This window comes from Marseilla massiliensis, from assembly GCF_016899855.1.
Classification (GTDB): Bacteria; Bacteroidota; Bacteroidia; order Bacteroidales; family Bacteroidaceae; genus Prevotella.
Window position 1 is genome coordinate 1 of sequence record NZ_JACJJG010000008.1, and the last position, 57,671, is coordinate 57,671.

General features: G+C 44.1%; 49 protein-coding genes, 2 tRNA genes and 2 pseudogenes. 32 read left to right on the top strand and 21 right to left on the bottom strand.

The window, feature by feature from the left end; genetic code table 11:
- The 13 genes and pseudogenes from H6A34_RS03185 to H6A34_RS03250 form a co-directional block, all read left to right on the top strand.
- A partial coding sequence (locus tag H6A34_RS03185) for a transposase (protein ID WP_205103410.1) occupies positions 1-225 on the top strand: 225 nt, incomplete at its 5' end.
- A gap of 80 nt (positions 226-305) precedes the next feature.
- Positions 306-587, top strand: a complete 282-nt coding sequence (locus H6A34_RS03190; RefSeq protein ID WP_205103411.1) for a site-specific integrase — start codon at positions 306-308, stop codon at positions 585-587.
- A 172-nt stretch (positions 588-759) separates the two neighbouring features.
- Positions 760-1,572 (top strand): DUF6043 family protein, encoded by an 813-nt coding sequence (locus tag H6A34_RS03195; RefSeq protein ID WP_205103412.1) that lies wholly within the window; start codon positions 760-762, stop codon positions 1,570-1,572.
- A 182-nt stretch (positions 1,573-1,754) separates the two neighbouring features.
- Complete coding sequence (locus H6A34_RS03200) at positions 1,755-2,069, top strand: MerR family transcriptional regulator (protein WP_021963327.1); 315 nt, start codon at positions 1,755-1,757, stop codon at positions 2,067-2,069.
- A gap of 139 nt (positions 2,070-2,208) precedes the next feature.
- A pseudogene (locus H6A34_RS03210) lies at positions 2,209-3,383 on the top strand (DUF3987 domain-containing protein).
- Between the two features lie 547 nt (positions 3,384-3,930).
- On the top strand, positions 3,931-4,830 hold the full coding sequence (locus H6A34_RS03215; RefSeq protein WP_205103415.1) for an Abi family protein: 900 nt from the start codon (positions 3,931-3,933) through the stop codon (positions 4,828-4,830).
- Between the two features lie 199 nt (positions 4,831-5,029).
- Positions 5,030-6,661 carry a 3'-5' exonuclease gene (locus H6A34_RS03220; protein WP_205103417.1) on the top strand — a complete coding sequence of 544 codons (1,632 nt, stop codon included), beginning with the start codon at positions 5,030-5,032 and terminating at the stop codon, positions 6,659-6,661.
- A 2-nt stretch (positions 6,662-6,663) separates the two neighbouring features.
- Entirely contained in the window at positions 6,664-8,418 is a 1,755-nt protein-coding gene (locus H6A34_RS03225; protein WP_205103419.1) for a hypothetical protein, read from the top strand.
- A 25-nt stretch (positions 8,419-8,443) separates the two neighbouring features.
- Entirely contained in the window at positions 8,444-9,490 is a 1,047-nt protein-coding gene (locus H6A34_RS03230) for a helix-turn-helix transcriptional regulator (protein WP_239480737.1), read from the top strand.
- A gap of 53 nt (positions 9,491-9,543) precedes the next feature.
- Positions 9,544-10,059, top strand: coding sequence for a WG repeat-containing protein (locus tag H6A34_RS03235; RefSeq protein ID WP_205103425.1), 516 nt, complete (start codon positions 9,544-9,546; stop codon positions 10,057-10,059).
- 369 nt (positions 10,060-10,428) lie between these two features.
- Positions 10,429-11,919, top strand: a complete 1,491-nt coding sequence (locus H6A34_RS03240) for a reverse transcriptase domain-containing protein (RefSeq protein WP_205103427.1) — start codon at positions 10,429-10,431, stop codon at positions 11,917-11,919.
- Positions 11,912-12,805: a hypothetical protein gene (locus H6A34_RS03245; RefSeq protein ID WP_205103429.1), complete on the top strand. Its 894-nt coding sequence runs from the start codon at positions 11,912-11,914 to the stop codon at positions 12,803-12,805. Before H6A34_RS03240 ends, H6A34_RS03245 begins: the two co-directional genes overlap by 8 nt.
- 5 nt (positions 12,806-12,810) lie before the next feature.
- A complete protein-coding gene (locus tag H6A34_RS03250; RefSeq protein WP_205103430.1) occupies positions 12,811-13,680 on the top strand; it encodes a DnaB-like helicase C-terminal domain-containing protein in 870 nt (289 codons plus the stop codon).
- Between the two features lie 61 nt (positions 13,681-13,741).
- Here the strand turns inward: H6A34_RS03250 and H6A34_RS14900 are convergent, their stop codons facing one another.
- The 4 genes and pseudogenes from H6A34_RS14900 to H6A34_RS03265 all read right to left on the bottom strand — a co-directional run bounded on the left by H6A34_RS14900 (position 13,742) and on the right by H6A34_RS03265 (position 15,916).
- Positions 13,742-13,888: a hypothetical protein gene (locus H6A34_RS14900; protein ID WP_239480738.1), complete on the bottom strand. Its 147-nt coding sequence runs from the start codon at positions 13,886-13,888 to the stop codon at positions 13,742-13,744.
- Positions 13,889-14,195: 307 nt separating this feature from the next.
- Positions 14,196-14,522, bottom strand: coding sequence for a hypothetical protein (locus H6A34_RS14905; protein WP_239480739.1), 327 nt, complete (start codon positions 14,520-14,522; stop codon positions 14,196-14,198).
- Positions 14,519-15,569, bottom strand: a pseudogene (locus H6A34_RS03260) (relaxase/mobilization nuclease domain-containing protein). The gene H6A34_RS14905 and the pseudogene H6A34_RS03260 overlap by 4 nt, the downstream one beginning before the upstream one ends.
- Entirely contained in the window at positions 15,566-15,916 is a 351-nt protein-coding gene (locus H6A34_RS03265; RefSeq protein ID WP_205103432.1) for a plasmid mobilization protein, read from the bottom strand. Before H6A34_RS03265 ends, H6A34_RS03260 begins: the two are co-directional and overlap by 4 nt.
- A gap of 484 nt (positions 15,917-16,400) precedes the next feature.
- Between H6A34_RS03265 and H6A34_RS03270 the strand changes: the two genes are divergently transcribed.
- From H6A34_RS03270 to H6A34_RS03280, 3 genes are all read left to right on the top strand, one after another.
- Entirely contained in the window at positions 16,401-16,712 is a 312-nt protein-coding gene (locus tag H6A34_RS03270; RefSeq protein ID WP_205103434.1) for a hypothetical protein, read from the top strand.
- A 307-nt stretch (positions 16,713-17,019) separates the two neighbouring features.
- Positions 17,020-18,261 carry a site-specific integrase gene (locus H6A34_RS03275; RefSeq protein WP_205103436.1) on the top strand — a complete coding sequence of 414 codons (1,242 nt, stop codon included), beginning with the start codon at positions 17,020-17,022 and terminating at the stop codon, positions 18,259-18,261.
- Positions 18,254-18,490 carry a helix-turn-helix domain-containing protein gene (locus H6A34_RS03280; protein WP_205103439.1) on the top strand — a complete coding sequence of 79 codons (237 nt, stop codon included), beginning with the start codon at positions 18,254-18,256 and terminating at the stop codon, positions 18,488-18,490. Before H6A34_RS03275 ends, H6A34_RS03280 begins: the two co-directional genes overlap by 8 nt.
- A gap of 518 nt (positions 18,491-19,008) precedes the next feature.
- On the opposite strand, the gene H6A34_RS03285 is transcribed toward H6A34_RS03280, so the two are convergent.
- Together H6A34_RS03285 and H6A34_RS03290 are read right to left on the bottom strand one after the other, a co-directional pair.
- Positions 19,009-19,539: a hypothetical protein gene (locus H6A34_RS03285; RefSeq protein WP_205103441.1), complete on the bottom strand. Its 531-nt coding sequence runs from the start codon at positions 19,537-19,539 to the stop codon at positions 19,009-19,011.
- 61 nt (positions 19,540-19,600) lie between these two features.
- A complete protein-coding gene (locus H6A34_RS03290) occupies positions 19,601-20,140 on the bottom strand; it encodes a hypothetical protein (RefSeq protein ID WP_205103443.1) in 540 nt (179 codons plus the stop codon).
- A gap of 475 nt (positions 20,141-20,615) precedes the next feature.
- On the opposite strand from H6A34_RS03290, the gene H6A34_RS03295 reads away from it, so the two are divergent.
- A complete protein-coding gene (locus H6A34_RS03295; RefSeq protein ID WP_205103445.1) occupies positions 20,616-21,518 on the top strand; it encodes a phage/plasmid replication domain-containing protein in 903 nt (300 codons plus the stop codon).
- A gap of 56 nt (positions 21,519-21,574) precedes the next feature.
- Here the strand turns inward: H6A34_RS03295 and H6A34_RS03300 are convergent, their stop codons facing one another.
- The 6 genes from H6A34_RS03300 to sppA all read right to left on the bottom strand — a co-directional run bounded on the left by H6A34_RS03300 (position 21,575) and on the right by sppA (position 27,667).
- On the bottom strand, positions 21,575-22,159 hold the full coding sequence (locus tag H6A34_RS03300; protein ID WP_239480740.1) for a DUF6642 family protein: 585 nt from the start codon (positions 22,157-22,159) through the stop codon (positions 21,575-21,577).
- Between the two features lie 247 nt (positions 22,160-22,406).
- Positions 22,407-22,479: transfer RNA gene (locus tag H6A34_RS03305), tRNA-Phe, on the bottom strand.
- 224 nt (positions 22,480-22,703) lie between these two features.
- Positions 22,704-23,774 carry a thiamine-phosphate kinase gene (gene thiL, locus H6A34_RS03310; RefSeq protein WP_021947151.1) on the bottom strand — a complete coding sequence of 357 codons (1,071 nt, stop codon included), beginning with the start codon at positions 23,772-23,774 and terminating at the stop codon, positions 22,704-22,706.
- A 165-nt stretch (positions 23,775-23,939) separates the two neighbouring features.
- A complete protein-coding gene (locus tag H6A34_RS03315; RefSeq protein WP_205103446.1) occupies positions 23,940-24,752 on the bottom strand; it encodes a purine-nucleoside phosphorylase in 813 nt (270 codons plus the stop codon).
- A complete protein-coding gene (gene lpxK / locus H6A34_RS03320; protein WP_205103447.1) occupies positions 24,637-25,809 on the bottom strand; it encodes a tetraacyldisaccharide 4'-kinase in 1,173 nt (390 codons plus the stop codon). Before lpxK ends, H6A34_RS03315 begins: the two co-directional genes overlap by 116 nt.
- 85 nt (positions 25,810-25,894) lie before the next feature.
- Positions 25,895-27,667, bottom strand: coding sequence for a signal peptide peptidase SppA (gene sppA, locus H6A34_RS03325; RefSeq protein WP_205103448.1), 1,773 nt, complete (start codon positions 27,665-27,667; stop codon positions 25,895-25,897).
- Positions 27,668-27,779: 112 nt separating this feature from the next.
- Between sppA and H6A34_RS03330 the strand changes: the two genes are divergently transcribed.
- Together H6A34_RS03330 and H6A34_RS03335 are read left to right on the top strand one after the other, a co-directional pair.
- Positions 27,780-28,523 carry an SDR family NAD(P)-dependent oxidoreductase gene (locus H6A34_RS03330; RefSeq protein WP_205103449.1) on the top strand — a complete coding sequence of 248 codons (744 nt, stop codon included), beginning with the start codon at positions 27,780-27,782 and terminating at the stop codon, positions 28,521-28,523.
- A 16-nt stretch (positions 28,524-28,539) separates the two neighbouring features.
- The gene (locus tag H6A34_RS03335; RefSeq protein WP_205103450.1) at positions 28,540-29,220 is read left to right on the top strand and encodes a lipocalin-like domain-containing protein; all 681 of its coding nucleotides are present in this window, start codon (positions 28,540-28,542) and stop codon (positions 29,218-29,220) included.
- 117 nt (positions 29,221-29,337) lie between these two features.
- On the opposite strand, the gene H6A34_RS03340 is transcribed toward H6A34_RS03335, so the two are convergent.
- Positions 29,338-30,636 (bottom strand): threonine/serine exporter family protein, encoded by a 1,299-nt coding sequence (locus tag H6A34_RS03340; RefSeq protein WP_205103452.1) that lies wholly within the window; start codon positions 30,634-30,636, stop codon positions 29,338-29,340.
- Positions 30,637-31,397: 761 nt separating this feature from the next.
- Here H6A34_RS03340 and H6A34_RS03345 point away from each other — a divergent pair.
- The 7 genes from H6A34_RS03345 to H6A34_RS03375 all read left to right on the top strand — a co-directional run bounded on the left by H6A34_RS03345 (position 31,398) and on the right by H6A34_RS03375 (position 44,343).
- Positions 31,398-32,591, top strand: a complete 1,194-nt coding sequence (locus H6A34_RS03345; RefSeq protein ID WP_021947158.1) for a glycosyl hydrolase — start codon at positions 31,398-31,400, stop codon at positions 32,589-32,591.
- Complete coding sequence (locus H6A34_RS03350) at positions 32,588-33,733, top strand: hypothetical protein (protein ID WP_021947159.1); 1,146 nt, start codon at positions 32,588-32,590, stop codon at positions 33,731-33,733. Before H6A34_RS03345 ends, H6A34_RS03350 begins: the two co-directional genes overlap by 4 nt.
- An 18-nt stretch (positions 33,734-33,751) precedes the next feature.
- Entirely contained in the window at positions 33,752-36,958 is a 3,207-nt protein-coding gene (locus tag H6A34_RS03355; protein WP_205103454.1) for a SusC/RagA family TonB-linked outer membrane protein, read from the top strand.
- A 14-nt stretch (positions 36,959-36,972) separates the two neighbouring features.
- Complete coding sequence (locus H6A34_RS03360) at positions 36,973-38,730, top strand: RagB/SusD family nutrient uptake outer membrane protein (RefSeq protein ID WP_239480741.1); 1,758 nt, start codon at positions 36,973-36,975, stop codon at positions 38,728-38,730.
- A gap of 42 nt (positions 38,731-38,772) precedes the next feature.
- Positions 38,773-39,960: a glycan-binding surface protein gene (locus H6A34_RS03365; RefSeq protein ID WP_205103456.1), complete on the top strand. Its 1,188-nt coding sequence runs from the start codon at positions 38,773-38,775 to the stop codon at positions 39,958-39,960.
- A 98-nt stretch (positions 39,961-40,058) separates the two neighbouring features.
- Positions 40,059-41,438, top strand: a complete 1,380-nt coding sequence (locus H6A34_RS03370; protein ID WP_205103457.1) for a hypothetical protein — start codon at positions 40,059-40,061, stop codon at positions 41,436-41,438.
- A gap of 364 nt (positions 41,439-41,802) precedes the next feature.
- Positions 41,803-44,343, top strand: coding sequence for an endonuclease MutS2 (locus tag H6A34_RS03375; protein ID WP_205103459.1), 2,541 nt, complete (start codon positions 41,803-41,805; stop codon positions 44,341-44,343).
- A 72-nt stretch (positions 44,344-44,415) separates the two neighbouring features.
- Here the strand turns inward: H6A34_RS03375 and H6A34_RS03380 are convergent, their stop codons facing one another.
- The 8 genes from H6A34_RS03380 to H6A34_RS03415 form a co-directional block, all read right to left on the bottom strand.
- Complete coding sequence (locus H6A34_RS03380) at positions 44,416-45,174, bottom strand: YaaA family protein (RefSeq protein WP_205103461.1); 759 nt, start codon at positions 45,172-45,174, stop codon at positions 44,416-44,418.
- 168 nt (positions 45,175-45,342) lie between these two features.
- Positions 45,343-47,043 carry an ATP-binding protein gene (locus H6A34_RS03385; RefSeq protein WP_205103463.1) on the bottom strand — a complete coding sequence of 567 codons (1,701 nt, stop codon included), beginning with the start codon at positions 47,041-47,043 and terminating at the stop codon, positions 45,343-45,345.
- Positions 47,044-47,534: 491 nt separating this feature from the next.
- Complete coding sequence (locus tag H6A34_RS03390; RefSeq protein WP_205103465.1) at positions 47,535-48,014, bottom strand: DUF4112 domain-containing protein; 480 nt, start codon at positions 48,012-48,014, stop codon at positions 47,535-47,537.
- Between the two features lie 26 nt (positions 48,015-48,040).
- The gene (locus H6A34_RS03395; RefSeq protein ID WP_205103467.1) at positions 48,041-49,279 is read right to left on the bottom strand and encodes a DNA/RNA non-specific endonuclease; all 1,239 of its coding nucleotides are present in this window, start codon (positions 49,277-49,279) and stop codon (positions 48,041-48,043) included.
- Positions 49,276-50,352 (bottom strand): hypothetical protein, encoded by a 1,077-nt coding sequence (locus H6A34_RS03400; RefSeq protein ID WP_205103469.1) that lies wholly within the window; start codon positions 50,350-50,352, stop codon positions 49,276-49,278. The genes H6A34_RS03395 and H6A34_RS03400 overlap by 4 nt, the downstream gene beginning before the upstream one ends.
- A gap of 142 nt (positions 50,353-50,494) precedes the next feature.
- Entirely contained in the window at positions 50,495-50,779 is a 285-nt protein-coding gene (locus H6A34_RS03405; protein ID WP_205103471.1) for a hypothetical protein, read from the bottom strand.
- A gap of 111 nt (positions 50,780-50,890) precedes the next feature.
- Entirely contained in the window at positions 50,891-51,148 is a 258-nt protein-coding gene (locus tag H6A34_RS03410; protein WP_205103473.1) for a hypothetical protein, read from the bottom strand.
- A 656-nt stretch (positions 51,149-51,804) separates the two neighbouring features.
- A tRNA-Thr gene (locus H6A34_RS03415) sits at positions 51,805-51,878 on the bottom strand.
- A gap of 810 nt (positions 51,879-52,688) precedes the next feature.
- On the opposite strand from H6A34_RS03415, the gene H6A34_RS03425 reads away from it, so the two are divergent.
- From H6A34_RS03425 to H6A34_RS03450, 6 genes are all read left to right on the top strand, one after another.
- On the top strand, positions 52,689-53,234 hold the full coding sequence (locus H6A34_RS03425) for a DUF4199 domain-containing protein (protein WP_205103475.1): 546 nt from the start codon (positions 52,689-52,691) through the stop codon (positions 53,232-53,234).
- A 59-nt stretch (positions 53,235-53,293) separates the two neighbouring features.
- Positions 53,294-54,250 carry a glycosyltransferase family 2 protein gene (locus H6A34_RS03430; RefSeq protein WP_021948693.1) on the top strand — a complete coding sequence of 319 codons (957 nt, stop codon included), beginning with the start codon at positions 53,294-53,296 and terminating at the stop codon, positions 54,248-54,250.
- 242 nt (positions 54,251-54,492) lie between these two features.
- Positions 54,493-54,957 carry a DUF6452 family protein gene (locus H6A34_RS03435; RefSeq protein WP_205103477.1) on the top strand — a complete coding sequence of 155 codons (465 nt, stop codon included), beginning with the start codon at positions 54,493-54,495 and terminating at the stop codon, positions 54,955-54,957.
- The gene (locus H6A34_RS03440) at positions 54,908-55,597 is read left to right on the top strand and encodes a DUF6048 family protein (RefSeq protein ID WP_021948695.1); all 690 of its coding nucleotides are present in this window, start codon (positions 54,908-54,910) and stop codon (positions 55,595-55,597) included. Before H6A34_RS03435 ends, H6A34_RS03440 begins: the two co-directional genes overlap by 50 nt.
- Before the next feature lie 89 nt (positions 55,598-55,686).
- Complete coding sequence (locus H6A34_RS03445; RefSeq protein WP_205103479.1) at positions 55,687-56,733, top strand: FAD:protein FMN transferase; 1,047 nt, start codon at positions 55,687-55,689, stop codon at positions 56,731-56,733.
- A gap of 22 nt (positions 56,734-56,755) precedes the next feature.
- Positions 56,756-57,427 (top strand): Crp/Fnr family transcriptional regulator, encoded by a 672-nt coding sequence (locus H6A34_RS03450; protein WP_021948697.1) that lies wholly within the window; start codon positions 56,756-56,758, stop codon positions 57,425-57,427.
- Positions 57,428-57,671 lie beyond the last annotated feature (244 nt).

The window sequence follows — 57,671 nt, forward strand, 5'->3', positions numbered from 1 at the left end:
AACTCGCTCATGGACCTGCACGACAAAATCCTGCTGCGGAAAAGGGCGCTCATTGAAACCGTCAACGACGAACTCAAGAATGTATGCTACATTGAACATACCAGGCACCGCAGCATTGACGGTTTTGTTTCCGACCTGATTGCAGGGCTTATCGCATACAACCTGCTTCCTAAGAAACCGTCACTCAATATTGACATCATTGATAAAAGCAGGCTTATTGCATAAGATTATTATACCGAACTCACGTTAAAGAGTTATCCCAAACCGTGCCATCATTGGCTGTGAAGGTTCGGACCAAGTTGACCATGAAGCAAAAGAAGCAGGTAGATGATGGGAAAATCACAGTGGAACGTAACAGCAAGGGAGAGGTGATGATGCCTCGCTACAATTGTGTCACCACACATACGGCACGCCGCAGCGGTATAACCAATATGTATCTTACACACAAATACACCATTTTACAGATGATGCACGTGAGTGGACATAAGACACAAAAGACATTCATGGACTACATCAAGCTCTCATCAGACGAAATCGCAGACGAAATTGATGCCATAACCAACCAAACAAGAGTGGACGTGTTTTGAAAAATATGCTTCAAATATAATAGCAGATGTGCAAATTTTGCACATACTAATGTTTCGGATTGAGGTTGTTTTGTAAAATAGTGTTGCGCATTTCTTTTGCGCATCAAAATGCCTTTATTTTTGTCCTTTTCAAACATTCAATATAATAGTGAGTAAAAACGATAAAGTGTCTATGAAGGATAAAGATGAAGTGCAGGTATGGCTTGAAGCTCATCCGCAAGAATATGCCCAATTTGCAGCCAGGATGAACGAGCAAGGTATTTGTGGCATATTAAAATTGGGTGAGGAAGCCTTTTTGTCATCGCCTGTCTTTAGGGAAGAAATAGAAAAGATGGTTGCCGCTGGACATCTTGAGGCATCTGCCCTATTGGAAATTCTCTCTATGTCCGATTTCGCAGCCAACTACTTCAAGGGAAAAGAAAATGACAGGATGGCTATGGCTGCATGGATTAAGTATGGAGAATCGCCTGAACTGATAGTCAATGAATTGAGAAAGGCTATGGTGGAGCAAAATAAGCGCAAGTACAGAAATCTGATATCCTCTTTGCTCAAATTGTTCTGGAATAAGTTCTTCCAAAGACGTTGTCTACAATATCGTGAGCGCGGCAAATCCAATAACCAAATTGCAACAGGCAATACATTCCTGACTTTGCTTTCCTCTCAAGATGAGAGCATGGTGAAAAGAATTGGGGAATGGACAAGCCGCCAATGCACAGGCATGAGCACAGCCCACTTGTATATAGCCCTTATTGAAACCGGGGAGATTAGCCCTAAGATGCCATTGACCCGATTCGTGGATGCGATGCGTGCATCGTTCCCCAATCATACCATAGTTGGTGTACGGCAATTGCAGAAAAGCGTAAGCTACTTGCAAAACCTTTCGCCTAACCGGAAACAGTACGGCAAAGATGAACCCGAACATCGCTTTGCCATTGATGCTATAAAGGCAAAAGTTCTGCTCATAAATACACAATCGAATGCTTGAATTCGATTCGCTTAAATTCGTTCAGTTCGTTTTCAGATTCGCGAACTGAACGAACCCTTATACCTTTTTAATTCAGCTGATTGCCATATACCTTTGCACCATCACTCCATGTTGGAGCGGTGGCGTTTCTGTCTTCAATCCGTCGGCAGGACCGGCCTTAACCAAGACGGTAAACAGATATTATGGACGATTTATTCAATATCCTCAACGATGGTAAAGCCCACGTGAAAGTGGAAATGAATGCCGCAGACTTGAAGGCATTCTCGGATGAACTTATCCGCCGTGCCAAGGATGAACTTGGCTCCATGGTGGAAGCGGCCCGTAAGGAGCGGATGCTTTCCAAGGCGGAGGTAAAAGAGTTGTTCGGTGTATGCGATGCAACTTTGTGGCACTGGGACAAGAAAGGCATTCTTAAACCCGTCAAGACAGGCAACAAGGTACTTTATCCCGAATATGAGGTGCGCAAGGCGCTCGGTAAACGTAACCAAATTATCTAAATGTATGGACAACTCTGTTACTTTCCCTGTCGGTATATTCCCTGCCTCAATCCGAGACATTGTGGAATCGCTGCAAAGGTACGAAAATTACCAAATTGATTTCACTTCCGCTGCTTTCTTGACTGTATTTGCCGCAGCTATGGGTAATACGTGGTCGGCACGTTTTATGACCGGGTGGGTAAGCCATCCTATCATCTACATGGTGCTGATAGGCCCACCCAGTTGCGGCAAGACACCGCCATTGCGCCAGGCAGTTACTCCTCTGCTGAAGTTGGATGAAGCCTATGATCGTGTATATTTAAAAGAAATCAGCCTGTATCGCAAATGGGAACGGCTTACTGCCAAACAGCGCAAGCAGCAATCCATGCCGGAAGAGATGGAGATGCCGCAGCGCAAGTGTCATGTGGTGGTCAACTCTACCATAGAAGCCCTTATTTCAGCCATGCGTGACAATCCCCGTGGAGTGCTCATCTACAATGATGAGATGACAGCCTGCTTTCCAACTTCAACCGTTACAACGGTTCGGATGAAAGCTATTTTCTGAGCCTGTTCAGCGGCACGCCATTCAAATATACCCGGAAGTCGAACAATGAGTACATCTTCCTGTCACAGCCTTATTGTTCCATTATCGGCTCGACGCAACCCGGTATGCTTTCCGCGTTATTTGGTGGTAAACGCTCCCTGAATGGATTTTCTTCACGTTTCTTGAAGGTCTATCCCCATATCTCAACAATGCCTTCCTGGAACGAAACTTCCATGCCGGGAGAGGTATTGGAGGAATGGGAGCATATCATCCGAAAGGTAGATGGCATAAAGCCGCCTACTGCACAAGAGGGGAAAATAAACTCCATTGAACTTTCCTTTTCATTGTCAGCGAAACATCGGTTGATAAGCTGGAAAAACGAGGTGAACAGCCGTATCTATTCAGACTCGGAAAACGAAACGGAGAAAGCCTTGTGTGGCAAACTGGAGACTTACATAATCCGCTTTTGTCTTGTCATACAAGTTATGCGTGGTATATGTGGAGAAGCTGAAATAAAAGAGATTGACGAAGAGAGTGCCATGCGTGCCATCATGTTGATTGAATATTTCCGCGCGATGGAAAGCCGCATAACTCCTGAAATAGAAGTAGGAGTATTGGACTTACGCCACACCGAATTGCTTGTCCTCTTGCCTCAATCTTTCACCACATCCGAAGCTGTTGCCACCGGTAGGAAAATAGGCTTGTCAGAATCCACCGTCAAAAGGTTCTTGCGAGAAGGCGCACGTGATTTCATCCGCAAAGAGGCGCATGGACATTACAGCAAATTCTGAAATATCAATGACACTTTGACATTTTGACACGATGACACTTTCCTCCAAACAAGAAACAGATGGCTGTTCTTTTACGGAAACAAACTATCTGTTTTTAGATCGCTTTATTGCTAAATAATCCTCTATAACATGCTCAAACTTTGGCTTTTTGTCGCAAATAATTTATATTTTTTGCAACAAAATATAGTATAATGACAGTTATTGTATCTATTATTCGTTAATTATCAATATCTTTCTGTTAAAAAGATAGAAAAGTGGATTTATAGGTTCTGCCTACATTCTGAAATGGAGAGATTTAACGTATTTAATTTTTGTGTGTATGAAAATCATGTTTATATGCTCTCAAATCCGTTTGTCTTGATTTCCTGTTTTAATGCTGTGGTGTAAGAAAAGATAGTGCTTAGAAAAGGTATTTTGAAAAAGGGTGCGGAGAATTTTGACGAAACATTTTGTGCTTTGAAGAGAAAACTGTATCTTTGCACCATTAGAACCTGCCAAGCCTCTTAACAATGCTCAAATCGGCGGGTCGTTTTTTTATTATAGGTACATGAAAACAGGTTTCCCCAAGCCATACTCAACACCAAAAGAGATTGTCCAGCTACTCAAAAGCCGCGGAATGCACTTCTGCGATGAGGGCAAAGCGGAAAGCTATATGATGAATATCGGCTATCACAGGTTGTCTGCTTATATCTTTCCGTTCTACAAAAGTCCAAAAAGCGACTTGGCCTTGAAGGGCGGTACGACCTTTGAGCAGGTGATGACGCTTTACCGTTTTGACAAGAAGTTGCGTATCGTGCTTTTCAATGAAATAGAAAAGATAGAAGTGGCAATCCGCAGTGTGTTGGCAAATATGGGATGCCAAGAACTTAACGACAAGTATTGGATAACAAAGGCTGAATACTTTGCCAACGGTGAGAAATTCAACCAAACGCTGGCAGTCATAGAAAAGGAATTGGCATCAAGTAAGGAAGAATACATTGAAAATTTCAGGCACAATTACATTGAGGACTATCCTCCGGCATGGATGATAACCGAGGTCTTGTCTTTCGGAAACTTGAACTACATCTATTCCAATATTGCAAGCAACCGGCTGAGGAAACTTATTGCCGACTATTTCGGACTAAAACCGCAAGTATTCACTTCTTGGCTTACTGTGCTTGCCAATTTGCGCAATATGTGCTGCCACCATGCGAGAGTATGGAACAGGGATTTTATGCTCAACCCAGCAGAGCCACGTAAGGCTTCTAAAGTCTGGATTGATACGTCCAAGCTGGATAAGAAAAAGGTGTTTTATCGCTTGTGCATTATCAGGTATTTCCTTTCCGCTGTTTCTCCAAGTAACAACTTTAATGCAAAAATAGCAGACTTATTATCCAAGTTCCCGCCAATAGACATCGTGGCTATGGGCTTTTGTAAGGATTGGCAGAATGAATCCCTGTGGCAGTAAGGTAATCATTCGCTAATCAACGTATAATAAAATGGCACTAACAGTTTTGACTGAAAGTGCCCTAATTATAACGCAATTTGCGAGATTTAGTTTTATTACGAATATAGAGTTCGTATTTATTTTGTAACTTTGCACCATAAATGTTATTGAATAACAATAAGGATATTAAATTCCTAAATAAGAACAAATATCGTAATTTATGAGGCTAGAGAAATGGTTTATATCAAATTTGGACGATTCTCAACGACAAATTATAGTCAGAGACCCCAATGAAAATTTGATTGTACAAGGAGCTGCAGGTAGTGGAAAAACTAACCTTGCAATACATAGAGCAGTACAAGCAAGTGCTTATAGTGCCTCTTATGCCTTAGTTGTATACACTCGTGCCTTAAAACGAATGGTAGCTTATGGATTAGACGAACTCGACTTGGATAAAGAACGTATCGCCTATGACTGGGCTTGGAACCATCGTGGATTTGATTTAATAGGCGATGTATATTGCCAATGTAAAATTACTACTGATGTTAATGGTTATCCTAAAATATTCATAGTTAATGGGATTTCAGTCAGGACATTTGCCTATTCTAACCAAGGAAAATTTAAAGTCAACGACCCAACGAACTCTATACATGGAATTTATAAAGAAATTCATTGCGTGTTAAATGGCTCTGCTATTGAGGGAAATAGCTTTTACCGAAAAACTGAAACGTTGACCATTTTGGATACTTCAACAAATCGAATTGTTGAAGGTCAAGCATATGTATTCGTAGAGGTTCTAAATGAAAAACTATATATTTTTCAGGATGGGAATATTCGCGAATTTGAATTTGTAGGGACGGATTATTCCAAAGCCAGTGAAAAATATCCAGATTCACTTTTAGTTAGCATAGACTTTGCTGATTGGGTTGCATACTCTTTTTATAGAGCCTTTGGAAGAAGAGTTAAATGGTTTAGAGAAGTCAATGAACATTCTCATGTGAACTTAAATAGTATTGACTATATGCTTATACCCAGTGGCACACTATTTAAAAAAGCAGAAAATAAAATTGACTACTTGATAATCGACGAGGCGCAGGATTTTAGTGTAGCTAACTATATAAGCAGATTTATCCCCAAAGTAAACAAAAGTCTCACCTTGTTTGGAGATTCTGCACAAAAAATCTATCAAAATCGTGGTGCAAGTATGGACGAAATAACTTCTGCATTACGATATAGAAGATTATTCCTGAAATATAATTATCGTTTGCCTAAGTCTATTGCAAGAATGGCTCAAGACATTGTAATACCATCAGTGGATCTTATTACGGACAACATGAAAGATGGAGGTAATAGTGATTATCCTCAATATCCTAAACCTGTAGTTCAAAAGTTTAAGAGCAAAGAGGATGAACTTAAAACGATTGTCAATAAGATAAAAATGGAGGATTTAGATGATGTAGCCATTCTTGTACCTTTTGAAGAAGATGTCAAATATGTACATCAGTTTTTCCAAGAAAAAGGAATACAAACGCAAGTGCTCTATCGCACTCGTAAAGAAGTACCTTATCATACAATTGACACATTAGACTTTACAAACATTGATTTGCCATGCATATTGACGTATCATTCTGCAAAAGGTACAGAATTTGATAATGTCTTCATACCATTTGCGAATAACGAAGAACTCATAGATAGAAATGCGTTCTATGTTGCTTGTACTCGTGCATCATATAGCTTATGCATATCTTTTTCCAGTAGTAAGGTAACACGCTTTCTGAACAATGTAAAACCGTCATGCATAGTGGAAAAAAATGTTCCTGCAGATGCATGGACTGAAACAAGGAAAAACTAAAGATGAAATATTGGATTATTATAGATTCTTGGAATTTGATGGAGACTTTCATAACAGAAAGCTTATCTCCGTACAATTTCTACGAACGGCGTTCATTTGGCAATGATTTGACCAGATATATAAACAAGGAGGGGTCATTTACTAATTTACTCCTATTTAGGGATGAGCCGTTAAGTGAATATGCAATTCAAGTTGATGAAACCCTCTTGAACAAGGAGTTGCTAACACCTGTATCAAAAGGAAAAATAACATGTTACTCATACCCGACCACGATTTATTATAAACGAGGTATGATATCATTCCGTTTTATGAGCGAAAATGCCATAAAATCATTTGTCGCTGAGTCTAAAATAATAATAGAGGTCAAAACGATTGAGAAATACATAGATTCATTCTATATCCAGCCTGATACAAACTTACATCCAGTCAAATTCGATAGAACCAGTTCTATTCCTTTTAATATGGATGATTATATCCGGAAAGACAATTTGTTTAATTCTATAAAGGGGGCGATTATTGCATATACATGCGGTGTCTTAACTAATACTTCGCAGAAGAATCAAACCTTGGTATTGGCTTTGAATGAACTTAAGAACCAAGTAGCGGGGTTAAACACTAATATAATGATTAGCGAAGGTGTGATTCCCAACTTTGTTCCTGTCAAAAAGGCTTTAGCAACTGTACAAAATATTATTTCTTCTGATAATCAAGGTATAGAGACATCTGTAGATGTTTTAAGGCATATCGTAAATGAGATACTTCCATTGTCCATCAAAAGATGTGCTGAAATAGCGAAACGCAAATCTCCTTCTTATGATCAAAAGCTGGAACAACTAAAAGAGAAAGAAATAGAATGCTCAAAAAAACTTGATGTTTTAGAAGATCAAAACATCAATGAAGCAAAGAATGAACTTCAACAAATTAAAAATCTGGAGGTTGAAAATGGTTTGCGTGAAGGGAAAAAACGAAAGTTTTTCCCGAAAGGAAGTAGTGTATATATTCGAAAAAAAGAATTGCAGGAAATTATAAACAGATTTAAAGAAAATAACGCTGAGTATAAATCCCTAAAACATGAACTCAAAAATATTAAAGACGAGTTGTCCTTTGCAGTATCAGGAACTACACAATATGATGCTTCATTAGAGGCTCTCTTTACAAGGTTCAGTGACAATATTAATAATATTCTGAAAACGTTAAAAAAACAGATTTCCACTTCAGAACAAACCGTAACGCTTGATAATATAGTTTTCCATAAAGGGCTGCATATTATTGAGGACGAAAGTGATATTGAATATCAGTATTTTGATATTGTATTAAATTTCATTCTCAATAATCCCAACGGAAAAAATAGTGTTGTTTCTGACAATAGAATACTTGACATAATAAGTAATACAGGTAAGATTTTTAAGGAAAAATTCCCATCTCTTGATGCCAAAGGAGATCTTATCTTAAATACAATTAGAGATTATTGGCAATACAAAAAGCAAAAGAAAGATAATTTTTCAATACCACAAGATATGCCTGTACTTCAAGCGATTCTGTCCTTCTTTATAAAATCAAGGGGATTTGACCAAATTGAAAGGTTTATGATGAATAGAGCATATCATCATAAAGAACTTGCTTATATGCTTTGTGGTTGCTTAATGGGGTATGCAGCCCTGCCAAAGACTTTGACATCTGTTATCTATTCTCAAGATAAACAAAAGATAGAAGAGTGTACCGAAACGTATCTGTTTAACTTGCTAAAAGAAATATAGGTTTATGCCGAAAAACAAAAACGCAATGACAAGGTACAAAATTTTGGACGAGCTATTATCCAATAGGTACCATAATTATTCACTTGATGACTTAACCGAAGAGGTAAACAACCAGCTATCCGAAATAAATCCAGAAACTGACGGTGTTGGTCGCAGGACGATAGAAAAAGACATTGAATATCTTGAATACAAAGGTCCGTTTGATGGCGTGGACATCGAACGTTATTACATCGCAGATGAAAGGACTGGCAGAAAGAAAATGTGCCTTCGCTACGCCAATCCAAACTTTTCAATATTCAACAAAACTCTTACTGATGATGAAGAATATCTGTTAAAAGAAGCTTTGTCGCTGTTGGGACAGTTTGACGGGCTTCCAAATTTAGAAGGATTAGAAGGCCTGAGACTCGGACTTGGCGTAAAGCATAATGAAAGAAAAATTGTATCTTTTACAAAGAATCCACTTGAAGGTTCGAATATCTTTGGCAAGCTTTTCACTGCAATTTCCGAACGCCAAGTAATAGAATTACATTACCATAAATTCAATACTCCAGATAAAGGGCAGACGGTTGTTATATATCCATATTTGCTGAAAGAATATAATCGCCGATGGTATTTATTCGGTTCAGTCGAAAGCGACCTGAAACTTTTAAATTACGCTCTTGACCGTATTGATGATGTCGTACCTCTACCGTCACACAAATATATTGACTATGAAGGTGACCTCAATGAACGGTTTGAAGACATTGTTGGTGTGACATTGTTTGATGACAGTCCGCTGTATGAGATATATTTTTGGGTGAGCGATTTGTCAAAAGATTACGTTGCCACAAAGCCTATCCATGAATCACAACGTACACTGAATGATGCGAAAACATCAGAACTCAGAGAGAAGTATCCCGTACTTAATGGTGGCCGCTTCTATCGAATTGACTGCAAAGAGAATTACGAGCTGATACGCGAATTGGCATCTTTTGGCAAAGAACTTGTAGTGCTTGAACCATCTGAGATTCAAGACAAGATTTGGGAGCGGATATGTGAAATGGAAGCAGAATATCTGAAAGTACGAAAATAGAGTTCGTTATACGTTGTTACCTTTGCAGCAGAAAACAGATAATAGAGGTGAAAATGAAAAACATTGTAGAGAAGAATTACGGTGAGGTAACAGTTGTTGAGAACTCTGATTACAAATGGGGCGTAATAGACAGTAAAGGAAACGAAATTGTTAAATTCGGTAAGTACGATTGGATTGAAGGCTTTGAACAAGGATTATGCAGGGTGAAGATTGGGAAACAGTCTTCTAATCTCGCCAACAATGACAACAAGTGGGGAATCATCAATGAAAATGGAGAGGAAGTTTTGCCATGTGTATATGATGAGGTTTGGATGTTTAAAGGCAAGAACCGTTATTCTACGAGAGTAGTCAAAAATGGAATTGCAAGAGAAGTTTATTTCCACGACCTTAATCCGTCGTTGCCTAAACGAGGTGCAAAATCTCATAATTACAATGATGAATATCTTGGAGAACGGAAAACGTATGATGACTATAATGGAACTTATGTTCAAGATGTAATGGGATGGAGTGACCAAGAAATAAATGATGCATTGGACGGAAAGCCTGATGCCTATTGGAATATTGACTGAGCAAATATAAATGGCTTAAATGCAAATTTACCCTTTATTACGAATAAAGATTTCGCAGTAATGATGTAACTTTGCAATCGAATAATTAAAACAAAGCGGTCTTTGACATTTCTGTCGACTGAAACTACATTTTGAACTTCGTCTTGCGTGGCGCAAGCCCTGCTCTTTCGGGAGCAGATTCGCGGGATGTCTTCTTGCTCATCTAGGCTTGAAGATAACAATGTCCAATCGTTAACGTGATACACTTATGGTGTTATTATGTTTGATGTTAGGATTTTGATAGTTTATTTGTATAGTTATATATTACATAAAGAAAAGAACGTTTCAGTACAGATAAGTCAAGACCGCTTTTTATTTGTATGAACCAAAATGGATAAAACAGAAATAGCAACACTGGCACACTGCATGGCGGACAAGGATGACATTCTTGCTCTGCTCAATCGTCTTAAACAAGATGAAATGGCGGAAATGGGACAGATTGATAAGTTTTATCCATTTACGATGAAACATATAGCCTTTTATTGTAACCCCAATCACACGTTTCATCGTTACAAGCAATTCAAGATAAAGAAGAAATCAGGCGGTTATAGGCAGATAACTGCACCGAGGAATCAAAGTTTCATGCTGCTGTTGCGGTATGTAAACGAGATATTCAAAGCCGTTTACTCCCCATCTGACTATGCAATGGGCTTCACTGAGCAACGGTCTGTCGTAACCAATGCCAATGTCCATAAGAGCCAAAACTATATATTAAACATTGACTTAAAAGACTTTTTCCCAAGCATAGAGCAGCCGCGCATTTGGAAGCGCCTGCAACTAAAGCCTTTCAATTTTCCCATACCTGTGGCTAATGTGCTGGCAGGTATGTGCTCGATGAAAGAAACACGCACGCTTGAAGACGGAACCAAGAAAGACTTTTATGTGCTGCCACAAGGTGCGCCTACGTCTCCAATCATTACAAACATGATTTGTGACACGCTCGACCGCAGGCTTGCCGGACTTGCCAAACGTTTTGGACTGCGTTACACACGCTATGCAGACGACATAACATTTTCGTCAATGCACAATGTGTATCAAAAAGACGAAGATTTTCGTAAAGAGCTGGTGCGGATAATACAAAGTCAAGGCTTCACAATAAATGAGAAGAAGACCCGTTTACAAAAAATAGGCGGCAGGCAGGAAGTTACCGGCATAATCGTAAGCGACAAACTGAACGTAACCCAAAAGTACGTGCGTGACATACGCAACATACTTTATATTTGGGACAGATACGGTTATGGTGTGGCATATTCCAAGTTTTTCCCGAAGTACAAGAAAGAAAAAGGGCATGTGAAAAAAGGCAATCCTGACCTCGTGAATGTTCTTGACGGGAAGCTGATGTACATGAAAATGGTCAAAGGTGAAGACGACAGCGTCTACAAGCGTTTGCATGATAAGTTTGAGAAACTTGTCCGCGAGACACGTGACCCGTTGAAAACCACCGCCCACTCAATCACATACGTGGAGACCATACCATTGTTGGATTTTGAGAAGAAAAACACCACGGAAGTGATTATAACAGAGTCTGAAACATCAGTGGAGCAGACTATGACGGACAACGGAGAACAGTTCAAGCCACACCGTTATGCATACTTCATGCTCGACGGTAAAAAAGTATTCGCCTCGGTCAATAATGGTGTAAAGCCAGAGCAGGAAACGCGAAAAGAGCTGCTATCAATATCAATCTGCCGCGACAAAAATGACAAACAGTTCTGGCTTATCCATCTCAGCAAGAAAATTACCGTTCCTCCGTTAGAACCAGTTGACGTGGATGAACTGAATAAAGAATTGGATGTTTTATTAAATATAGGACATGGATGAAAAATTAAAATCAACCATAAACAAGATAGTAATACTCTCAAAACAGGATGAAGAGTTTAACAGAGAGTTGCGGAAAGCGTTAAATCTGACGTTTTCCGCAAACGTCGTGTCTGAATCATCCTCCGTTCAAAAAGATGTTAAGGCCATTCGTGAGGCACTTGACATAAGGGCGAACTACAGCATTTCATACGACTTTATCAGACAGCAAAGATTGCGTGACCAGCTGACAATAGATAACCTGCGGATGGAGAATGCGGCCCTGAAACTGACCGAAAAAGAGCAATACCGCTTTTATGTATTTTGCGTCAACGCCTTTTATCAAATTGAAAATATTATCAACTACTATTATTTCACCGCTTATCCTGACATCGGCGATTTACAGCACGCGATAGAGACAGGCACAAGTCAAGAAGCAGAAAAATACCAATACCATAAGAGCAACGATGTAAAAACAGTTGCCGACATTGCCATCTCGCACAAACTCAATGCTTTCTGCAATACATTTTTCAAAAACGACAGGATTAAAATAGACTATTCAAATCTGCGTAGGGTAAGAAACGAAGGCGAACACCGCTGTATGGTTATTATCGACGATAAGGATGAGACAAACAGTCTTTACAAGTTTTTAAAATTCAATACATTCAACAGCGTGAGAATTTTGCTGAAGAAACTTGTAAATATAGTAAAACAGGAAGTTGAGAACAACGCGCAAATAAAAGCCACTACAGCAGAGATAACGAATTTACTGCCAAGTGCATGTTTTATAAAGTATGATAATAAAACCGCTCAACTTCCAACAAAACTGTTATGTAAGATTAGGAACAAATGCACTGGTGACAAGGTCTTACTTTCAATAAAAGGAAACACAATTATAGATGTTGAGTAAATTATATGGATAAAATCGCACATATAAAAGAATTTATAAACAGAACTTATAATGATAAAGATGTTATTAACTCAGTTGCAATAAACACAGACTTTAAAGATATAGACAATATTGTCGGAGGACTCATACCCGGAGAATTTGTCGTTATCGGTGGCCGTCCAGCAATGGGTAAGACGACTTTTGCACTTAATATGGCGGTTAAAAAGGCCATTGGTGGTGTCCCTGTGGCTTATGTTTCAACTTGCCAGAATGAGCAGCAACTTTTGTCAAGGGCATTGTCCATTGCTGGCGACACTTCAGGTAATCCATCATCATCACAATACGATGCTGAGAAATCACCGCTATCCGAATTAACGGCGTCACCGTTTTTCCTGTATTTCAATCAAGATCTCACAATTGATGCACTCACAGGCGACCTCAAACAGTTTGTCCGACAAAACGACATAAAAGTAGTCTATGTGGATTATCTTCAGTTCATAGCTTATAATGAGGGTTTTGACGCCAACGACACTATTGGCAAAATTTGTTTTTTGCTGAAGAAACTGGCTGTCGAATTGCAGATAATAGTCATAGCAATATCAGAGCTTAACCGTAATTTGGAACACCGTGAGGGAGTAGACGGAAAAATACCTCAACTGTCAGACTTACGTGGTTCTTGCTTCATAGAAGAACTTGCTGACGTCGTACTGATGGTTCACAGACCTGAATACTTCGGAGTGTTTTGCGATGAATATGGAAATGATTTGCATAATCTGTTTGAAATTATAATAAGCAAGAATTCCTTTGGCAATACTGGGAAAGTTAAGTTATATCTGAACAAGAACAGTGGTTATTTGAGTAGTTGGAATGATTATCAAAAGATTTCATTTTCATAAAATGTGAGGATGTTTCTACACATCTTCCACATCAGCGGTCCATCATTATTCATTATAATTTTTAATTGCCTTTCTCGCTTTCTTCACTTTTCATCTTTTCAAGCTGCCTGTGGAATACCGCCAACATGAAATCCAATCCGACAGTTTCCACCAGCTTCTCGTATGCCCCAACGGGCACGGCAAGCTCCGGGTAAAGTTCTCTAATCATGACGGTGGTTACTTTGTGCTTGTCAGCGACCGTCCTCAGTCGTCTGTTCCCCTCACGGTATTCGTGCCATTGCACCCAACTGGCGGCAGACAGCACGAAGAATACGAGAGTGCAGATAATGGCTGCCCGTAAATAAGGGTTCTTGTACCAGCCTCGGGGATTTTGTGCCAGAGTGCTTTTATCCGCTTGGATATTGCATTGTATTTTTGGAGGAATAAGAATCCTCTTGTCAGCGGTTGGCTCTTTTGTCCGTTACCTGAAATTCGTCGGCTTTCTTCTATATGCCCGGCCAGCATATTACGGATGTCTAGCAGGATGCCGTACCTTGTAGGTATCCACATTTGAGTTTGTCCTGCTCGTTGGCATCCATATTCGCCAGCAGGCTTGCCCCTACTTCATCAATCAGAGATTTCCGGTAGGCGGCGATGGCTTCCTTGCTCCTGAAAATGTCATTGATGTTGTCCGCCGTGCTGCCGCCAGAGAAACAGATGCACGGCTCCAGCTTCACTTCCAGCCTTTTCAATGCCTCGTCCATGTCCGAGGTATCCTTTGATTTCACAGTGGTCTTGATTTCCTCGATGTCCTCCGCCAATTCCCCGATTAGGTCTGTCAGGTTTTGCATTTCGTCTTTCATCTTCTAATCTTTCTTGGCTTGTACTTGTCCTTTTCCTTGTCGCTGTCGTTTCCTCCACCGCCTCCACCGGATCACACTTTGGCTTGGTGCGGCTGAACATACAACTCAATGAGCATATCAACAGTTACACGGACTATGCTTCCGTCCGTTTCATTGAAATATTCGCTGCATTCCGGGTTTGCCGATGTCTCGCCATGTTCAATGATTGTCACAGCATTCCACAATACAGATGTACTGTCATGACAGATAACGCTTGCGGTCGCAAGGTTTGGCTCGCCAACGTTAACGGTCGCTTGCCAACGCAAGCCGTCGCAGATATTTCCACCCAACAGCCTGTCTATTTTGTAAAAGCCCACACTGCGGTCTTTCCGTGAGCTGCTGAACAATATTTCATCTTTCGTGAATGACACTCCGATTATATTGCGCGTTACGCCTGTTGAACTTGAAGTTCACCCCGCTGCCTTGCTTGGCCAGCCTGTCGCACAATTCCGACCAACTGTTACAACGGGGCAAGGCCGCTTTGACGGCATCACGGATTTGGTATTTCACCTTGTCCTTGCCGCGCAGACGGTCACGTTTCACATTCACCTTGCTTTTGGAGAAATGCAGGTTGTATTCCCTCGTGAGAGCCTTGCACACCCCCACGTTGCGTATGGCATCGTTCCGATCGCTGATGGTGTTTCCGTCATTGTCAACCCTGTTGGCCACGATGTGCAAGTGCTGGTGTTCCCTGTTGGTGTGACGGCATACAATGTATTGAGTGTCCACAATTCCCATGCGCTTCATGTACTCACGGGCGATTTCGGCCATCAGTCCATCCGTCAGCTTGGGCATGTCCTCGTGGGCGAAGTCCAGCGAAGTGTGGTATGTCGGATTTTTCAGCCTGCGCCTCGGCTTGTCATCAGCCTGTCCTTGCATACTTCTTGCAATGGCTGCGTTGCCATCAAGACGCACATCCTTGTTGTCGATAAGTCGCGCTTTCTTCGGGTTGTTCACGTAGTTCACCAGCTTGGCGAAGCTCGCCCGTTTCTTCAAGTCGCCCATCATATATCCGCGATGATTTTGTTGAACTCGTCCAGCAAGTCGGTGATTTTTCCTTTGGTTCTCGGAAAGCCTTGTTGATGTGCCATCTTTGCCGGTTGGTTCAGGTTGTTGCATCCACCCTCCAGCATTCTGATTTGCCGTCTGTCCTCCTGTGTCCGTGCCGCCACGACTTTGCCGTGCAACGGTAGTTCGCGCAGGAAGTGCGACGGTTTCTTGCCGGCATCGGTTATCCTTTTCATGATCGTTTTCCACTCGGCCAGCGTAAGCCGCGTGGATATGATCTTTGTCTGAGCCTTGTCCTTTACGGCTTTGGGGCGGCCTCCCTTATTCAATCCTGTTTGCTGTTCCATAATTTTTGTCTTTTGCGATTTTGTGACTGTAAAAAACTGAGATTGAAGCAATAGAAATCGAAGTGCAAAATGCCTGTTTTTTGCTTCGCGAACTGCGATTTATCGCTCCGTTGCAACAGCAATCGGCAAATAGCTTTTGTGGGCAAAACGGATTTTGTGGCCACAAAAGTACAACTTGCTTGGCAAATCCTGCATTCCGAAAACATATCCAGACAGGTCTGTTTAAGGCAGAATCTTCAATCCGAAGCCAAAGGAAAAGTTACCAATGTTCTAACTTCCCATGATGTTAGGGACTCTTGGTTTGGGAATAATACAATTATAATGCTCGAAATGCTTTGAGTATTGGGTTTCCTCTAACAAACACCCTGCAATCCGAAGTTCAATGTTTGTGAGTAGTTTGATACATAGGTAATGCGACAACTCAATGTGTTGGTTCATGGTTCTATGATTTATTGGTTATAAAAGTCGTGTTCACGAGAAACCCATGTTTGACGGATTATGCAACTCAACTTCTCATGGAAAAGGTCAAAAGTTCAATAATGTCAAAGTGTCATTGTATCATTCTACATTTGGGAAATTACAAAATGGTCGAGATGGACGAGAAAGGAATTTCCAGAAAGACCTGATGGTTTTGAATCGTAACTATACAGATACCAGAGGGGAAGCAGTCTCTGCCATTGAAGATGCGGATTTAATCCAACCTTTCATCAAATTGATGATTAAAAGCATTCGTTTAATGGCATTTAATCAAAGTAGTTTAAGTGCGTTTATAAACATTCAACCGCACAACTCATAGGTAACTTTATAGGTAACTTCTCGGTTTACGGTAAATAGAAAAACTCCGAAACACTTGATTACTAAGTACTTCGGAGTTTCTTGGGTGGTACCACCAGTTCTAATACAGGTTGCTCCCATTTTCCTGCATTTTTTAACTAAAATAATTTGGTTGCTGATTTTCAGTTACTTGTCCGACTATCTGTGATTTGGAACTTTCGTTCTTATTTCCATTATTCGCAGAAAACGAGGCGAAATGTTTTACCAATGTTTTACCCCGTGACTTACAAGCAAAAACGAATGTCGAACCGAATTAAATAAAAGTAGAAATGACCGTAGCAAAATTCAAAGTTGTAATCAGACGGGAGAAGCTATCGAAATCCACAAATGAAGCACCAGTGTGTTTACGTATCACCAAAGACAGGAAGGTCACTTACAAGACATTGCTGCACGTTTCACCAAACTATTGGGATGAAAAAGGGCAATGCGTAGGAAAACATCATCCCAACGCAACGGCGTTAAATGCCATAATCTCGCAGCGGAAAGCCGAATTGGAGAAAGAGACTTGTATGCTGGCTTTAAATGACGGCTCCGTAAGTATAGAAACTATCAGGAACAAAATTAACGACAGATTTTCATTTGATTTGTTTGAGTATGCCGATAGATATATTGAAAACCTGCGTAAGAACCAAAAGCACGCCACATACAAGAAATACAAATCAGTAATAAAGAAATTGCGTCTTTATGTCGGCAAGGGAAATTTACCAATAAAATCAATATCATTGGATTTTATTGAAGCGTATGAGAATTACTTGATGAACAATGTCGGTAACAATAGGAATACCACCACCGTCAATTTAAAGGTATTGGCAAAACTGGTAGGGGATATTTACCGCAATTACGATTTGGATGAAACGGGCAACCCGTTCAGAAAAATAAAATTCAAGAGAGAACAGACAGAGAGAACGTATTTGGGAATAGACGAAATCCGTAAAATTCAAGATTTGAAATTAAAGCTGCAAAGTCCGTTATATGATGCACGGGAATTATTTTTGTTTGAATGTTATACAGGCTTTAGAATATCAGACATACTTACATTAAAATGGAAGAATGTAACCAGTGGCAAAATATCAATCCGTATGCGTAAGACGGAAAAAACGCTGGTTGTTCCGATGAATGACTTTGTAAGGTCTGTGTTGGACAAAAGACGTGCGGTCGTTGAGAATAACGGAGGACAGGTATTACCAAATAAGTATGTATTTAATATCTTGAAAGTGGATGTGGAAGAAGTAAACGCACAAGATGCGTTGAACGCTATTAGTTCCGCAACTGCAATTATAAACAAACAACTGAAAAAAATTGCAGAAAAAGTTGGTATAGAAAAGAACATTTCCACTCATGTCGGACGACATTCGTATGCAACGGCATTGCTTACAAGTGATATACCTTTGCCCGTAATAAAAGAAATGCTTGGCCATAGTGATATAAAAGTAACACAAATTTACGCAAAGGTTGTGGATAGTAAAAAGGACGAAGTTGTAAATTGCCTAAACAAATTGTATCATGGATAATTCAAACTTGTTTCTTACTTCTGAAGATGTTGCCACAATATTAAGAGTAAGCAAGCGTACATTGCAAAATTACCGTTCCGAAGGGAAACTGATGTATTACAAAGTTAGCCCAAAGGTAATTCGCTATCGTGTGGCAGATGTGGTCGAGTTCTTGAAGCAGAGTAATTGTTGTTCTTATCAAAAAGATAGAGTGAACGAACTTATAAGAAAGTGTTTGGTGAAATTATAATCGTAACTGTAATAACTGCAATGGGAGGACGTATTGTTATGTCCTCTTGTTTTTTTATATAACTATACCCAATTCCAAAAAGCAATTCCAAAGGAACTAATTTTTTTGTGTTCAGATGGGCAAGTTATATTGAGTAGGGAAATATGCGTGAAGTCCTTTTATTATGGGGAAACGCTGTATATTCACCATAACAATTTGGGTATACCAAATAAGAGAAAATGGGGTAAAAATGCGGTTGTGTAAAAATATACTTAATTTTGCAGACAGCTAAGTGGCATAGGAGGAAAAGGTAAAATGACAAGAAAAAAGGATTTACCCTCCCCCATTAAGTAGAAATAGAGTTATAGCTATTTGCGGTAGTTCGCTTAAATTTAGAAATGGATTATAAGGTGAGATGTTTTTTATCGTTATTATGATAACTAATTTATTTTGTGAATTTAATGCCTAACAAACATCTACAAACAATGTTACATTTTGATATACTCGTGGATTTGTCGGACGAAACTTTGAAATAGTAACTATAAATAACGTAGCTTTTTGGCTGTTTTTACTTCGTCCGTATCGGTAAAATATACCACCACTTCTGGAAGTAGAAGTTTAATGGAACATTCTGGCTGACAATGACGTTTAGGGTTGTTCCACTTGCTTACAAAAAACACATTACAATCAAGGGAATGGAAATCTCTTTTACGGTCGTTTATACATTGTTCGTTTGTTTCGATTGAAAGTAGATGAATAAACATATTCTCAGCAATGTCTATATCTTCTTTATTATAGCGGTTCCCCAAAGCACCTATCCAAATATTTCTTTTATTTGGAATTTCTCTTATATGGTGGTCTTTGTCATTAAATCTTTCAGGGACAGTCCTTGTCGTTTGGCCGCAATAGTATGAGTAATTTTTAGCGTTGGGTTTCTTTCCCTGTACTAAATATAAACGGCAATCTATGTTGTCATTCTGACATAACCAATCTTTCGTTTCCTCTATACTGTGAAACGGACCATACCAAGATATTACGTAGGTCTTCGATAAAGATTTTTTTGTTCCCATTTGAGCTTATATCAATATGGATTTTAGTCTATTCAAAAAAGAAAGTTTTTCATATCAACATTTATTTTGCCCTATAAATGGCTATTTCATATTCGTTGGCGTATCTCTTGCTGTTTGAAACTTCCATATAGACGTTTCCGTTTTTTGTTGTTTTGCGGTATCGTTTTACATTTGCGCCGTAAACGTCAGGCAGTGGTTTACCCGTATTGGAACGGACATTAACGTCCTTGCCTTTATCCACGTACTTATAACCATAATCAACTGCCTTTTGTATGAAGTCTGTGGCCGCATCCGCAAACAAACGCAATGTCATCTGTACAACGACACCGTTTTCAAGAGCTTCCATTCCGACAAAGCAAGTCCCGAAATCATAAAAGAAAGTTAGTCCGACAATCTGCACAGGCTCAACGTCAAACTCTTTTTCTATCGTAGCAATAGTGAAAAACGATGCTCCCAAAAATTTGGTGTAGTATTTAGGAGTAAGGAATGCTGCACGTTTTTCTTCGGGCGTACTCGGTACATTGTTCTGTGCAAGACAGAATTGGCTGATGGTGGCGAACAACATCGCCCAAAGGATTGATTTTAAAGGTCTTTTCCCCATTTTACATTTTATTTAGTTCAACAATAATCTGTAAAACGACAACGGAATGGGCGAAAAAAAACGCAGAGCCGTCGCCTATCGTCTCGTGGTTCACCACAAACCATATCCAGTATAGGCTAAGACCCTGCGTTGTGCGCAGGATTTGCCTAAATACTGGATAATAGCCATCATTCTTTTTCGAGGTGGTGATTTCGAGACGAATTAGGCTGTATGTCTTGAAAAGAGAGCTTGCTCCCTTATTCGGTTACAAAGTTAGTTATTTTTAATGAGATAACAAATCGAACGTCTTGTAAATATAAAGCACACGATAAAAAATAAAATCCGTGGCTTGGTTTTTGCCAAAAGGAACTAATGCTAAACCAATACAATAGCAATTTTGCCTCTTTCAAATAAAAGTCTTATTTTTGGTGTAAATAGATTATAATAACGTTCTATATTTTGTACCTTTGCCATTAAAAATATAGATAACCGTGCAATGATAGACCGTATAAAAATCTATATAGAAAATGTTGAGTTTGACGAGGTTGAGAAACGTCTTCATTTATTAGCATATGGAGAAAGTTGGGATAAAAGTTGGGTATATTCTTCACAAATAAAGAACTTAAAAGTCTTTTATAAAAATAAAAGATTAGAATTGAGTGGCTCCCTACATAAATATGTAAAAGGAAACAATTTTTCCATGTTTACATATAAAGAAGCCAAGGATGCGCTATGCGAATTATCTGATTATATTGGAATACCATTAAAACAATTTATTGTCACCAGCATAGAGTTGGGGATAAATATACAGTTAGATAAAGACGTTGCCCATTATCTTAATATAATACATTCTTATAAATCGCATCCGTTTATTTTAATGTCACCGCTAAAAGGGACAAGTAAATTTAAAGGATGTAAATGTGTTTTTTCTGAATATGTAATAAAATTTTACGATAAGACATTTGAAGCTCAGAAAAGTCATATATCTAAAAAAGAGCGTGCCGAAATTCCCAATAATTTATTGCGTTACGAGATAAAGTTATCACGTAAGCAATTAAAAAGTTTGGGTTTTACAAATGTTACAGGGCAGAATTTATTAAGTCCATTGCATTATACGCGTTTTAAGCGTTTATTGAAAAGAGTTTTTGATAAAATCATTTTCGATAACACATTGGATTATACGGGTTGTTTGGAAGATGATATGAAAAGACATATCTTTGCAGTATCCGATAAGTACGGGTATTATCTGCAATGCTTAAAATTTTATTTTGGCGAAGCTGAATATCGCAAAGAAAAGCGTAGAACAAATGAATTGCTAAAAAGAATGTCCTTACTTCCGAAAGGTGGACTGGAAACTGAATTGAAATCTAAATTTGAAACAGCTATTTCTAAAATATAGGTGAATGTAAATTTTCCATACTCCAATATATTGAAATAGAATAGAGGAGTATAATATCAGAATATTGTAAATTTAAGAGTATTTACTAATGTTGAGTACTTGTTAATGATGTTCTTTTTAATTGTAGTATAAGTTCGGTATTTATTTAGCACATTAAAATATAGCAATTCAAAAGCACTGCTTTCTATATACGGTATATCTTTTTTATATCCTGAAATTAGGGAGCATCCAGTGCGGTTTATAAAGTCTTTGATGTTCCTTTCCGTTGTGTTTAGGGTTGAACAACTGCCAATGTGTACAATTTTGCCGTTTAATTTGCCCTCTAATATATCTGCAATCTCTTTTAGTGTGATATACTCTTTTCCAAAATAAATGCGGTTTTTACGTCCATGATACGCTATGTATAAAAAGGTGTAGTTTGAGTATCGTTTTTGCGTGAACGCTTGCAACCCCTTTATAAAATCCTCTTTTGTGGGACATTTGCGGTAAATGTATTTGGTCTTGGAAAAAGTAAATAGCAAATCCAACATCGGTTTTATGCTTTGTTTACAATGCGGATGTTTGTTCCAGTTACCTTCCAAACAATAAATATGTCTTTGTTTTGTGTTTGTACCTTTCATATTTTGCTTAATTGTTTCCATAAATACAACAAATATAAAAGTAATCGTCTAATTTGTTAGTCATTACACTAATATTTGTTTCCGTACCAATAATTACATCAAATTATATTGCAAAGTTACGAAAAAAGTTTTATCTTTGCAAGTGTAAATAATTGATAATCAGGTGTTTATGTAAATAATATAAATAGTGTTTTACCTATGTTTTACCGAGATGAAACAAAAAACGTTGCAACTATTTCAGTCACAACGTTTTACAAAGTTTTGAAAGTGGTACCACCAGGAATCGAACCGGGGACACAAGGATTTTCAGTCCTTTGCTCTACCAACTGAGCTATGGCACCATCATTATCGCTTTTGCGTGTGCAAAGGTAGTAAAATAATTTTCAGTAGCGGCATTTTGACAAATAAAAAAGCGGCATTTTAACTTCTTTTTCGAATTAACCACACTCTGAACCAGTCCTTTTTATTACAAAATAACGCAAAAACATGCCATTCATCATGCTTTACATAAAAAATTGGCCACATCATATCTTGATGTGGCCAACAACATATCGTAAACTTCATCCTAATCTTTTAACGGATTCCAGCCTTGAGCTTTAAGCTCAAACTCGGCATTGTCACGCGTTACGAGTATTTTACCAAACTCGCTCTTTGTAATATGTCCTATGAGTTTGACATCTTCAAGCCGTTCAATCTTGTCATGATCGCCTATAGGTACCGTAAACAACAATTCATAATCCTCACCTCCGTTCAATGCGCATGTAGTAACATTCATGTTCATCTCTTCGGCCATAACCGCTGTCTGATAATCTATAGGGATGTTTTTTTCATATATTCTGCAGCCACACTTACTCTGCTCGCAGATATGCATCAGTTCGCTGCTTAGTCCGTCACTGATATCCATCATTGACGTAGGGCGTATGTTCAAGTCGCGCAACTGCTTCAAAACATCGCCACGGGCTTCGGGCTTAAGCTGGCGTTGCAACAAGTATTCCTTACCCGCAAAGTCCGGCTGGAAATTAGATAGAGCCTCTAAAGCTTGCTTGTCATTCTTTTTCCTTGCCTCGTCAACCTGCTGATAGTAAACGGATTTCTCGCGTTCAAGCAACTGCAGACCCATATACGCCGCGCCTAAATCGCCTGAAACACAAATAAGGTCGGTGTCTTTTGCCCCGTTACGATAGACAATTTGCTCCTCCGAACATTCACCGATACATGTTATACTGATGGCAAGGCCTGTATAAGACGAAGTCGTATCGCCACCTACAATGTCCACGTTCCATTTATCGCAGGCCATTCGCAAGCCGCTATAAAACTGCTCCATGTCCTCAACAGCGAAACGCTTGCTCAAGGCTATGCTTACAATCATCTGGCGAGGTGTACCGTTCATGGCAAATATATCGCTAATATTTACCATTGCCGACTTGTAACCGAGATGTTCAAGATCTATGTAAGTAAGGTCAAAATGTACCCCCTCCATAAGCATATCGGTAGTGACAAGCACTTCTGTATTAGGATAATGCATCACGGCGCAGTCATCCCCGACACCGTATTTGGTTGAAGCGTTCTTGACTTTCAGGTCATCTGTAAGATGATGTATCAAGCCAAACTCTCCAAGTTTCGCAATATCTGTCATTGTCTGTAATTAATAAAAGCCGAAAAGGGGCAAATAGTAAACACGCAATCGTGAACAACTTATCCACAGATTTAATGCATCCGGATTGTCTGTCGTAATACACAATCCGTTATACATCTTACGTATATACAACTATTTGCCCCTTTTCATTTTGTTATTCAAGGTTTAAGCGTTTCTTTTAATCATCTCTCTCATGATTTCGGTCATTATAGGCTGTGCCTTATTAGCCGCTATCTGCACCTCCTCATGACTTACCTCCACAGGCTGGTCTTCAAGCCCGAGGTCAGTAATGATACTTATACCGAAAGTCTTAATACCGCAATGATGCGCAACGATAACCTCCGGCACGGTACTCATTCCCACTGCATCGCCGCCGAGGCGGTGATACATTTTATACTCAGCCGGAGTCTCGAATGTTGGTCCTTGCACTCCAACGTATACGCCATGAACGACACGTATACCTTTCTCCTTAGCTATAGCATCAGCTTCGGCTATCAGTTTCTTGTCATAAGCCTCGTGCATGTCAGGGAATCGCGGTCCCGTCGGGAAATTCTTTCCACGTAACGGATGTTTCGGGAACAGGTTGATATGGTCGGTAATAATCATCAAGTCACCGATCTTGAAATCCGGATTCATGCCTCCGGAAGCATTGCTTACAAACAGGGTCTTAATTCCCAGCTCGTACATCACTCGTATCGGGAACGTAACCTGCTTCATGCTATATCCCTCATAGAAATGGAAACGCCCCTCCATAGCCATGATATCAACACCGCCAAGCTTTCCGAATATCAGCTTTCCGGCGTGTCCTTCTACCGTAGATACAGGAAAATTAGGTATCTCAGTATAAGGGAATTCATAACTGTCAGTTATTTCTGAAGCTAATTGTCCCAGGCCTGTGCCCAGTATTATTGCCGTTTTTGGACTTGTTGTCATCCTTTCTTTTAACCAGGATGCTGTTTTTTGAATTTTTTTGTACATAACCGATGATTTTATTGTTAAACTCCTCTTCTTGTCCAAGCATGAACTTCACCCTGACAGGCAGCGTGAAAATACTATTCCTGACCTCGTCAGACAGACCTTTCATACAAGACAGTCGAGCATTGTCTTTTTCTGTTGTAATAATTATTTTAGGTGAGGGCAAGCCTCCAAACATTTCGTTAATAAGTTCAATGTCCTTCTTCCTGAACTGATGGTGGTCAGGAAACGTCAGCGGTGTTATATTATCCGAATATTCCTTCAGGTCATAAATCATCTGTTTGGGCGACGCAATTCCAGTAAGCAACAATACGTTCTCATTCTTGTCCAAACTGTCCAAGCTTCTATCCTCACCGCAAAAAACAGGATGAAGAGCCTCATATTCAAACGTTGTAAAATACAACTGCTGATAAGGAAAAAGGTTCATCGCCTTGATGATAACCCTATATTCCATCGGCTTAAGATCCTTAGGACACTTTGTAACAATGACGATGTCTGCCCGTGCCTTGCCGCTTTGCGGTTCCCTAAGACGCCCGGCAGGCAACAGCTTGTCATATATTATCAACCTGTGATAGTCAACAAGCAGGATGTTGATTCCCGGCTTTACGTACCTATGTTGGAAAGCATCATCAAGCAAAACCACATCGGTGTCTTTAGTCTGTTCATCGCCTACAATCCTTTCAATGCCATGACATCGGTTCTTGTCAACGGCCACATGCACTTCTGGAAACTTCGTCTTCATCTGGAATGGCTCGTCCCCAATATCCTTCATTTCTGTACCATCTCCGGCAAGTACGTATCCCCTACTCTTCCGTTTATACCCACGGCTCAGGACAGCCACTTTAGCGCTGTCCTTTAACAAGCGGACAAGATACTCAACGTGTGGAGTCTTGCCTGAACCGCCTACAGTTATATTGCCGACGGATATCACCGGGATGTTAAAACTCCGGCTTTTCAGTATGCCAAGCTCAAACAACTGGTTACGAAACCTTACGCCAAGCCCGTAAAGCCAGCTCAGCGGAAGCATCCACTCGTTGATTTTTATGAAGTCGCCTTCCATGTATTAAAGGATAAAACAGCAGATACTGCGTACAGATAAAGGGCTTTATTATGCCATAACAGCCATATCCGAAAGCCTTACAGTATTATTTTATATTTACGACAAACGGCACACGGGCCTGTATTGCAGACTGGTTCTGAATATTTTTCATCATTATAAACGGCTCATAATACTCTCCCAGAGCCTGGCGCATTTGCGCATTTACGTAACTGCCTCCAGACATTGAGTTCATAAATTTGTCTAACCAATCGGACTTGCCCGGATAAGCAGACGTATGGTATTCCTTTAATTTTGCCAGCTGGGCAGCCTTTGCTACAGCCTTGTCAAGACCTCCAAGCTCGTCAACGAGTTTTATTTTCAATGCATCCTGCCCCAACCATACATGGCCTTGAGCTATTTTCTCCACTTCGGCCACATTCATCTTACGTCCTTGGGCAACACGTGCACGGAACAAATTGTAACCTCTGTCGATATACTTGTTAAGGTAATTCATCTCCTCTTCATTAAACGGACGTGCAGGAGTGCCGAAAGCGCTGTGGCGGTTGGTTTTCACTTCATCAAACTTGACGCCTAACTTCTGTGTGAGCAAACCGCTGAAATCAGGGAACATGCCGAATATGCCAATACTTCCAGTAAGCGTAGTAGGCTCAGCCACTATCCAGTTAGCGCCGCTACTTATATAATATCCGCCTGAAGCGGCCATGCCACCCATCGAAACAACTACCGGTTTCTTCTTTTTCAACAGCTCTACATAATGCCATATCTGCTCAGACGCATAGGCGCTTCCACCGCCGGAATTAATGCGCAACACCACTGCCTTGACATCGTCATCCTCCATCAGGTCCTTCAGGTCGTCACATACGGTCTTTCCTACGATGTTATGTTCTTCCGAAAACACATCACCTGCACTTGAGTCAACGATGTCGCCATAAGCGTAATACACGGCGATTTCGTCACCTTTTCTCTCCTTGTTCTTAACCTGTTTCATTTCGGCAAGGCTCACGGTATTGACATCAGCGTCAGCATCTTTCTTCAACAACTTGTTTATTTCCGTCTTGATTTCGTCGCTATATATGAGCTTGTCTGCCAATTTATACTTCACGTAATCCTTAGGATCAGCCAAAGTAATGAAGTTGTCGGCATAAGAATTAAGTGTTTGAACACTTATCTTGCGACTCTCCGACACTCCTTTGCACACATTCTGCCATATTCCGTTAACGTAAGCAGTAACCTGTTCACGGTTGGCATCACTCATCTTGTCAGCAGTGAACATCTCCGGCGCACTCTTGTACGTTCCCACTTTTGCCAACTGCATCTTTACTCCGAACTTGGCCATAAGGTCTTTCAGGAAGATAGGCTGCGACGAAATGCCATGCCAGTCTATCTGTCCGCTGGGATTAAGGTACACCTTGTCTGCCACAGATGCCACATAGTAATTACCTTGGGTATAAACATCACCATAGGCGATTATCCATTTCCCGCTCTTCTTGAAGTCGAGAAGAGCATTGCGTACAGCGGCAAGCGAAGCATAAGAGTCGGCCGCCATCATTCCCGCCTCTATATATATGCCCTTTATTTTATCGTTATTCTTAGCCTTGTCTATTGCGCTAAGCACATCATCGAGACCTATTACGCCGGTATCATTTCCACCAAACTGGCTCATGAATGTTTCTTCTGAACGTTCGTTAAGCATGCCCGACAGTTTCAATACCATTACCGTATTGTCGCTGACGTCCTTTGCTGAACTCTCGGAGGCAATCATGCCAACTACGCACATTACTCCTATTACGCCCGTGATAAGCGAAAAAACTATCAGACCGACTACCGTGGCTGACATATACTTAAAAAAGTCTTTCATATTATAACCGGTTATTTTTGTTTTGTGTACAAAGATACGGATTTTATTTTATTTTGTCTGAAAAAACAGCCAAAGTTTTACCATATCGCCAAATATTAGTATTTTCGCACTTATGAAACACGCAATAATCGTAGGCGCCTCTTCAGGCATGGGGCGCGAGGTTTGCAACATACTGCTATCCGACGGCTGGAAAATCGGCATAGCGGCAAGGCGCGAGTCGCTGTTGGAGGAGATAAAAGCCTCATGCCCAGACCGAGTCGAGGTCATGAAAATAGATGTTACGGCTCCTGACGCCGCCGAAAGGCTGTTGTCATTGGCGGAACGGATGGGCGGAGTAGACCTGTTCCTGTATTCTTCGGGTATCGGAAAGCAAAACAGCAGACTCGACACAAACATCGAACTGGCAACTATTGATGTCAATTCAAGAGGATTCACGGCCATGATAGATACCATGTTCAACTACATGGCGGCCCACTCCGGCGGACACATTGCCGTAATATCGTCAATCGCAGGCACCAAAGGACTTGGCGCTGCGCCTTCATACAGCGCCACAAAAGCGTTCCAGAACACTTACATACAAGCTCTTGAGCAGCTTGCCTACATGCGTGGATTACCCATACGCTTTACCGACATTCGCCCGGGCTTCGTTGATACCGACCTGCTTGCCGGCAGCAGGCATTATCCAATGCTGATGGACAAGACACGGGTGGCACGCTCCATTGTCAGGGCCATATACTCCAAACGCCATGTCAAGGTTATCGACATGCGTTACAGAATGCTTGTTTCTGCGTGGAGACTTATCCCCAAATGGCTTTGGAGGAGGATGAAGATACAAAATGAGAACACTACCCCATAATAAAAAACATATTGACATGAAAACAAAAAACAATTGTTGGTTAGGAATATTTGCCGCTATATGCCTGTCAGGGTATTCCTTATCTTGTAACGGACAGGCAAAGATAGAAGGTACATGGCTGGAGCCAATACCCGGGATGGAGAACAGGCTGCAAGGATTCAAGCTGGAGGACAACGGCAAAGCCTCGTCAATCAACATGGCTACCCTCCTGTACGATAGCTGGAAACAGGACGGCAACCATCTTATACTTTCCGGAAAAAGCATAGGCAACGGCACAACCTTCGCGTTTACCGACACGCTCGTCGTGGACAACCTGACGGAAGACAGCCTTATATTGAGAAGAGACGAAATGACATTGAGATATGCCCGCAACGGCGGACGGAAAGCAAGGAAAAGCATACCTATGACAAAACTGACGCCAGCCAAGCGCAACAGTTTCATAACCAAGGGAACATTGATATTTGCGCACGAGACGCGTTCGTTCACACCAGAGGGAGAGGACGAGGCTTATTGGATTACGGACAAATCAGGAAAACTGGCCGAAGAATACGACAGATTGACCGAAGGCGTGAAAAGCGGAACTCCTGTCCATGCCGAACTTGAGGTTGTTGACATGGGTAAATCAAACGAAGGCTTTGCAAAATCGTATAAAAGCGTATATAAAGTGGTGAAGATACGCAAGATTTCAAAAGACTGATTAAACGCTGCCTGTTTACGCACGCCCAATAGTCAAAAGGCATTAACGACAAGGGTGGATAATTCGTTTATACAACACTTACGAATTATCCACCCTTGTCTTTAATCCGTCATTATATTATTTTCTCGTCACCGAGAACGAATGGCGGTGGAAAATGAATATCGGTATTATACAACCTACCACCATTCCGAACATGACCAATACGGTAAGTGACGAGTTTGAAAAGAACCTCGTGACATATTCCATCGTATATTCACCGGGCAGACGCACTATATTAATAAGGTCGCGTACAGCCTTGTAGGCAAACATGCCGGGCACCATCGGCAGTAACGACGGAAAGGCGAAGCACTCTGCGGGGCAGTGTATGCGCATGGCGAACGGAACAGAGAGCAGGCCTATGACGAAGCCCGCAATGGTAGAGGCCGTCACCTGGTCGAGCATTATGCCCTGATTGTGCATGAGAAAATAGCGAATGCCATGGCCGACGCATGCCAGCAGGGCACAGATGAGCAGGGCCTTGCGCGGCGGATTGCTGATGATGGCGAAGCCAACACCGGCCACGGCGGCAAACAGTCCGTCGGCAATGGCGGCACGCACCACGTCGGGACGCACCACCTTGGTAAACGTGGTCGGGTCTATATCGAATATAACGACCGTTGCCGAGAGGCCAATGGCTATGCAGATGATAAGCAGGCACGCATTGGCAAGACGGGCTATGCCGTCAAGCACGTGGTGGTCAACGATATCCATCACGCCGTTAATGAGCGGAACTCCAGGCACAAGGTACAGCATTGACGTTCCGAGGGACATGTCCTCGGTGCCGCCATGGAAATAAACGAAATCCGAAACGCCTATCATTGTCGACACGAAGGCGCAGATGACAAACACGGCCAACTGGTTGAGCCCCCGCCGTGTCAGCTCCTGGCGGATGTAAAAGCCGACGAACGTAGCCACCCACACTATGGCCATAGAAGTCAGATTGCCGTCAAACAGGCGGCAGAAACATGCGTTTGCGAACGAGACGAGCAGCAATACCGTCCAGCGGCTCTCGCGTTTCTCCATCACGATTGACTTGAAGCGGCGCCAAAGCTCCTTCAGCGGCAGTTTCTCGTCAAAGGCCTGCCACGACAGCTCGGACAACTTCATGTTTATCTTGAAGTTCAGCGGTATGGCGGGTGTCTTCTTGATGTAGGTATAAGTGTGGCTGTTCTCGTTGTCAAGCAAGGTAATGCTCAGCGTCTTTGGGAAAATAAGCAGGTTGACCTTGTAGCCGAACGAGCGCGCTATGCGCACCGTGTTGAGCTGGATTCGTGACGTCTGCGCCCCTACGGCCATCAATGTTGATGCGTATTCGGCAAGGAACATGGCGGTATCTTTCAGCGCCTCGTGGATGTTTTCATTACTTTCCTGTTGCATTTTTGTATCCTGAAACGTTCGTATGCGTATAAAAAACGGCTGCAAAATTATATCTTTTATTATGAAACACAAAATATTTTTTTGCATTTCTATACATTTATTTGCCATGCGCCACGATTGCACGAGGCAGCCAAGACGCGCCTTATCCGTAACGCCTCTGCCTGCAACGGCAACACTGGCTACGACTGCCGTGACGTCGGCACTGCAAAAACCGTAAGCAAAAAAGCCTTATCCGCTTACGTTCAACGCCGTCAGGCGTGGCAAAAAGTCGTGATTATAACATAACAGCCCATGTTTGCTTTCAAAACAAAAGGCCGTCTTTCGTGTTGTAAAAGACGGCCTTCGGGAAGGCAAAAGACGGTCTTTCGCAAGCCCATACACCGCGAACGACAACCGCTATACCACCATGTAAAACGCCCGACAGCCAATAGGCTGCATGACGTCAGCAGCATCCAGTCAGCCAAACGGCACACTGATACATTATAAATAACACGGCGGAAAGAAACAGCAGGCCGCAACCTTCACTTCTCGCTGCCGCCGGCCATTTAAACATGGACCAAAAACATTGTGTAAAACTTTATTATCATGAATGCAAACCTATTTTCACACCAAAGGCCGTGGCGTGCTTCGCATATTTTATCAGATGATGATACTATTATGACAAAGGCCGAAAATTGGAAATAAAAACCTTTTCCCGTTAATGTTCTTTTCATATTTTTGCAATGTTAATCTAAAAGACCAAGGAACTTTAATCAAAAAAAATGACCTACTATTTACTTTCTAACAGACAGAAAAACCGCAATGCCCGATGCCTGATACTAAGGGTTGCCTGCCTTGCCGGCATGCTCATTTTATCAATAGGGGCTGGCGCGCAACACAAACTTTGCAACCCCGGCGCAACCGAAGAGGCACGTAAAGTGTACCAGGTTCTGTGGGACGTGTACGGCAAGCAGGCCCTGTCGGCCACAGTAGCCAACGTCGACTGGAACATCAAGGAGGCCGAAAACGTGTACGAATGGACGGGGAAATGGCCGGTGATGAACGTGTTTGACTTCATCAACTTCCGCAGTTCAAAAGATGTAAACCCTAACGGCTGGCTCGACTACAGCGACATATCTACAGTAGAGAGCTGGTGGAAGCAAGGCGGGCTGGTAGGCTGTATGTGGCACTGGAACATGACTGCCAACGACGGCACGAGCCAAACCTGCACCCCGGGAACCGAGCCCGGACAGACAAGCTTCGACATCTCAAGGATAGACGACACCAACTCTGATGAATACAAGCAGGTAATCAAGGACATAGACCAGATAGCCAAGTATCTCGGCAAAATGCAGGAAGCCGGCATACCCGTCATCTGGCGACCGCTGCACGAAGCCGCCGGCAACACTTACGAGTATGAAGGCGGCCAGGCATGGTTCTGGTGGGGCGCCAAGGGCGCCGGCCCTTTCAAGAAGCTGTGGCGCCTTATGTATGACAGGCTTGTCAACCACCACAAGCTTAACAACCTGATTTGGGTATGGACATCACAGGCCGGTTTCGACGACCTGTGCAACGCTTACGTTGCCGACAGCGCATGGTATCCCGGCGACGAATACGTCGACGTAGTGGCACGCGACAACTATGCCGCACTGGAATATCCCCTGAAAAAAGAGTATGACGCACTTTCGGCCAAATATCCGGGTAAAATCGTGGCGCTTGCCGAATGCGGCAACGGCGATGAAGTGAAAATGGCCCCGTGGAGCGAGATATGGAACGAAGGCTCACGCTGGTGCTGGTTCATGACATGGTACGACTACAGCTACAACGCAGGACAAAGCCAGGAACACAAGTTCGCGGGCAAGGAATGGTGGACCGACGCATTCAACAGCGGTACCGTAATCGACCGGACAGCATTCAAGCCTATGCTTGACAAAACATACAAATATGTCCTCACCAAAAACAACAAGGTATTATGAAGCAACTTAAAATAATGGCAGCGCTCATGGCATGCCTCTTCACGGCCATCGGCATAACGGCTGCCGAGCGCACTATCCTGCTGGGACCGAAAACAATCGGCCCGGGATGGAAAGACAATATCGTAATACAGCCTGAACAGTTCGCGGTAACAGGCGTGGGCGACATTATCACAGTTTATGTTGACAACGTAAAAGGCGGTGCGCAAGGCGCGTTCCAAGACCCGGCCGACTGGAAGGGCGTAGCCCCAGAATACTCATACTTCGGCATTTCGGGCCCGTTCCGCATGAAGGTCACTCAAGACATCCTCGACAGGATAAAGCAACGAGGACTTGCCATCGGAGGCCATGACTACCGTATTCTAAGGGTTACCCACATTCCGGCAGCAGAGATGGTCGAAAAGGTGGTATACCGAGGTCCATCAGTCTTGATGAAAGACGATTGGAGCGCAAGTGCAGCCATACAGAAGAGTTGTTTCGATGGTGTCAAGGTAGGCGACGTGCTCCATTTCAAGGTAAGCCGTGTCGAAGAAGGCGCCGCGGCGAAGATAATGGACTTCACGTGGAACACGATGGACGCAGGACTTGACGGCATGCCTGTAGGCCAAGACGGCTTCACATACCCGATCACCGAACAGTCACAACTTATCAAACTGCAGTTGGCAGGGGCCGACGGAATAAGCATGCGTGTAGGCGGCAAAGGCTACAGACTGGAGAAAATAGCTGTAGTCTCATTTACGGGAACACGTGACGAAGACATAAGTACAGCGCAGCGCGCGCCACGCGAATATGAGCTGCAGCCAGGCGAACTGTTCCATGGCGAAAAGGAGTTTCCTGCCGACTGGAGCGGCAACCTGCGTTTCACTGCCGAACCGTTCCGGAAATGCACCGAAAGCGACTGTATCGTGATAAGCTACGAAAAGCTGCTGCCCGACACAACACCACAACTGTCGTTCCGGATAAACCGAGGCAAATGGCTCGACCTAACCGGCTCGAAAGATCCCGTATGGTACAAGCTCGACGGAAACGACATCGTGCTGACGCTCGATGCGGCAATGCTTGACAGGCTTAAGACGGCCGGCATGGTTATAACCGGCGTAGGAGCTACGGTTACAAGGGTTTACATTTTACACATTGACAACTAAAATCTCAAATAAACAAATATGTATAAACTAATGTTATGGTGCTTCATGCTGTTCGCATGGTGCGCTAACCTAAACGCGCAGAACGTAGTCAAAGGCTCGGTGCTTGACGCATCGCACAACAACGAGCCGCTGATTGGCGCCACTGTGCAAGTGCCAGGAACGTCGACAGGCGTGGTGGCAGATTTGGATGGTAACTTTACAATCTCTCTCCCTGAAGGCAAGAACGTCATTCAGGTGTCTATGATTGGTTACAAGACGCAAGTAATCAACGTTAAAGGAAAGACCAGCGTACAGGTTCTTCTTGAAGAGGAGGCCAACGAAATGGAAGAGCTCGTAGTTGTAGGCTACGGTACAATGAAGAAGCGCGACCTCAGCGGCTCCATCTCGCAGATAAAAGGCGACGACCTTATGCAGGGTAACGCTACTGACGTAGCTCATGGACTGCAAGGCAAGATTGCAGGTGTACAGGTTAACCAGAGCGACGGTTCGCCTGGCGCAGGAGTCACTATTACCGTGCGTGGCGCCAACTCTTTCACAACCAGTTCGCAGCCTCTCTACATCGTTGACGGCGTACCTTACGGAACAAACCCCAACGGCACTCCGTCGTCAAGCGCCAACGAGGGCAACAACCAGTTCTCGTCACCGCTGTCGATGATCAACCCTAACGATATCGAGAAAATCGAGGTGCTCAAGGATGCATCGGCTACAGCCATCTACGGTTCACGTGGCGCCAACGGCGTTGTCATCATTACAACAAAGAAAGGAAAAGAAAGCGACGGTGGTAAACCAACCATCGAGCTTAACGTAAAGCTGGGTATACAAACCGTGGCGAAGCGTCTTAATGTGCTCAATCCATACACTTACGCAATATACCAGAACGAGCAATACGCCAACAGCCATTACTACGAAGGCAGCACAGCGGCGTTCCCTTACCGAGGTGAATGGGATTACCCGTACGTAAACGGCAATTACATATATGATGCGGGTACATATAACCCCAGCCCCGAAGATTTCCTCAACCCGGGCATACGCACTGACGAATACGGTAACGTTGACGAAGTGGCCATTGCTGACTGGCAGGACGAGATTTTCCAGACTGCTTTCCAGCAGGACTACAGCGTAAGCGTAAGTAACGGTAACAGCAAGGGCTGGTACAACTTCTCGGGTAACTTCACGAAGCAGGACGGTACGATAAAGAACACGGGCTTTGAACGTTACGGTATTTCAATCAACATCGGTCGCCACATAACCGACTGGCTGGAGATTGGTACAAGCTCGTTCTTCACAAATACGACAACGGACTTCCAACGTACCGGTTCCGAAAACACCGGTGTAATACGTTCGGCACTTATCTTCCCGCCTACCTACGGAGTGCATACCGAAACTGAACAGCTCGATGAATTAAACTGGCTCGCGACCAATCCTGTAAACTATGTAAACGGAGCAAAAGACCAGCTGAAACAAATAAGTTGGTTCTCAAGCAGCTATGTTGAAGTAAAATTAGCGCCATGGTTGCGTTTCCGCCAGAACCTCGGTCTTGGATATAACGACGGACACCGCGGTACATACTATGACCGCCACACCCAGGAAGGACGTACTCCAAACAATGGTTTGGCAGGAAAGGCTACAAGCATATGGAAGAGTTTTACCGCGGAAAGTATCCTTACGTTCGACAAGAAGTGGGGAGTACACGCCCTTAACGCAGTAGTCGGTATGACATTTGAAAAAGGAACGGGCGAAAATACGTCAATGTCGGCAACAAACTTCCCGACCGACTACACCCAAGACAATGACATGAGCCTTGCGCTCGACCGTGCGACAATAGCCAGCAGCACAACTGAACAGGCTCTCGAGTCATTCCTCGGACGTATCAACTATACCTTGATGGACAAATATATCTTCACGGCAAGTGTCCGTACCGACGGTAGCTCAAGTTTCGCTGAGAACAACAAGTGGGCAACCTTCCTCTCCGGAGCGTTCGCATGGAGGGCAAGTGAAGAGAAATTCATCCAGGACCTCAACATTTTCTCTAACCTGAAGTTCCGCCTCAGCTTCGGACAAACAGGTAACCAGGCCATCGGTGCGTACCGTACGCTCGAAATGCTGAATGCCGCTAACTATCCGTATAACGGTAATCTTGAAGGTGGTATGTCCATGGTTGACTGGCGCGGACCGACCAATCCCGACCTGAAATGGGAAACGACAGACCAATTCAACGCCGGTATCGACATGGGATTCATGGACAACCGTCTTTCGTTCACGGTTGACTACTATTATAAAAAGACGCGTGATCTGCTCCAAAACGTCACCATTCCTGGCAGTTCCGGCTTTACCCAAATGCTTGTAAACAGCGGTAACGTAACCAATGAAGGTCTTGAGTTCACGCTCAACTACGACGTATTCCGCAAATCTCCGGTAAGATGGAATATCGCGGCTAACCTCTCTTTCAACCGCAACCGTATCGGAGGACTTGAAGGTGACCAGTACGCAACATCGCTTTGGAGCGCTGCCGACCAGGCATTCCTCCAACGCAACGGCTGTCCTATAGGAACTATCTACGGATATGTTGAGGACGGATTCTTCGACAACATTGCCGAAGTGCGTTCGTTCCCTGCATACGCCAACCTTTCAGACGCGGCTGCATTGCAACGCGTAGGCGAGATAAAGTACCGTGACTTGAACGGAGACGGACAGATAACAGCTGCCGACCGCACGATAATAGGCGACACTAATCCCGACTTTACGTATGGTTTCACCAGCAACCTGTCGTGGAAGAACTTTACACTTTCATTCATGTTGCAAGGTTCGCAAGGCAATGACATCCTGAACTACAACCTCACAGACATCGAGATGGGCAACTACGGAAACATCACACAGGAAGCATACGACTCCCGATGGACGGTAGAGAACGCCGCCAACGCTAAATGGCCGAAACCAACCGCAGGATACACACGCGAATGGCTGTTCAGTGACAGATATGTTGAAAACGGCAGCTACCTTAAGATGAAATACATCACCCTGTCATACGATTGGCTTAAACCGTTCCCTGGAATCCAGAAACTGAACATTTCGTTCACTGCAAACAACGTCTTCACCATCACAAACTACAGTTGGTTTGATCCTGACGTAAATGCCGGTGGAGCAAATGCAGCAACACCTGGAGTTGACAGTTATTCATATCCGAGCGCGCGTACATTTACGCTTGGACTCAATTTCACATTCTAAACAGATATATAAAAATGAAAAAGATTATATTATCAGCCCTCACGCTCCTTATGGGCGCAAGCGCGTTTAACGGCTGTACAAGCTGGATAGAGGAAGACCCGGACAGCTTCATCACTCCCGACATGGTTGGCGACAGCGAGGACGCAGCTTCACAATGGGTAACGGGCGTTTACAGCAAGTGGGTGAACGACATGTTCCGCTGGGGTTATTTCCCGAGAGTTCTTGAGCAAGACGCCGACTATATATCAGGTCCCGACTGGCTGTTCGGCAGCTTCGGAGCCGGCAACTTCCAAGGAACTGACGACGCCTTGGCATTACAGGATGCGCTCTGGAACGGTTGTTACAACCTCATAGGCCGCGCCAATCTGGCAGAAAGGCACATCCGTGCAATGAACAACATAACCGACGCCGTAAAAAACAATGCAATAGGCGAGGTAAAATTCCACAAGGCTTTCGCATATTTCCTGCTGGTACGTGCATACGGACCTGTTCCCGTACAACCTGAAGTCGACACTTCAGACAAGAACCAACCGCGCCAGAGCGTCGACTCAGTGTACACCTACATCATAAACAACCTTCAGGATGCGGCTTACATGATGTATAAGAACACCGACCAGGCATACCAGGCGGGCCACGTGAACGCAGGTAGCGCAGCAGGATTGCTTGCCAAAGTCTATGCGACCATGGCCGCAGCGGCAATGCCGGCTGGAACTCAAATAACCGTAAGGACGGGAGGCGCATACGACGGAGATGGCGACGACAAAGCTTACGCACCGTTAAGAAGCATGACATTCAGCAAGAGAGCCGTAAGCGGATACGAGAACATGGACTCGCACGAGCTGTACACTCTTGCCGCACAATGGGCTCACGACGTTATCACGGGCGAATACGGTGATTATGAACTGCTGCCTTACAACCAATTATGGCTGAAGTCCTCATGCACCGCTTCGGAGTTTATGTTCTCAGTAGCGTCGGCTGACGGCAACGACACTTACTCCACACAAGTGCACACTCAGTATGCAGGCTACCTGATGGCTCCCGGCTCCGACTTCATAGCAAGCGGTGGCTGGACTGGCTGCACACGCCACTGGTACGATTTGTTCGAACACGACGACTACCGAATAACACAAGGCGTAAGGCACCGCTGGCGCGTAAACGGACATCAAGACGGCAACCTTGGCTTCTTCTATCCGTTGACTGAGGAATACAGTATCATGGCAACCGGAACCAACTTGGCCGGAGAACGGGTTGGAGAACCCAGCGGAATATACGCTGACGGCGTTAGTTACTATTATAATATGACAAGCGAATGCCTCGCGTTCACGACAAAATACTCCGACGTAACAAATGCCGCGACGGAGAATGCGGACGCCAACTGGCCTTTCCTGCGCTACGCCGACGTCAAGCTCATCTATGCCGAAGCAGAGAACGAGCTTGGACATCCCGAAGAAGCAATAATACATCTCAACGACGTACGCAGGCGTTCTAACGCCGCAGAGGCTTCCCTCACGGGCAACGGAGCGCTCGACACCCAGGAAAAGATGCGTAGCGCCATAATCGAGGAGCGCGCCAAAGAATTCGCTTGCGAGGCTGACCGCCGCTGGGACCTCATACGCTGGGGCATATACCTTGATGCAATGAACGCTATCGGTACCAACGAAGACAGCAACGGCAACAAGACCCGTACGGAGCGTAACCTGCTGTTCCCGATACCAAACTCCGAATTTAACACCAACCACGCCATCACTGAGAACAACCCAGGATGGGCTTAACCAATGGTTGACAACTAACGTGCAGACAAAAATATCAGTAACATGAAAAAGAATATGTTAAAATACATGGCCGCAGCCCTGGCACTGTTTGCTTTCGCAAGCTGCAACGACATCGTTGATTACGACGAGGGCTACACGGCTCTTGAAGACCAGGCCAACCAAGGCGCGCCGGTAATAACCGCCGTGTACGAAGTGGGCGACACCCTGCTGGAAAACCCGATAACGGAAGGCCAGGTAGGGCAGATGATACGAATCGTGGGCCGCAACCTCAACAACGCGCGCAGCATAACGTTCAACAACGTTGAAGCCGACCTCACGCAGGTGTACACTTACTCCACGTCGGCCAACGTTGTAATACCTTCTGAACGGTCGTCTGAAGAGAACAACCAGATTGTATATACAACCGACCAAGGCTCGACGTCATACAACTTTACCGTTCCGTTCCCGCAGTTAAGCATAACCGGACTGCAAAGCGAGTTCGTCAATCCTGGCGACTCCGTGACAATCCTCGGGCTTAACTTCGACTTCTATGACTTCGGAACATCCTCACAAGTAATGCTTAACGGCACGCCACTCGGCGTAGGCTCAATCACCAACACGTCGATGAAGGCCGAGATTCCTGTCGATACGCCTGACAACAGCACGCTCGAGATTGTATATTCCAACAATGACGGCGAACAGACCATAAGCCTGCCGTACCGTCCGACACAGAACCTTCTGTACGGCGACTTCAGCGGAGTGTCTTTCAATAATGACGGAACGATGGCTTACAGCATCGAGGGTGACGATGCCACCTCCGCAGATGAGACCTCACTCGGACGCCAGCACCTGCATTTCACTGGTACATTCGACGCATGGGCATGGAACACCGTCGACCTCAGCTGCAACATGATCAACTCTGCCGACCTTGGCGACCTCAGCCAGGCCGGAAGCCTTGACGACTACGTGCTGAAGTTCGAGGTATATACGCCTAACGGCACTCCGCTGACTCAGGCTTCGCCACTGCAGCTCTCGTTCAACTGGGGCGACCTTTACACATGGACTCCGGGCGACGGAGCAGGCCTCAACACGCATGACGAATGGCAGACAATAACCCTGCCGCTCGCGCCGATAGCAGTAGCCGGAATAATGGCGCCTGACACGTGGCAGTCGCTGCGCATAGCGTTCCAGCCGACGGCAGCCTACACGGCCGACTTCCGTATCGGTAACATAAGAATAGAGCGCAGGTAAATACTTTAACAAATGAAGGGGCGCACATAAAACGGTGGGCTCCTTCATCTGTTAAATAAACCAACCGAAACAATCAAATATCTAATCCAACATTAATTATGAAACAAATTTTTACAACCTTACTGCTGCTTACGGCAGCTATAATCTCAGCAAACGCAGAGATGAGAACAGTGTGGACAGGACCTCATTCAACAGGAGGCTGGAGTGGCGTGGACATACCGTCTACTAATTTTTCGTCACTTGAATATGGAGACAAACTTGTTTTCTCAGTAGAACGAGACATTGATGGCGCTACCGCTGCAAATCAGACGTATTATCAATGTCAGGTTAACGTATGGGTTGACGGTGTAGGAACACCTATCCTCAACGGAGAAAACGGTGTAATTAATATTGAGAATGATGACGATATTGAAGTTAACCTCACCAATGAACAGGTTGACCTAATAAAACAAAACGGCATGAGCATCAACGGGCATTACGTGATATTCAATAATATTACTGCCGGAACTGAAGAAGGCGGTGGTGACATTACTCCCGATGATGGAACTGCCTCCGAAGTATGGAGCGGTTCAAAATCACTTGGTTGGGATTTTGAGAATAACTCTATCAACTTAAGCTATGACAGCAAAGGAGCACTCGCCAATGCCAAGATCGGAGACATTATCACCATAACTTATACGAACGCAGGTGAGAATGCCAACATCAGAATAGGCAATCCTAACGGTTGGGAGGCTTTTGATTCGGATAGTGAGACAAGCCCTGCCGCTTCAACAGGGGAACAGACATTTTCTTATGAAATAACTGAAGCCTCTATACTGGGAATAATCCAAAGAGACGGCATTATCATAACGGGCAATGCAGTCACCATAACCAAGGTAGAGCTTACCACCTATCCCGACAGCTATGACGCCGTAGCCGTTACAATCGGAACGGAGGGCATTGCGACATACAGCAAAAGCGACAAGACCATAGACTTTACAAATTCCGGAATAACGGCTTATTACGCAAGCGCAGTGGAAACGGGTAGAGTAACCCTTACACCCATAAGCATAGTGCCCGAATATACAGGCATTATCGTAAGAGGGGAAGCCGGGACTTACGAAATCCCCGTTGTTACCGATGCAGAGCCGCTCATGACCAACTATCTCAGGGCTATAGGCGACTGGGAACAGCAGATAAGCGCGTCAGCCGAAGGCGCATCGCTCTATATCTTCAATGAAAGCGACGTTACGTTCAGCCTCGTAGCTGCCGGAACTACCGTAGAGGCCAACAAGGCTTACCTCGAGACGCCTACCGACATTACACCCGCCGAAGGCAGCATTGAGCTTGAGTTTGAAGACGAAGGAGGAACAGGCATAAATAATATTGAGATTGATAAGACTGAGGACGACAACTACTACAACCTGCAGGGAATGCGCGTTGAGCACCCGACGAGGGGCATTTACATCCATAACGGCAAGAAAGTCATAATCCGTTAAATAAGTAAATTAGTAGAATCGTTGTAGCGCCGTGCGCCGACACAATGTCGGAACACGGCGCTTTTCGTCGGAAAAGAACTGCGCAAGGATATCCATATTGAAAAACCGTAAGTAAACAGCGGCCGTTTGCTTACGGTTTTTCTCACAGACAGGCGCCTCCATGCCATCCATTAATCGAGCAATGCCAATTAGATTACAATCTAAAATGCCGCCTCTTAGGCTGTAAAAGGCGGCCTTTGGCTGTCTAAAAGACCGTCCTTTGCAATTGCGAAGACGGCCTTTTAGACTCTCCTTTCACCACCTTTTCGCTTTTTATTATCTCCCTGCGCCATTGTTTTCCATATAAAATGAGTAATTTTGCAGCATGATTTACCCAAAGACTTTCGAAAGCAAAATCGGCTTTGACGAAATAAGGACATTACTGAAGGAACGTTGCCTAAGCACATTGGGCAAAGAGATGGTTGACGCCATACAACCAAGCGGCGAGTCGGACGTGATAAACGAATGGCTCACTCAAGTGCGCGAGTTCAGGCGTCTGCAAGAGGAAGCCGACGACTTTCCCATGCACTACTTCTTCGACGTGCGCCAGGCCGTAGCCCGCCTGCGCCTTGAAGGCACGCATCTTGACGAAGGCGAACTGTTTGACCTGCGCCGTTCGCTCGACACAATCAACCAGATTGTAAACTACCTCAACCGTTCCGACGACGATAACGACGGCGAGGAACGCACATACCCCTACCCTGCGCTGCACCGGTTGACTGAAGACGTGATGACATTTCCGCAGCTGGTGCAACGTATCGACACGATACTTGACAAGTTCGGAAAGATAAAGGACAGCGCATCTCCGCAACTGGCGGACATCCGCATGGAGCTGTCGCGCACGGAAGGCAGCATATCACGCACCCTGAACGGTATATTGCGGGCGGCCCAGAGCGAGGGATTGGTAGAGAAAGACGTTACCCCCGCCATACGCGACGGACGCCTTGTCATACCTGTATCGCAGGGACTTAAGAGAAAGATTCGCGGCATTGTGCACGACGAGTCGGCGTCAGGCAAGACGGTGTTTATCGAGCCTGCCGAAGTGGTCGAGGCCAACAACAGGATAAGGGAGCTTGAGGCCGACGAGCGGCGGGAAATCATACGCATACTGACTGAGTTCGCCAAGCTCGTGCGTCCGCATGTCAAGCCGATACTCGAGTCGTATAAGTTCCTTGCCACAATAGACCTTATACACGCCAAAGCAGAACTGGCGCGCCTGATAAAGGGCATTGAACCTGCCGTAAACGCTTATCCGCACATCGACTGGATACAGGCAGCCCACCCCCTGCTGCGGCTTTCGCTCGAGAAACAAGGCAAGAGCGTGGTGCCGCTTGACATCATGCTGACACGGGACAAACGCATACTCATCATATCAGGGCCTAACGCCGGCGGTAAGTCGGTGTGCCTCAAGACAGCCGGACTGACCCAGTACATGCTGCAATGCGGACTGTCCGTAGCCATAGGCGAGCGTTCACGGACGGGCGTTTTCAAGAACATCTTTATCGACATTGGCGACGAACAGAGTATAGAGAACGACCTCAGCACCTACTCGAGCCATCTTATGAACATGAAACAGATGATGCGCTATGCCGACGACTCGACACTGCTGCTCATCGACGAGTTCGGCACGGGCACCGAGCCGCAAATAGGCGGCGCGATAGCCGAGGCCGTGCTGGCACAGTTTTGCGCAAAACAGGCATACGGAGTAATCACCACCCACTACCAGAACCTGAAGCATTTTGCCGAAAGTCATGATGGTGTTGTCAACGGAGCAATGCTGTACGACCGCCAGCAAATGCGTCCGCTGTTCCAGCTCTCGATAGGTAATCCGGGCAGTTCGTTCGCCATCGAGATTGCACGCAAAATCGGATTGCCCGAAGACGTGATAAAGGCTGCCAGCGAAATTGTCGGCAGTGACTATATCCAAAGCGACAAATACCTGCAGGACATTGTACGTGATAAGCGCTATTGGGAGAACAAACGCCAGACCATTCACCAGCGCGAGAAGAATCTGGAGCAGACCATCGCCCGTTACGAAAACGAGGTGAAGGAACTGGAACAGAGTCGTAAGGACATACTGCGCAAGGCCAAGGAACAGGCAGAGGAAGTGCTCAAGGAGAGCAACAAGATGATTGAGCGCACGATAAAGGAGATACGCGAAAGCCAGGCTGAGAAGGAAGAAACAAAGAAAATACGCGAACAGCTTGAGGCATTCAAGGCCGGCGTGAAGGAGATTGACACTGCCGCAAACGACGAGATGATAGCCCGCAAGATGCGCCAGATACAGGAGCGCAGGGCAAGAAAGGAAAAGCGGAAGCGGGAAAAGGAGAAAGAGAATGAAAAACTGAAAACGAACAATCAGCAATCCGCTAACGCAACACCTTCACCTGTAGCCGTCGCGCCGCTGAAACAGGGTGACACGGTTCGTATAAAAGGCCTCAGCAGCGTTGGCAAAATAGAAAGTCTCGACGGTAAAATGGCCACCGTAATATTCGGCGACATGCGCACCAAGATGCGTGCAGAACGGCTTGAACACGCCGAAGCACCCAAGAAAGAGGAGCCAAGGGCATACGTTTCGGTTGGACGGCAGACACGGGAAACGATGGATGAGCACAAACTCAACTTCAAGCAGGACATCGATGTGCGCGGCATGAGGGGCGACGAGGCCCTGACGGCAGTAACCTATTTTATTGACGACGCTATCCTCGTAGGCGTCAAGAGGGTGCGCATATTGCACGGAACAGGCACCGGAATACTGCGCCAACTTATCCGCCAATATCTCGCGACAAGGCCCGACGTTGAGTCGTACCGTGACGAACACGTACAGTTCGGCGGCGCGGGAATAACCGTTGTAGAGCTTGCGTGACAGAATTCAGCTAACTATGAAAGGTTAAGAGCAAGGCCGTTGTTCCTTTGCTCTTAACCTCTCTTTTTATATTCATTCAAGAACGAACGCCATACCTCCGTCCTTACTGTCGGCATCACTGTATGTGAAGCCCTCGAATGTAAATGACTTCAGCCCTTCGGGATTGCTTATCCTCTTGGTAACAGCATACCTGGCAAGGGCCCCACGGCACATTTTTGCATACACGACAACGGTCTTCAGCCGCCCGTTTTTACGCACGAGAAACTCCGGACTGACGACTTTAACCTCACAGACAACCTTCCGCCAGTTGAACAACCGCCGCATTTCGTTGCTTGCAACGTCAAGCAATATGCCGCCGTCAGCCTTGATTGATTCAATGAAAATGTCTGTAAGCAACAGCTTCCAATAGTCGAACATCGTAACGCCGTTGTCCGGAAGCACAACATTTCCTTCAAGACGGTAAGGACGGATGGCGTCAGTAGGCCTCAGCAGACCATAAAGAAACGACGTTATCCACAAGTGCCGTTGCATGTACTCAAAGTCTTTGTCGCCCAGACTTGCGGCGTCAAGATATTTGAACACTATCCCCGTATAGGCATAAACGGCCTGAGTAGACGGCTTTTCGTCAAGAAAATGAAGGTAACGCAGGCGGTTTTGCCTTGCTATCTGTAAGTTGCAGCCCAGCATTTGGGCAAGTTCCTCTTCGTCATACCTCATCATTTGCAGCGCATTGCTCACTGCCTGCTCGCCGAACAACGGCTTGGTGGTAAACGGGTCGCGCCCAATGGCGCTATCGTCCATGTCCTTGGCACATCCTATAAGTATCTGCATAGTCGGTATTCTTTAACTTTTGGTTTGCAAAGATAGGAATAAATATTAAAAAGGTAGAAAAGTAAAAAGGTAAAATTGAAAGGGTGAAAAATATAAAGGCGCAAAGAAAATAATTGTCTGCTTTACCATGATACGCCGCGTTTTACTTTCACCTTTTCACCCTTTATCTTAGAATCCTATTTTCCGCTTTTCCTTTACTATAAGTTCTTCGTCACAGTAACCTTTTATGCGCTCAAGGTCGGCCGTAGCGTAACCGAACAGAATCGAGTCGACGGCATGCTTGCGGGCGATGTTCTCTATCTGACCGCCGCTGAAGTCATAAGCCTTTGCCAGAGCGGCGGCGCCGGCAGGAGCAAGGTCGGGTATTATCGTCTGCCATATACTCTGCTTAGCCTCGGGACAGGGTTTGTCAAACCTTATCTTGTACAAGAAACGCCGCTCGAAAGCCCGGTCCATGTTCTGTGTAAGATTGGTCGTGGCGATGAGAATGCCGTTGAGCGTCTCCATCTCTTGCAGGATGATGTTCTGTATGGTGTTCTCCATCTTGTCTACAGCCCGCTCGGCGCCCTCCTGGCGTTTGCCTATCAGAGCGTCAGCCTCGTTGAAAAGCAGAATTGGCGCTATGGTTCTCTCCTTTACGAGAGCACGGTAGCGGTCGAACAGGGCTTTGACATTCTTCTCGCTCTCGCCCACCCAGCAGCTTTTCATCTCGGCGAAATTAACCTGCATGATGTCCCGTCCGGTCATACGGGCCAGTTGCAGTGCGGTCTCTGTCTTGCCCGTGCCCGGTTCGCCGTAGAACAGACAGGCAAACCCCTTACGCATACCTGCCTCGTCGAGCCGCCGGCATACCTCGGCATAACGCTCCTCGGTCAGCAGGGCGGCGAGCTGGTCTATCTGCTTACGCTCGCGCTCGTTGTAGAACAGCCGTTTGCTAACGATGTCGCCGTGAAGGATAAGTTCTTTCGAACTTATCGCTTTTTTCAGGTCAATGTCCAGTTCGGCCAGTACCTCACCCTTGGCCTTATCCGTAAGCTTGTATGCGTTGCGGTCGGCAAAGCCATCATCGTTGGCAAACTCGACGAGTCCCTGCTCCTGCAACGTATGCTCGCCACGCGACAGCCTCGACTTGACGCTGCGGGCTATGCCCTTTGACGGGAACAAGTCCTCAAACTGATGTGGACAGATGTCATCATCGTCATCATTGACAAAGATATTGGCCATGCATACAAAAAGGACTCCGTCCATGCTTATTCCGCAGTCGTCAGCCAGACAGTACCGTCGCAACTGCTTGACGAACTCAAGGTTACTGTTGTTGTCGAAAAGCCTTTCAAGCTCGTCACGTAAATCGTTGAACGACAATTCATCGTGGTTGCGCTGGTCGAACAATTCCTCGATCACGCCGAACAGCTCGTCGCACGTAATATTCTTAGGCTCGTAGGGAACGTATGCCTCATTACGCCTGAAAGCGTCCATAACCTCAAGCGGCACACGGTAAGTTACCGAGTCGCGGTCGCGACGGCAACGTATGAGCTTACGGCTCACCATATCGTCAATCTCCTTGCCATATTGTATTATACGTATCGTACGGCAACCGATATGCGAGGCCAGCTGCTTCAGCTCAATACGGTAATCGTCGCAATTGTCGACAAAAAGCGACAACAAGACCGCCTGCATATGGCTGAGCGACAATTTACGGCACAAAAAATTGATATATCGTTTCGCCTCAGCGAAAAAATCTTTGCTTAAATCAGAACCTGACGACAGCTCAACAATCTGCTCCATCGCGTTCAGGACGTTAAGCCGAGCGACCTTCATAGTCACCCTTACCTTCTTCTGTCTCTCTTCCGTCTTAACTAAATTTCTCATCTTATCTTTCCTTTCATATCATTTACAAGTGCAAAGATGATAAAAGATTGTGCAGAAGCATGGCAGAGGATAGAAAATATTTATATAATAATACCGTTTTCAAGCAAAACATACCACGCAAAATACCGTCAAACGCAATATAAAAGACCGCCTTTTACATCATGAAAGGCCGTATCTTACCACATAAAACGTGGCCTTTTACGTGGTGAAAAGAGGTTATACAATGTCACATCATAAAAGTAAGAATTTTCACGAAACTGTCTGTCATCTTTCATCCTTACATCTAAAATATTGAAAAGCAACAAATTACAGGCTGACAGATAGCCATTCTATCTTTCAACAGACTTTCATCATCAACAGTAGTCAAAGCCGTAGAGTAAACCGTGGATGAAAGAAAGCTGAAAGATAGAACGGTCATCTGTCTGTCAGTAAGTCATTATAAATCAGAATATTAAGCGCAAAACTGAAAGATGAAAGACAATTTTCGGTAATCAGACCAATCCTACAACAATATTCCACAGCCACGAAGTTACTTTAATGGCCAGTAATACAAGTAAATATATCACGACGCAAAGCGCAACGATTAGCACAGCCGTAATTGCGGCCTTACGGTTTACCTCATGTATTACATCCCTGTCGCCCTCGACGAATCCCGTTATCAGCCTGAAGTTCCGCACAAACGACTTCTTGAAAAAGTCCAGCACACTACCTATATAAAAAGGTACCAGGCCTATGGCAAGATCACACAATGCATTGTATATCACCGCCAAAGTCAACGGCACCGATTTTATCTTCACAGCGCTGACGTAAATGTACGGCAAAGTCAACAGCTGCGTAAGCATGTCACCCACGCCCTCAAACATCAGACCTAACACCGCATCAAGGTAATACCTGTCCATCCAATTAGCTATTTGTTTAGTAAGCTGGTAGGACTTGGATTGCTTGATTAAAATTACACGGTGATTTTTCATTTCTAAATTGAGCTATTAATATTTCATTATGGGCATTCAAGCATTCTCTCCATTGCCTTCTTTCCATCAATCAACACGGTAATGCCTATTTTTGATGGTCGTTTGGAATCGCCATCATATATCAAACGTCTTTGGGAAGTAGCTGTTTGACCTTTTAATACAGCACTTTTTATTATTTTCTCTTCCATTTCCTCAAGTTTCCGCCATTCACCTCCACTACGTTGCCATTCCTTTCGCATAGGAACCAAATTTATGCCTTCATTGATACCTCCCAAATTCCGTTGAAATATATGTCCAGCATCATCAATATTAGTTCCTCTACCATTTTTATGTCTTACCATGAAATCACGTCTGTTATTATCTAAATCTGATTTCATTTTTATATTTTTATAAGTCTCGGGCGTATATAACTTTTGTGCAAAGGTTGTACGTCCCAATTTATCCGTTCGATATTCCACTCCGTCAATAACATAACGTTTATTAGGCAAAACATAATCAAGAAAAAAATTGGGCGCAGCAGACCTATTGTCACCCTTCGGTAAATCTGGACAACCAGAGAATGCCGTGATAATGTTTCCCTTAACTAATATTGCACTATTAATCGCGGATGGATCGGAATTATAAATCAATATTTCGCCATTTTTCCCTTTCGCACATTCAAAATATTTCAAATAATATTGTTTATTATTAAACGGACCACCTGATGCCATCATCCTTTCTATGCTCGCATATAATTCTGGGCTCTCTTTCTTTAACATATCCAAAGCCTCTTGTCCTTGTTTATAAGAAACCACCTTCACATTATCATATAAACCAGCATAAGGCTTTCCTTTTAAATTTTCATTGAAATGAACAACTTGTGCTTTGTTCGTTCGTCTGAACCTCAAAAGATTGTTTTTATACGACTGACTTGAAGATACATTAAGCATCTTAACCTTATACCTTGGCTTACTAACAGCGACCAATTTCATAGAGGCTTTTTTGTTCCCGTATTGTAAAAAGGATTTTAAGCCCTCTTTTTTCATCTCTTTTTCAACTTTCTCACGAACTGCCTTTTTCACAATCTGATTTCCAAGTGACTTGCCTACATATTTACTACTTGCTTCTCTCGCTGTTCTGTCGGCAAGATCTTTCAAAGACTCCTTACTTGCATTAGTCAAGACGTCTTGACTTGCTTCTTTACCAATAGACTTTGCCACTTTTTTACAATTTGTTAATGACAAGCATAAAAGTAATGACAGCATTACATATTTTATATCTTTCATAAATTCGAGATTATATAATTTAAAAGTTTTTCATTAGAATCATCTATTAAACCCATAACAATGTCTTTACATTGTGGCATATAATAATTTTCTATCTGAAAAGACAAGTCGTGAGCACATACATACTTTACCATATCATCAGGATTCACGTTTTGTTTTTTTATGTCATCAATGGTAACTTTTATATCATAAACAGTACTTCCAATGTCATACAAAGTACTTACGCCACCGCTCACGCCCGCCAATGCCAAGGGTACAACATAATCTTTCACCGCTTCCTCTAATATTTCATCCTTTTGTCCTAACGTATATTTCTGAATATGTTTTAAAGTACTGCTTGTAAGTCCAATTTTCATCATCGGATTTTCCAAAATCATTTTATTATTGAACTCTTTATTTACAATTTGCAAACAATATTCTTTTTGTTTTAAATTAATCGTATCTAAATAAGCTTGAATATATGTCCTAATATGTTCTTGATATTTTGCAGTATCAAGTTTTTCCCAAAACATATCTTTAAAATCATTCCTATCTCTACCAAATAAGAAATGTAATTTTCGATAATTCAAAAGTCCACCTGCATATTTACTAAAAACCGCCCCAATATCTTCATCCAGCATTGAATCTACACCCATCACAATTGCTGGCATTATTATTTTCTCAAAAATTGCTTTTTCAATCTCACAATTTTGTTTCAACTCCAATGTAACTGATGACACATACTCTTCTTTCTTTTCTTTGAAGAATTCATAAACTCTATTATAACATATAGTATTTTTTAATATACCACATATTTCTTTCAATTCATAATAATTGCAGAATCTTAATGCCGGCACTATTGAATCATTATACAATCGATCAAAAAAAGCATTACCGCTTCTATTTGTTATATAAAATTTTGCGCCATCAATAGGTGACTTCTCAATTATTGAATCCATTGCTGATTGTTCTGTCAGTGGAACAACTTTATTATCATCTTGATTGGAACAAGATTGAATCAAGAACGCAGAAACCATAAAAGAAATAATTACAAAATTTGAATTGATTTTCATAATAAGACGAAGCCAATACATATTTTATTTTGTTTTTTCAAATGACACAACACGAATAAATGCCAAAATACTTGACTATCATACATGATTTGTTCAGTAAAATGAAATAAGGTTATTCTTTTATATAATGCATCCGAACATAGATTATTATTTTAATTTTCAATTATAAAATACCCTTACGCATTGCTCTACTAATAAATATAACACCGACTAAAAGTGCAAGAGTCGCAACTATATGTACTGCAAATCTAATAGTAAAACCTATTGCTGATGACCAGCCCATAAAAAATATAGCCGTCAATATAACAACTACAAACGCCACAGATATAATTATTGACGTTTTTATTATTTTCTTCATTATCACAGCTAAATAACCTTTTACAATTATACTTTTTTCTTTTTGCTTCAAAGATTTTTCCAACTCGGCTTTTGTGGTAACTACTTTCATGGTTATTTAAAATTTATATATTCATTATCTTTTTCCAACATATCATGTCATTATAAACCCAATTTCCTAACAACGTGATGTGAACAGCTATAATATCGACAAAAAGCGCACTTACAGCACCGGCGAATGACTTCCCTTGTTGCTGCCTTTAGGATGATTCGGGCAAGTGGCACCAGTCATCACGAGTATCGAGGGGAACTTCTTGCCGCAATATTTACAGGTGTACGACGACTTCTCGGTACCTTCGTATAGTTTATGGCGACCTTTATTCGGGCCGTCGGGATGTCGTGAACACGTGGCGGAGGTCAACAAGCGCACGTCGGGGAACTTATGCCCGCAGTACTCGCAATAATAATTTTTCTTTTCCATGGCTGTATTTTTTGTGGTTATTAATTGTTTTTCATGTTTTATTGAATAATTGTCTGCTATTATTATTGTTGGTAGTAGGCTGGGGAGTAATGCCACAAAAACGGCAATAATTGTGGTTTTCATATGTCTTCCAGTTTTAGATTTGTGTGCCAAATATTCGTTTTCGATAGCTTTTTGCCATGAAGAGTGACGTGGATCCACGTCCACATTTTCTCGGAGTAAGGTTCTGGCAAAACCCTATAATGAAGAAAACATGAAAGAGGAATCCACATCACTATACGTGATGTGAACCCGCTCAGACTTTCATTGTTCATCATTATAAGGATTGAACTGCCAGATTCTACTCCTTGAACGACACTGTCTGTGCGTGTACACAAATTTTTCAGGCGCACACCTTTTGCGGGCATGCACATTGCAAAGTTAAGAATTTTATCCAAACATGCAACGCTTTTCGCTGAAAAAACTTGTATATTCCTCTTTATTTCCATGTACATTATATTAAGACTCATTGACGGCACCATGTCACCCTACCTTCAAAGCGCAAAAATAATGACTACATATGCAATAACGCAGCATATGTACGGTTTTTTTTCGGTTAACGAAAAAACGGAGGGCGGACACGATCCACTCTCCGTTTACCATTTAAACAATTTTCGAGCCTCTTGTCGGATTCGAACCAACGACCCCGAGATTACAAATCACGTGCTCTGGCCAACTGAGCTAAAGAGGCGGGTGGGCAAGCTACTTATATCGCGCCGCTACAACCAACTACCTTTGCTGCGTTCCCGCCCTGGAGGATTCGAAGGGAGCTGGCCGTACAAGACTTGCCCGTCTTTGCGGCTGCAAAGGTAATAAAAAGTTTATACATCATGTAGGCATGCCGGCGTTTTTGCGGATTTTTTAACTTATTTTCAGTTTATCACAAGTATGGACAAGTAAAAACTCACGACAAAATTATTTTCTGCTCCAGAAATATTTTACCGTATTTTCAGCTGCTTTACGTAATCTAAAAAGCATTATTATAGGTGCTTTTGCTATGTGCGCATTACAAATTGAGGCGTAAACATGACCCTAATTGCCGCTATCTGTAATGCTAAAGACCGTCAAAAGGAGCGTAAAAGGCCGTCTTTAAGGCCGCAAAACACGGTCTTTCAGATAACAGCGGAACAAGAGAATACGTCAAACAAGTCATAAAACGCTTATTATCAGCATGTTAGCAAAAAGCGCAAAAAAGGCCGACAATTCGGATGAAATCACGGTTTACTGATGCCGAAGGGCCTTTACGGAACGTTAACCAAACGTTCGCGGATATGTTGTATAAACATTTTTTTACACTTACGGATATACACCATGGCGGTAATTCTGCACCCGTCACCCTTGCGCAAGCCCGCAAGGAACGCCATGCTTTAACCCTAAAAAAATAAAAAAAAGCGCCTGCCACCACTTTATATGGCGGAAAATAAGTAATTTTGCAGGGATTTTTTACATGGCCGCGACACGGGATGTATAATGCGGACATGTCGACAATACGTAACATACAATGGCTATACGCGAGGAATACGAACAACTTAAAGCTTTCGCACGCATTGACGGAGCGATAATAGGAGGCTTGTGGATACTCAGTTTCGCCTTCTTCATCGGCGAGTTTTACAACCCTTTGTTCGGCTTCATGTCGCTCATTGTCGGCGTCTACTCGCTCGTTCTTGCCGCCATGCGCCTAAAGCATTTCCGCGACAACGTACTCGACGGCGTGATAACATTCAGCCGCGCCCTGATGTACAGCATGCTGGTATATTTCTACGCGGCCCTGCTCATGGCCGCGGCACAGTTCATCTACTTCCAGTTCATCGACCAGGGGTTCATGCTCTCACAGTATGAAGAGATAACCAACACTGACGAATTCAAGACACTGCTCAACGCTTACGGCGTCAAGCAGGAGGAGATGAGACTCGCAATAGACAACATTGCGTCGCTGCGCCCGATAGACATAGCGCTGCAATTCCTCACTACGAACATCATACTCGGCTTCATGGTGAGCCTGCCGATAGCGACAATGCTCAAGTCGAAATACAAGAGAAGATTCTAAACGGACAAAGGACTACGAACGCCTTAATCCCAACAATGACTATTAAGAATAAACGAACAATGGACATATCAGTCGTAATACCTTTATACAATGAGGATGAATCACTGCCCGAACTTTACGCTTGGATAGAGCGCGTGATGAAATCCAACAACTTCACCTATGAGGTAATCTTCGTCAACGACGGCTCTACCGACCGTTCTTGGGACGTAATCCAGGAGCTCAGCGCAAAGCACGAGTGCGTCAAGGGCATAAAGTTCCGCCGCAATTACGGCAAGAGCCCCGCACTGTACTGCGGCTTCAAGGAGGCGCAAGGCGACGTCGTCATCACGATGGATGCCGACCTGCAAGACTCTCCCGACGAAATACCCGGACTGTACAACATGATAACCAAGGACGGATATGACCTCGTGTCAGGCTACAAACAGAAACGTTACGACCCTCTGTCAAAGACCATACCCACCAAGCTCTTCAACGCAACTGCGCGCAGGATAAGCGGAATAAAGAACCTGCACGACTTCAACTGCGGACTGAAAGCCTACCGGCGCGACGTGGTAAAGAACATAGAGGTGTACGGAGAGATGCACCGCTACATACCATACCTTGCCAAAAACGCTGGCTTCAACAAGATAGGTGAAAAGGTAGTACACCATCAGGCGCGTAAATACGGCAAGTCGAAGTTCGGGCTCAACCGCTTCTTCAACGGCTACCTTGACCTCATCACGCTGTGGTTCCTTAGCGGTTTCGGGCGCAAGCCTATGCACGTGTTCGGCTTCCTCGGCACCATCATGTTCATAATCGGCTTCATCGCCGCAGCTATAATAGGCATAGACAAGCTCTGTTCGCTTGCCAACGGCATACCGCAGCGACTCGTAACCGACTCGCCTTACTTCTACATAGCCCTCACGATGATGATGATCGGAACGCAACTGTTCCTCGCCGGATTCCTCGGCGACCTGATAAGCCGCAGCTCGACCAACCGGAACGATTACCAGATAGAGGAGACCATCAGACTGTAAGGCAAATGCCTGAAAGCAAAAAGGAAAAGAGACAGCATAAAGGGAAAGCCATAAAACAAAACGCAAAAGTTATATTGAAGTAAAAAAGCGCAATGAAACGGAACAGATACACACACATGCCAAATGACAAACGCACAGGACGAAGCAAACAAGTTTCGCGCCGGCGCTTTTCATCCATACCCCTTTCAATCTTTCCTTTACTAAGAGACCTTCGCTGCTTTCCAATTTACGTTCTTGCGTTCATGCTAGTAAGCATCTCTTCATGTTCGTCCATCGACTGCCCGATGAACAGCCTCGTTTATACGCAATACCAGCTACGCAATTCCGACGGGCTTGTCGACACGCTGCACGACACGCTGACAATATCCACACAACGCGCCATCGACGGTAACGACTCTATACTGATTAACCGCAACGTGCGCACAACCGAGTTTTCATTGCCCATAAGTTACGCACATCCACAAGACGTATTCTTCTTCGAGATGATAGACACCTTGACCAAGGCTACGACTTACGACACCGTAACCGTCACGAAAGAAGACCATGAGCACTTCGAGTCGGTAGACTGTTCGCCGTCATATTTCCATACCATTACGGCCGTCAGCAGCACGAACCACGCCATCGACTCCATCGTTTTAATCTATCCCGACGTTAATTATGACACTTCAAGAAAACATTTCAACATATATTTCAGGCATCGTCGTTAGCCTGTTGTTGCTGCTCGTGCCGTCAACAGCCGGAGCGAAGGACAACGATACCGAGGCAAAAAACGACAGTGTACCGCTCTTTAACGGTATTGCCGTATCGGTAGACCTCGTCGGTCCGGCACAAATGCTGCTCGGAGATTACGGACAATACGAAGCATCGGTACGCGTAAACCTGAAAGACAGGTACTTTCCGGTTGTCGAACTGGGTATAGGCAAGGCCGACCACGTAAACGACGTGACAGACATTACATACAAGACAAGCGCCCCTTATGCAAGAATAGGCGTCGACTTCAACCTACTTAAGAACAAACATGACATCTACAAGCTCTTTGCCGGCGTAAGATACGCCTTCACTTCATTCAAGTACGACCTGTCACATCCAGGGATGACGGACCCTGTATGGGGTGACGTTGCTCCTTATGAGGCAAAAGGAGTGAAATGTTCATACCAATGGTTTGAGGCCGTCATAGGCGTTGACGCCAAGATATGGGGGCCTGTACACCTTGGATGGAGCCTGAGATACCGCAGCCGCCTGTCATACGATGACGGCGAGCTGGGCAATTCATGGTATGTACCAGGATTCGGAAAAACCGGCAGCAGCAATATAGGCGGCACGTTCAACGTCACCATTGACATATAGACAGCACGGCGGAGACAGCCATGACAAGCTGCCTCCAAGACGGGAATATCCAACGGCCGTACCGTAACGCCCCGATAAAAGACAGTATAATGAAAAACAGGAAAAAGCTATTCATACAGTCGGCATTCCTCTTATGCATCATCATCGGTGCAATTATAATCGTAGGACACCAGCGCCCGGCTCCTTACAAGCACGACACCGGATTCGTGTTCGGCACGGTATACAACATCACATACCAAAGCAACACGAGCCTGAAAAAGGACATCGAGGCCGAGCTCAGCAAGGTTGACTTCTCCCTATCGCCGTTCAACGCCCAGTCTGTCATTTCGAAAATCAACCGCAACGAAGACGTTGTGGCCGACAGTATGTTCGCCGACGTGTTCACAATGGCACAAAAGATATCCGGAGAAACCGGCGGAGCGTTCGACATCACGGTGGCTCCGCTTGTCAACGCATGGGGTTTCGGATTCAAGCATGACACCGAACCTACGCCACAAGCCATAGACAGCCTCAGGCAACTTATAGGCTACGAAAAAGTAACACTTGACAACGGCAAGGTTAAAAAGGCAGACAAGAGAATTATGCTCGACTGCAGTGCCATCGCGAAAGGATATGCCTGCGACGTAGTGGCCGGCTATCTGCGGAGCAAAGGCATTGACAACTTCATGGTGGAGATAGGCGGCGAAATCGTGACATGCGGAATAAACGAGAACAGGCTGCCGTGGAGAATAGGCGTAACAAAACCCGTTGACGACTCGCTTAACACCAAACAAGAGCTGCAAACAATACTGAACGTAACCAACAAGGCCATGGCCACGAGCGGTAATTACCGCAACTTCTACTACAAGAACGGAAGGAAGTACGCCCATACAATAGACCCAAAGACCGGCAGGCCGGTACAGCACAACATCCTCTCGGCCACCGTCCTGGCAGACAGTTGCGCCACGGCTGATGCCTACGCGACGGCATTCATGGTGATGGGGCTCGACAGGGCCAGGGCAATACTCGACAGACATCCGGGGCTGATGGCATATTTTATATATTCAGACAAGAATGGGAAAAACGCCGTATGGTTCTCGCCGTCGCTCAAGGACAAGCTCTACGGCACGCAAACCGTGACAGAAAAGGGTAAATAACGACAAAGGCCAGGAATGAACCATGCCATACATCGAACACCACGAACGACTGCTTGAGCTACCGCTGTTCCAAGGTATGAGCCGCAACGACCTCGAACAAGTAACCGCGACGACAAAATTCAGGTACATAACTTACGCCCGTGGCAAGACATTGGTTACCGAAGGCGACACTTGCGACAAGCTGCTGTTCCTCATAAAAGGCATGACGAGCGCAACCGGACATGCCGACGACAACGGATATTCAATAACCGAAACCGTCTCTGCACCAGACATTCTCCAGCCCGAACGCATATTCGGGCTAACGCAAAGATACACACGCACATTCAGGGCCATAACCGACTGCGACCTGATAAGCCTCGGCAAGATGGAGGCACTGGCGCTGGCCGACAAATACGAGATATTCAGGCTCAACCTGCTCAACATCATCTGCACCCAGTCACAACGGCTAACACGGTTTCCGTGGCGTACCCAACCCGGCGACATCAGGCACAAGATAGCACGCTTCATAGAGACGCGCTGCCTGCGCCCGGCAGGCGGAAAGACCGTCAGGATAAAGATGGAGCGGCTTGCCGAAGAAGTAAACGAAAGCCGACTGAACGTATCGCGCACGCTTAACAGCATGGACGCGGAAGGCATTATATCACTGAAACGTGGCATAATACAGGTGCATGCCCTGGAGAAGATAATAAAGTGACGCAAGCATAATAGCCTGACCCTACTATATCATACGCAACAATACTTACGCGCCCAAAACAAGGCGCAGCGCAAAAGGCCGTCTTTCACGATGTAAAAGACGGCCTTTTACCGTCCGAAAGATGGCCTTTCGCATTGTAAAAGGCCATCTTTCGCAAAAACGGCAATGGCACATACGTAAACATGCGGACGGAACACTATAATAAAAAAGACAAAAGACCGTACGCGGAAAGCGTAAAACAGGC

Bases quoted from the DNA above. Each gene is read 5' to 3' on its own strand.
- H6A34_RS03330 (WP_205103449.1), top strand. From the start codon at position 27,780: ATGAAACACGCAATAATCGTAGGCGCCTCTTCAGGCATGGGGCGCGAG.
- H6A34_RS03360 (WP_239480741.1), top strand. From the start codon at position 36,973: ATGAAAAAGATTATATTATCAGCCCTCACGCTCCTTATGGGCGCAAGC.
- H6A34_RS03350 (WP_021947159.1), top strand. From the start codon at position 32,588: ATGAAGCAACTTAAAATAATGGCAGCGCTCATGGCATGCCTCTTCACG.
- H6A34_RS03355 (WP_205103454.1), top strand. From the start codon at position 33,752: ATGTATAAACTAATGTTATGGTGCTTCATGCTGTTCGCATGGTGCGCT.
- H6A34_RS03230 (WP_239480737.1), top strand. From the start codon at position 8,444: ATGACAAGGTACAAAATTTTGGACGAGCTATTATCCAATAGGTACCAT.
- H6A34_RS03190 (WP_205103411.1), top strand. From the start codon at position 306: ATGAAGCAAAAGAAGCAGGTAGATGATGGGAAAATCACAGTGGAACGT.
- H6A34_RS03375 (WP_205103459.1), top strand. From the start codon at position 41,803: ATGATTTACCCAAAGACTTTCGAAAGCAAAATCGGCTTTGACGAAATA.
- H6A34_RS03370 (WP_205103457.1), top strand. From the start codon at position 40,059: ATGAAACAAATTTTTACAACCTTACTGCTGCTTACGGCAGCTATAATC.
- H6A34_RS03405 (WP_205103471.1), bottom strand. From the start codon at position 50,779: ATGAAAGTAGTTACCACAAAAGCCGAGTTGGAAAAATCTTTGAAGCAA.
- H6A34_RS03390 (WP_205103465.1), bottom strand. From the start codon at position 48,014: ATGAAAAATCACCGTGTAATTTTAATCAAGCAATCCAAGTCCTACCAG.
- lpxK (WP_205103447.1), bottom strand. From the start codon at position 25,809: ATGGAAGGCGACTTCATAAAAATCAACGAGTGGATGCTTCCGCTGAGC.
- H6A34_RS03380 (WP_205103461.1), bottom strand. From the start codon at position 45,174: ATGCAGATACTTATAGGATGTGCCAAGGACATGGACGATAGCGCCATT.
- H6A34_RS03440 (WP_021948695.1), top strand. From the start codon at position 54,908: ATGACACTTCAAGAAAACATTTCAACATATATTTCAGGCATCGTCGTT.
- H6A34_RS03435 (WP_205103477.1), top strand. From the start codon at position 54,493: ATGCTAGTAAGCATCTCTTCATGTTCGTCCATCGACTGCCCGATGAAC.
- H6A34_RS03270 (WP_205103434.1), top strand. From the start codon at position 16,401: ATGTTTGACGGATTATGCAACTCAACTTCTCATGGAAAAGGTCAAAAG.
- H6A34_RS03235 (WP_205103425.1), top strand. From the start codon at position 9,544: ATGAAAAACATTGTAGAGAAGAATTACGGTGAGGTAACAGTTGTTGAG.
- H6A34_RS03290 (WP_205103443.1), bottom strand. From the start codon at position 20,140: ATGGGGAAAAGACCTTTAAAATCAATCCTTTGGGCGATGTTGTTCGCC.
- H6A34_RS03200 (WP_021963327.1), top strand. From the start codon at position 1,755: ATGGACGATTTATTCAATATCCTCAACGATGGTAAAGCCCACGTGAAA.
- H6A34_RS03315 (WP_205103446.1), bottom strand. From the start codon at position 24,752: ATGTACAAAAAAATTCAAAAAACAGCATCCTGGTTAAAAGAAAGGATG.
- H6A34_RS03425 (WP_205103475.1), top strand. From the start codon at position 52,689: ATGGCTATACGCGAGGAATACGAACAACTTAAAGCTTTCGCACGCATT.
- H6A34_RS14905 (WP_239480739.1), bottom strand. From the start codon at position 14,522: ATGAAAGACGAAATGCAAAACCTGACAGACCTAATCGGGGAATTGGCG.
- H6A34_RS03430 (WP_021948693.1), top strand. From the start codon at position 53,294: ATGGACATATCAGTCGTAATACCTTTATACAATGAGGATGAATCACTG.
- H6A34_RS03195 (WP_205103412.1), top strand. From the start codon at position 760: ATGAAGGATAAAGATGAAGTGCAGGTATGGCTTGAAGCTCATCCGCAA.
- H6A34_RS03400 (WP_205103469.1), bottom strand. From the start codon at position 50,352: ATGTATTGGCTTCGTCTTATTATGAAAATCAATTCAAATTTTGTAATT.
- H6A34_RS03385 (WP_205103463.1), bottom strand. From the start codon at position 47,043: ATGAGAAATTTAGTTAAGACGGAAGAGAGACAGAAGAAGGTAAGGGTG.
- H6A34_RS03280 (WP_205103439.1), top strand. From the start codon at position 18,254: ATGGATAATTCAAACTTGTTTCTTACTTCTGAAGATGTTGCCACAATA.
- H6A34_RS03450 (WP_021948697.1), top strand. From the start codon at position 56,756: ATGCCATACATCGAACACCACGAACGACTGCTTGAGCTACCGCTGTTC.
- H6A34_RS03340 (WP_205103452.1), bottom strand. From the start codon at position 30,636: ATGCAACAGGAAAGTAATGAAAACATCCACGAGGCGCTGAAAGATACC.
- H6A34_RS14900 (WP_239480738.1), bottom strand. From the start codon at position 13,888: ATGATTAGAGAACTTTACCCGGAGCTTGCCGTGCCCGTTGGGGCATAC.
- sppA (WP_205103448.1), bottom strand. From the start codon at position 27,667: ATGAAAGACTTTTTTAAGTATATGTCAGCCACGGTAGTCGGTCTGATA.
- H6A34_RS03300 (WP_239480740.1), bottom strand. From the start codon at position 22,159: ATGGAAACAATTAAGCAAAATATGAAAGGTACAAACACAAAACAAAGA.
- H6A34_RS03245 (WP_205103429.1), top strand. From the start codon at position 11,912: ATGGATGAAAAATTAAAATCAACCATAAACAAGATAGTAATACTCTCA.
- H6A34_RS03240 (WP_205103427.1), top strand. From the start codon at position 10,429: ATGGATAAAACAGAAATAGCAACACTGGCACACTGCATGGCGGACAAG.
- H6A34_RS03225 (WP_205103419.1), top strand. From the start codon at position 6,664: ATGAAATATTGGATTATTATAGATTCTTGGAATTTGATGGAGACTTTC.
- H6A34_RS03445 (WP_205103479.1), top strand. From the start codon at position 55,687: ATGAAAAACAGGAAAAAGCTATTCATACAGTCGGCATTCCTCTTATGC.
- H6A34_RS03275 (WP_205103436.1), top strand. From the start codon at position 17,020: ATGACCGTAGCAAAATTCAAAGTTGTAATCAGACGGGAGAAGCTATCG.
- H6A34_RS03285 (WP_205103441.1), bottom strand. From the start codon at position 19,539: ATGGGAACAAAAAAATCTTTATCGAAGACCTACGTAATATCTTGGTAT.
- H6A34_RS03335 (WP_205103450.1), top strand. From the start codon at position 28,540: ATGAAAACAAAAAACAATTGTTGGTTAGGAATATTTGCCGCTATATGC.
- H6A34_RS03220 (WP_205103417.1), top strand. From the start codon at position 5,030: ATGAGGCTAGAGAAATGGTTTATATCAAATTTGGACGATTCTCAACGA.
- H6A34_RS03410 (WP_205103473.1), bottom strand. From the start codon at position 51,148: ATGGAAAAGAAAAATTATTATTGCGAGTACTGCGGGCATAAGTTCCCC.
- H6A34_RS03215 (WP_205103415.1), top strand. From the start codon at position 3,931: ATGAAAACAGGTTTCCCCAAGCCATACTCAACACCAAAAGAGATTGTC.
- thiL (WP_021947151.1), bottom strand. From the start codon at position 23,774: ATGACAGATATTGCGAAACTTGGAGAGTTTGGCTTGATACATCATCTT.
- H6A34_RS03345 (WP_021947158.1), top strand. From the start codon at position 31,398: ATGACCTACTATTTACTTTCTAACAGACAGAAAAACCGCAATGCCCGA.
- H6A34_RS03250 (WP_205103430.1), top strand. From the start codon at position 12,811: ATGGATAAAATCGCACATATAAAAGAATTTATAAACAGAACTTATAAT.
- H6A34_RS03265 (WP_205103432.1), bottom strand. From the start codon at position 15,916: ATGGAACAGCAAACAGGATTGAATAAGGGAGGCCGCCCCAAAGCCGTA.
- H6A34_RS03295 (WP_205103445.1), top strand. From the start codon at position 20,616: ATGATAGACCGTATAAAAATCTATATAGAAAATGTTGAGTTTGACGAG.
- H6A34_RS03395 (WP_205103467.1), bottom strand. From the start codon at position 49,279: ATGAAAGATATAAAATATGTAATGCTGTCATTACTTTTATGCTTGTCA.
- H6A34_RS03365 (WP_205103456.1), top strand. From the start codon at position 38,773: ATGAAAAAGAATATGTTAAAATACATGGCCGCAGCCCTGGCACTGTTT.